The organism is Chitinophaga sp. RCC_12 (genome assembly GCF_041360695.1).
In the GTDB taxonomy this organism is placed as follows: Bacteria; Bacteroidota; Bacteroidia; order Chitinophagales; family Chitinophagaceae; genus Chitinophaga.
This window is the reverse complement of record NZ_JBFUPS010000007.1, coordinates 1-57,671: the sequence shown is the minus strand read 5'-3', so window position 1 is coordinate 57,671 and position 57,671 is coordinate 1. Positions and strand designations below refer to the sequence as shown.

At 48.0% G+C, this 57,671-nt stretch carries 38 protein-coding genes (1 of these 38 running past the window's edge); 17 read left to right on the top strand and 21 right to left on the bottom strand.

Annotated features, from left to right (window positions below; genetic code table 11):
* Positions 1-608, bottom strand: partial view of an HAD family hydrolase gene (locus AB6805_RS20445; RefSeq protein ID WP_370911555.1) — the 5' portion only. The gene continues 46 nt to the left of window position 1, outside the view; the window shows 608 of its 654 coding nt (coding positions 1-608); the start codon lies at positions 606-608; its stop codon lies beyond the left edge, outside the window.
* 343 nt (positions 609-951) lie between these two features.
* Between AB6805_RS20445 and AB6805_RS20440 the strand changes: the two genes are divergently transcribed.
* Together AB6805_RS20440 and AB6805_RS20435 are read left to right on the top strand one after the other, a co-directional pair.
* Positions 952-1,752, top strand: coding sequence for an alpha/beta fold hydrolase (locus AB6805_RS20440; RefSeq protein WP_370911294.1), 801 nt, complete (start codon positions 952-954; stop codon positions 1,750-1,752).
* Between the two features lie 22 nt (positions 1,753-1,774).
* The gene (locus AB6805_RS20435) at positions 1,775-2,620 is read left to right on the top strand and encodes a hypothetical protein (RefSeq protein ID WP_370911293.1); all 846 of its coding nucleotides are present in this window, start codon (positions 1,775-1,777) and stop codon (positions 2,618-2,620) included.
* On the opposite strand, the gene AB6805_RS20430 is transcribed toward AB6805_RS20435, so the two are convergent.
* The 4 genes from AB6805_RS20430 to AB6805_RS20415 are packed head-to-tail and all read right to left on the bottom strand — an operon-like array spanning position 2,614 to position 8,516.
* The gene (locus AB6805_RS20430) at positions 2,614-3,720 is read right to left on the bottom strand and encodes an ATP-binding protein (protein WP_370911292.1); all 1,107 of its coding nucleotides are present in this window, start codon (positions 3,718-3,720) and stop codon (positions 2,614-2,616) included. The two genes, AB6805_RS20435 and AB6805_RS20430, sit on opposite strands and share 7 nt — an antisense overlap.
* A complete protein-coding gene (locus AB6805_RS20425) occupies positions 3,717-4,271 on the bottom strand; it encodes a chemotaxis protein CheB (RefSeq protein ID WP_370911554.1) in 555 nt (184 codons plus the stop codon). The genes AB6805_RS20430 and AB6805_RS20425 overlap by 4 nt, the downstream gene beginning before the upstream one ends.
* A 38-nt stretch (positions 4,272-4,309) precedes the next feature.
* Positions 4,310-5,131: a protein-glutamate O-methyltransferase CheR gene (locus tag AB6805_RS20420; RefSeq protein WP_370911291.1), complete on the bottom strand. Its 822-nt coding sequence runs from the start codon at positions 5,129-5,131 to the stop codon at positions 4,310-4,312.
* A gap of 7 nt (positions 5,132-5,138) precedes the next feature.
* The gene (locus AB6805_RS20415) at positions 5,139-8,516 is read right to left on the bottom strand and encodes a response regulator (protein ID WP_370911290.1); all 3,378 of its coding nucleotides are present in this window, start codon (positions 8,514-8,516) and stop codon (positions 5,139-5,141) included.
* Positions 8,517-8,782: 266 nt separating this feature from the next.
* On the opposite strand from AB6805_RS20415, the gene AB6805_RS20410 reads away from it, so the two are divergent.
* The 6 genes from AB6805_RS20410 to AB6805_RS20385 are packed head-to-tail and all read left to right on the top strand — an operon-like array spanning position 8,783 to position 18,368.
* On the top strand, positions 8,783-9,154 hold the full coding sequence (locus AB6805_RS20410) for a response regulator transcription factor (RefSeq protein ID WP_370911289.1): 372 nt from the start codon (positions 8,783-8,785) through the stop codon (positions 9,152-9,154).
* 4 nt (positions 9,155-9,158) lie between these two features.
* Positions 9,159-10,313 carry a HEAT repeat domain-containing protein gene (locus tag AB6805_RS20405; protein ID WP_370911288.1) on the top strand — a complete coding sequence of 385 codons (1,155 nt, stop codon included), beginning with the start codon at positions 9,159-9,161 and terminating at the stop codon, positions 10,311-10,313.
* Positions 10,313-11,746: a glycosyltransferase gene (locus AB6805_RS20400; RefSeq protein ID WP_370911287.1), complete on the top strand. Its 1,434-nt coding sequence runs from the start codon at positions 10,313-10,315 to the stop codon at positions 11,744-11,746. Before AB6805_RS20405 ends, AB6805_RS20400 begins: the two co-directional genes overlap by 1 nt.
* 14 nt (positions 11,747-11,760) lie before the next feature.
* On the top strand, positions 11,761-13,239 hold the full coding sequence (locus AB6805_RS20395; protein ID WP_370911286.1) for a glycosyltransferase: 1,479 nt from the start codon (positions 11,761-11,763) through the stop codon (positions 13,237-13,239).
* A gap of 19 nt (positions 13,240-13,258) precedes the next feature.
* Positions 13,259-16,120 (top strand): tetratricopeptide repeat protein, encoded by a 2,862-nt coding sequence (locus tag AB6805_RS20390; protein WP_370911285.1) that lies wholly within the window; start codon positions 13,259-13,261, stop codon positions 16,118-16,120.
* A 22-nt stretch (positions 16,121-16,142) separates the two neighbouring features.
* Positions 16,143-18,368 carry a DUF4838 domain-containing protein gene (locus tag AB6805_RS20385; RefSeq protein WP_370911284.1) on the top strand — a complete coding sequence of 742 codons (2,226 nt, stop codon included), beginning with the start codon at positions 16,143-16,145 and terminating at the stop codon, positions 18,366-18,368.
* 41 nt (positions 18,369-18,409) lie between these two features.
* Here the strand turns inward: AB6805_RS20385 and AB6805_RS20380 are convergent, their stop codons facing one another.
* Both AB6805_RS20380 and AB6805_RS20375 read right to left on the bottom strand, forming a co-directional pair.
* Positions 18,410-19,306 (bottom strand): helix-turn-helix domain-containing protein, encoded by an 897-nt coding sequence (locus tag AB6805_RS20380; protein WP_370911283.1) that lies wholly within the window; start codon positions 19,304-19,306, stop codon positions 18,410-18,412.
* 69 nt (positions 19,307-19,375) lie between these two features.
* Positions 19,376-20,380, bottom strand: coding sequence for an aldo/keto reductase (locus AB6805_RS20375; RefSeq protein ID WP_370911282.1), 1,005 nt, complete (start codon positions 20,378-20,380; stop codon positions 19,376-19,378).
* Between the two features lie 190 nt (positions 20,381-20,570).
* Here AB6805_RS20375 and AB6805_RS20370 point away from each other — a divergent pair, with 190 nt between their 5' ends.
* From AB6805_RS20370 to AB6805_RS20350, 5 genes are all read left to right on the top strand, one after another.
* Complete coding sequence (locus AB6805_RS20370) at positions 20,571-21,188, top strand: TetR/AcrR family transcriptional regulator (RefSeq protein ID WP_370911281.1); 618 nt, start codon at positions 20,571-20,573, stop codon at positions 21,186-21,188.
* Between the two features lie 158 nt (positions 21,189-21,346).
* Entirely contained in the window at positions 21,347-22,717 is a 1,371-nt protein-coding gene (locus AB6805_RS20365) for a TolC family protein (RefSeq protein ID WP_370911280.1), read from the top strand.
* Between the two features lie 10 nt (positions 22,718-22,727).
* Entirely contained in the window at positions 22,728-23,771 is a 1,044-nt protein-coding gene (locus AB6805_RS20360; protein ID WP_370911279.1) for an efflux RND transporter periplasmic adaptor subunit, read from the top strand.
* 11 nt (positions 23,772-23,782) lie between these two features.
* Positions 23,783-26,917: an efflux RND transporter permease subunit gene (locus tag AB6805_RS20355; protein WP_370911278.1), complete on the top strand. Its 3,135-nt coding sequence runs from the start codon at positions 23,783-23,785 to the stop codon at positions 26,915-26,917.
* 65 nt (positions 26,918-26,982) lie between these two features.
* Positions 26,983-27,498 (top strand): hypothetical protein, encoded by a 516-nt coding sequence (locus AB6805_RS20350; protein ID WP_370911277.1) that lies wholly within the window; start codon positions 26,983-26,985, stop codon positions 27,496-27,498.
* A 46-nt stretch (positions 27,499-27,544) separates the two neighbouring features.
* Here AB6805_RS20350 and AB6805_RS20345 read toward each other — a convergent pair whose 3' ends face one another.
* The gene (locus tag AB6805_RS20345) at positions 27,545-28,414 is read right to left on the bottom strand and encodes an aldose 1-epimerase family protein (protein WP_370911276.1); all 870 of its coding nucleotides are present in this window, start codon (positions 28,412-28,414) and stop codon (positions 27,545-27,547) included.
* Between the two features lie 103 nt (positions 28,415-28,517).
* On the opposite strand from AB6805_RS20345, the gene AB6805_RS20340 reads away from it, so the two are divergent.
* Positions 28,518-29,234 carry a 3-ketoacyl-ACP reductase gene (locus tag AB6805_RS20340; RefSeq protein ID WP_370911275.1) on the top strand — a complete coding sequence of 239 codons (717 nt, stop codon included), beginning with the start codon at positions 28,518-28,520 and terminating at the stop codon, positions 29,232-29,234.
* A 54-nt stretch (positions 29,235-29,288) separates the two neighbouring features.
* On the opposite strand, the gene AB6805_RS20335 is transcribed toward AB6805_RS20340, so the two are convergent.
* Together AB6805_RS20335 and AB6805_RS20330 are read right to left on the bottom strand one after the other, a co-directional pair.
* Entirely contained in the window at positions 29,289-30,071 is a 783-nt protein-coding gene (locus tag AB6805_RS20335) for a porin family protein (RefSeq protein ID WP_370911274.1), read from the bottom strand.
* A gap of 30 nt (positions 30,072-30,101) precedes the next feature.
* Entirely contained in the window at positions 30,102-30,842 is a 741-nt protein-coding gene (locus AB6805_RS20330; protein ID WP_370911273.1) for a lysophospholipase, read from the bottom strand.
* Between the two features lie 162 nt (positions 30,843-31,004).
* On the opposite strand from AB6805_RS20330, the gene AB6805_RS20325 reads away from it, so the two are divergent.
* Positions 31,005-31,421: a hypothetical protein gene (locus AB6805_RS20325; protein ID WP_370911272.1), complete on the top strand. Its 417-nt coding sequence runs from the start codon at positions 31,005-31,007 to the stop codon at positions 31,419-31,421.
* Here AB6805_RS20325 and xrtN read toward each other — a convergent pair.
* The 11 genes from xrtN to AB6805_RS20270 all read right to left on the bottom strand — a co-directional run bounded on the left by xrtN (position 31,411) and on the right by AB6805_RS20270 (position 54,933).
* Positions 31,411-32,754, bottom strand: coding sequence for an exosortase N (gene xrtN / locus AB6805_RS20320; protein WP_370911271.1), 1,344 nt, complete (start codon positions 32,752-32,754; stop codon positions 31,411-31,413). The two genes, AB6805_RS20325 and xrtN, sit on opposite strands and share 11 nt — an antisense overlap.
* Positions 32,748-35,258 carry an XrtN system VIT domain-containing protein gene (locus AB6805_RS20315; RefSeq protein ID WP_370911270.1) on the bottom strand — a complete coding sequence of 837 codons (2,511 nt, stop codon included), beginning with the start codon at positions 35,256-35,258 and terminating at the stop codon, positions 32,748-32,750. Before AB6805_RS20315 ends, xrtN begins: the two co-directional genes overlap by 7 nt.
* Before the next feature lie 100 nt (positions 35,259-35,358).
* Entirely contained in the window at positions 35,359-39,315 is a 3,957-nt protein-coding gene (locus AB6805_RS20310; RefSeq protein ID WP_370911269.1) for an alpha-L-arabinofuranosidase C-terminal domain-containing protein, read from the bottom strand.
* A 12-nt stretch (positions 39,316-39,327) separates the two neighbouring features.
* Positions 39,328-41,742 carry a glycoside hydrolase family 127 protein gene (locus AB6805_RS20305; protein WP_370911268.1) on the bottom strand — a complete coding sequence of 805 codons (2,415 nt, stop codon included), beginning with the start codon at positions 41,740-41,742 and terminating at the stop codon, positions 39,328-39,330.
* Positions 41,743-42,107: 365 nt separating this feature from the next.
* Positions 42,108-44,294 carry a putative Ig domain-containing protein gene (locus AB6805_RS20300; RefSeq protein WP_370911267.1) on the bottom strand — a complete coding sequence of 729 codons (2,187 nt, stop codon included), beginning with the start codon at positions 44,292-44,294 and terminating at the stop codon, positions 42,108-42,110.
* A gap of 73 nt (positions 44,295-44,367) precedes the next feature.
* Positions 44,368-45,327: a hypothetical protein gene (locus AB6805_RS20295; protein WP_370911266.1), complete on the bottom strand. Its 960-nt coding sequence runs from the start codon at positions 45,325-45,327 to the stop codon at positions 44,368-44,370.
* Positions 45,328-45,339: 12 nt separating this feature from the next.
* A complete protein-coding gene (locus tag AB6805_RS20290; protein WP_370911265.1) occupies positions 45,340-46,011 on the bottom strand; it encodes a fasciclin domain-containing protein in 672 nt (223 codons plus the stop codon).
* Positions 46,012-46,032: 21 nt separating this feature from the next.
* Entirely contained in the window at positions 46,033-47,604 is a 1,572-nt protein-coding gene (locus AB6805_RS20285) for a RagB/SusD family nutrient uptake outer membrane protein (RefSeq protein ID WP_370911264.1), read from the bottom strand.
* 19 nt (positions 47,605-47,623) lie between these two features.
* On the bottom strand, positions 47,624-50,809 hold the full coding sequence (locus tag AB6805_RS20280) for a SusC/RagA family TonB-linked outer membrane protein (RefSeq protein ID WP_370911263.1): 3,186 nt from the start codon (positions 50,807-50,809) through the stop codon (positions 47,624-47,626).
* 251 nt (positions 50,810-51,060) lie between these two features.
* A complete protein-coding gene (locus AB6805_RS20275) occupies positions 51,061-52,791 on the bottom strand; it encodes a DUF885 family protein (RefSeq protein WP_370911262.1) in 1,731 nt (576 codons plus the stop codon).
* A 3-nt stretch (positions 52,792-52,794) separates the two neighbouring features.
* Positions 52,795-54,933, bottom strand: a complete 2,139-nt coding sequence (locus AB6805_RS20270; protein ID WP_370911261.1) for a prolyl oligopeptidase family serine peptidase — start codon at positions 54,931-54,933, stop codon at positions 52,795-52,797.
* Between the two features lie 190 nt (positions 54,934-55,123).
* Here AB6805_RS20270 and AB6805_RS20265 point away from each other — a divergent pair, with 190 nt between their 5' ends.
* A complete protein-coding gene (locus tag AB6805_RS20265; protein ID WP_370911260.1) occupies positions 55,124-56,032 on the top strand; it encodes an AraC family transcriptional regulator in 909 nt (302 codons plus the stop codon).
* Between the two features lie 93 nt (positions 56,033-56,125).
* Complete coding sequence (locus AB6805_RS20260; protein ID WP_370911259.1) at positions 56,126-57,580, top strand: APC family permease; 1,455 nt, start codon at positions 56,126-56,128, stop codon at positions 57,578-57,580.
* Positions 57,581-57,671 lie beyond the last annotated feature (91 nt).

Genomic DNA, 57,671 nt, shown 5'->3' with positions numbered 1-57,671 from the left:
AAAGCCCGGATATTATTGTAAGGGGCAAACTCTTCACGTGTATGCATGGTCGTTAACACAATGGCCTCCATACCGGCATTCAAAGCAGCCTCCACACCTTTGGGCGCATCCTCAAACACAATACAACCGGCCGGTGCCACGTCCAGTAGCTGCGCACATTTCAGGAATACTTCCGGGTTGGGCTTGCTGGTAGCCACATCATCTGCACTGACAATCGCCTTCAGGTAATGCCGGAGATGCAGGTTATCGAGCACATAGTTAATGTTAAAAGTATTGGCAGCAGAACCTATTGCCATCGGGATACCGGCAGCGGCAGCCTTTTCCAGGAAAGCTGGTAGACCAGCAATCAGCTCAAGATGAGGCCTGAAAGCTTCCTGGTACAATACTTCTTTTTCATGGGCAATTTCCTCCATCTGTTGTGCTGTAAAATGATCTTTCCCGAAAACACGCACCAACAGTTCCTCATTCTTCCCGTACATGTGGCTTCTTACAATTTCCCGGGGAAGATTGGCGCCCAGCTTATTCAGCATGTTGTACCAGCCTTCCAGGTGATACTCCATGTCGTTGATCATGGTACCGTTAAGGTCAAACAGAAATGCTTTTTGCAGCTGTGTCATAATGCCTTTTTTTGTAAGGCGCAAAGATACGGGCGAATTTTGTCTTTCTCACTGATTACGCTGATTATACTGATTTTTTGGATTTTTACTTTTTTGATTTTTTTATGATTTAATAATTAAAGAAGATAAAAGCGAATATATCCGCTTATATCCCTTAATCCTTTATAAAATCAAAAAAGTAAAATCCAAAAAATCAGTATAATCAGCGTAATCAGTGAGAAAGACAAAATCCGCGGAATTACCTATATTTGATACACCAACAGACAAATCCGGCATCTCAAAATAACCTGTCTTTTCAGCAGCTATAGTTATCATTTTCAAATATTATTGTAGTATGGACATTATTCTAAGAAACAACATCCATGTTACCGGTAACCTGGAAAGCCCTCAGACGCTGGTTTTCGCTCACGGATTTGGCATTGATCAAACTTCTTTTTCAAAAGTAATTCCCTCATTTGAACATGATTATAAAATTGTGCTGTTTGATAATGTGGGCGGTGGAAAAGCTAATATAAAAGCGTACAGTCCCAAACGTTATGAGGCCATGAATGGCTATGCTACTGATGTTGCCGATATTATCCAGGCACTGGATTTGCGGCAGGTGACTTTTGTGGGACATTCGGTAAGTGGTATGACAGGTATGCTCACCAGCATCCACTATCCCGGCATGATTGATAAGCTGGTGCTGCTGGGTTCCAGTCCCCGCTATCTTAATGATCCGAAAGACGGCTATACCGGCGGGTTTGATCATGCAACGCTGACGAGCTTATTTGAGGCAATGGAAGCAAACTATCACGCCTGGGCTGCCGGCTTTTCAAAAGTAGCTATGCGAAATGAAGACAGACCGGAGTTAGCGGCCGCCTTTGCCAAAACGCTGAATGACATCCGTCCGGATATTGCGATCCAGGTAGCCAAAGCCATTTTTTACCTGGACTACCGCAAGGAGCTGCCCAAAGTAACACTGCCTGTGCTGGTAGTGCAAACCGCCAACGATATTGCCGTGCCGGCCGTAGTAAGTGAGTACCTGGAAGCCAATATTCCCAACAGCCGCCGGACCAAAGTGGAAACAGAAGGGCATTTCCCCCAGATATCGGCGCCAATGGAAGTAGTAGCCGCCATACAATCGTTTCTTTAGTTCATCTTTTCAATTTCATATTGTGAGCACCTGGGAGCACAAAGCTTTAAATTTTATTAATCAAACCGGCAGATGGGATAAGGATAAACATATCTCCTCCTTTCTCGCATTCAGCATCTCCCTGGTAAAAAACCTGACGGAAGCAGACATTGCGCTGCAACTGGAATTTGAAGATGAAGAAACAGCAAAGGTGAAATGTGCCTCTCCCCTTCACCTGAACGATATGGTACTGAACCCTGAACCCATCAAAAAACTACTGTATACACAGGGCTTTAAAACCATTTACTGGCGCGAGATACCGCCTCCAAAAGAAAATGTATTTAAAGAAATACTACTGGCCCTGTCATCTGCCATTATCATCCCGGTAAATACCAGTCCCAATAACAGCCTGCTTATTCTTGGATGGAGTGAGCCACCTTCCTTTGAACCCGGTTTCCTGGAGTGTATAGAAACAATCCGGTTACGGTTGAAAGAAATACTGGTGCAATCCCAGCAACAGATCTATTTCCAGCGTATAGCCGTGCGGTTTGCCGCTATCCTTCATACCATTCCGCATGCGCTGGTGTTCATCAACAACGACGGATTTTCCGGGTGGGTAAACCAGGAAGGCGCTGCCCTGCTGGGCCTGTCGGGCCCGGGAGAACAGCTGCCCGCGGTACTTTCAGATGCCATGATGCAACTGCGGAACAAAACATTGAACCTGGAAGCTATTGACAGGGAAGCGATGCACCTGTTTTCTTCCCCCGAAAATTCCATCAGCAACTGGCGCTGGCAAATGGAAAATAAGGTACTGCTGGTATCCTGTTTACCGGTTACCACGCAACAGATCAGCGGAAGATTGTGGATTTTTGAAAATGGTGATCAATAACGCTGGCGCCAGAGAAAATAAAAAGTGCTGCCTTCACCCGGCTGGGAATCTACCCATACTTTACCACCCTGTTCTTCTACCAGCAATTTAAAGATATTAAGACCGATACCGGTGCCCTCTCCTTTTCCTTCGTTGTCCAGCCGCTCAAATAGTTTGAAGATACGGTCGGTGTCACGTTTAGCCACACCCGGACCATTGTCTTTTACATAAAACTCATAGAACTCTCCTTTGTCGGTTCCTCCAATGGTAATAATGCCGTCCTTCTTGTCGTTATACTTGATAGCGTTGGAAACCAGGTTCTGAAATACCTGCTGCAACTTGAGTTTATTGGTCTCCAGTACCGGCAGGGTGCCCACCGTTTCAATATGGATATTGGCAGGGGGAAATAACAGCTTTGATAATTGTGTTACCAGTTCGTGGACGTTTACCTCTTCAATGGTTTGCTCCATATCGCTTTGCCGGGTATAGTCCAGCATAGATGTAATCATTTCCGTGAGGTGATTGGTGGCGCCGAGTACTATTTTCATATACTCTTTCAGGTCGGGTGCGTTCTGGATGCGTTCATCTTCATTGATCAGCGCCAGCAGGCCAATAGCGCCAGAGAGCGGGGATTTCAGGTCATGCGCCACCACATACATAAACCGCTCCAGCTGTTTATTGATCTTTTCCTTTGCGGCCATGGCTTCTTTCAACTCAAATTGGTAGCGGTATAATTTTTCAAATACACTCACTTTTGCGCGGGTAACATTTACGTCGAGGGGTTTCGACAGGTAATCTACCGCTCCTTCTTCAAAGCCCCGCATTACGTATTGCTCCTCCTTATTGATGGCGGTTACAAAAATGATAGAGATGTCTTTTGTTTTAGGATTTGTTTGTAAGAGACGGGCCACTTCATAACCATCCATATCGGGCATTTGTACGTCCAGCATAATAAGGCCTATATCATCGTGCCGGAGGACAGTTTTCAATGCTTCATTACCCGAATCAGCCTTTAAGATCTCCCTGTTATCGCCTTCCAGCATATGTTCCAGGGATACAAGGTTTTCTGCTTTATCATCTACCAGCAGTATGGTAAATGTTTTTGGTTTACGCTGCTTCATTTCTCGACGTTTGTTTTCGTGCTAATATTTCTTAAGTGACGGATGATATCATTAACAGACATGGTCTGAATACCGGAGCAAAGATCCAGGGCGGCCTGGGGCATCGTGTTAAACTCGGCGGTCAGCGGATCCTGTACAATCGCTGTGCCACCGGACGCGGCGATATGGCAAAGCCCTGCTGCGCCGTCTTTATTGGCGCCACTCAGTAGTATTCCCACGACGGCGTTGCCAAAGGCAAGGGCCGCACTCTCGAAGCTCAGATCTATAGCAGGCCGGCTGAAATTTACCAGTTCCGAATAGTCCAGCGAAATAGTTCCATCGGCTTCTATCAGAAAATGATAATTTTGCGGGGCCAGGTAAATATGCCCTGGCAATAATAGTTCTTTATCATCCGGTTCTGTAATTTTTTGCTTCCCGGATAGTAAGGTACCCAATTCACTTTGTACATTTTTCAAACGGTGGATAACGATCACCACTGGCATAGGAAATGTTGCTGGCAGCTCTTTGATCAATTTGGTGAGCGCTGTCATACTGCCGGCAGAACCGCCAATAACAAGGATCCTGTATGAATGGGGCGTTGTCAGTTTTTTTACATTTTACGCCTGAAAATTTTATTAGCCTGGTTTACTGTTTCAAATTTTGTCCTTTCTTCATTATATAGTAGTGATTCTTTAATCCCTAATGCCAGGTAACCTAACGAAGTTAAGCTTTCATAAAATAATTTTACTACCCGGTTCTGCAGTGTTCTGTTAAAATAAATAAAAACGTTCCGGCAACAGATAAGTTGAAATTCATTGAACACCTGGTCTGTCACGAGGTTGTGCTGAAAAAAAATAATGTTGCGTCGCAGGGCCGGGTGGATGATCGCATTATCATAACGTGCCGTATAGTAGTTGGAAAAATCGTTGATACCGCCGGACCGCATATAATTAGCGGTATACTCTTTCATATCCTTCAGGGCAATGATCCCGCTTTCTGCTTTGTCCAGGTTGGCTTCATTGATATCTGTGGCGTATATCCTGCAGCGGCCGAGCAAACCGGCTTCTTCCAGCAATATCGCCATGGAATACACTTCTTCGCCTGTAGCGCAGCCGGCATGCCATACTTTAATGATCGGATAAGATGCCAGTCGTGGTAGTACCTGCTCCCTCAATACCTTATAAAACGAGGGGTCCCGGAACATTTCGGTTACATTCACCGTGATATACTGCACCATTTCCCTGAAGAAGTTTTCTTCATTCACCAGACGGTGTTTCAGTTCAAAGACGCTGTCGATTCCCGCCATGCCGGTAAAGCGGCTGAAGCGGCGCTTCAATGAAGCGCTGGCATAGTCTGAAAAGTCATACCCGTAGCGCTGTTGAATGATCTTCACCAGTTCTGTAAAATCTCCATGACTGATTTCCTCTACCATATAATTTTTATGACAACCATACCCGTAACAGGGAAAGCAGCTTTATATTATCTACGGGTTTGGCGATATAGTCGGATGCACCTGCCTCCAGGCATTTTTGCCGGTCGCCAGCCATTGCCTTGGCAGTGAGGGCAATTACCGGCAGTTGCTGAAACCGGGCGTCAGCGCGGATATGTCTCATCGCTTCATAACCATCCATTTCCGGCATCATGATATCCATCAGTACCAGGTCGAGTGTTGGATGCTGTTGCAATACTTCCAGTGCTTCCCGGCCATCGGCGGCGGTGAGCACCGAAATACCCTGTTCTTCCATCAGTGCGCTGATGGAAAAAACATTACGCATGTCATCATCTGCCAGCAGCACGGTTTTGCCGGAAAGATTACCTTCCGTCCAGGTGGTGGCCGTATCTTCTATATTTGTTTTCTTCTGCAATTTGTAAAGAAAAAGCTCGAGTTCATCCATCAGCCGGTCGGTGGCATGCGTGGAGTTACGCACAATAGCGGAGGCATACTTTTTCAGCTGTTGTTCTTCGCTGCCGGTAATATCCTGGTCGAGGTACACAAGGAGCGGCGTATCACCTGATTCGGGGATTTGCGTCAGCGTTTCCAGTTGTTGTAAACCGGCCTGGAGGTCTTTGCCTATTTCCACTATTACGGCGTCATACTTTGTTCCGGCGAGCAACGCCTGCGCCTCCGGAATGCCTGCGGCGATATCATACCTGCTGCCAAGATTTCTTTCGGCACTCATGGTTTCCAGCGTGGCGCCTGCGCTCAGCGGTCCTACCGACACCAGCAGTACTTTTTTCAGCCGTGCCTGCAGTTGTGCGCTGATGCTGGTGAATACAGCTTCGAGGTCGCTCAGTTCAAGCGGCTTCCTCGTATAGCCATGTATGTTATCTTCCTTAATAGCCTGTATATCTGCGCCGGTTACAACGTGTACAAGGATTTTGCTCAATTCCTCACTGCTTTTAAGGATTTTGAGAATGCTGCTGCCGTCGATTACCGGCAGGTTCATATCCAGGATAATGGCTACCGGTAAAAATTTGCGGGCATAGGCCAGTCCGTCCTGCCCGTTATGCGCCACGATGGTTTTAAATCCCTTGTTACGGGCAAAGTCGCGCAGGATATCCGCAAAATGAACATCGTCTTCGATAATCAGGATCAGTTTATCCTGTTTGGTGAGGTTATCACGGTCGTCGTTCACAGCAACAGGAGATTGTATCTGCGGGGCAATGTCCTTTACCGGTGTTACCGGCACTGCGCCTGGTATGGTAGCATTTACCGGTAATACAATGGTGAAAGTGCTGCCAGTGGGGCTGCTGTGATCGAGACGGAGCGCGCCATGCAGCAGCTGCGCCAGTTCCCGGCTTATGCTCAGGCCAAGGCCGGTACCACCGTACTTACGACTGGTACTGCCATCTCCCTGGTGAAAGGCGTTGAATATCAGTTCCTGCTTATCTGCCGGTATACCCGGACCGGTATCTGTAACGCTGATACAGAGCGTGCCGGGAGTGCTTAAATACAGGGAAAGACTGACCACGCCCCCTGCCGGTGTAAATTTGAATGCGTTTGACAGCAGGTTGCGGATTACCTGTAACAGCCGGAGTTTATCGGTATGGATAGCTGCAGGAACATCCGGCGCTAAATTTTTGGCGAAGGAAATCTGCTTCTCCTGCGACACCACATCGAACAGGTCGGAAAGGTCGTCCACAATGCTCTGCACCGGCACATTTTCAAATTCCATCTCTACTTTACCGGCTTCTATTTTAGACAGGTCCAGCACATCGTTGATCAGGTGCAGCAGGTCGGAACCGGATTTATAAATGATACCGGCGTACTCCATTTGTTTTTCCGTGAGGTTTTTATCTTTATTTTCCTGCAACATTTTCGCCAGGATGAGTACACTGTTCAGTGGGGTTCTCAGTTCGTGGGACATGTTAGCGAGGAACTCTGATTTATACCGGCTGCTGGCTTCCAGTTCGGTAGCTTTGAGGGAAAGCGCTCCCCTGGCCATTTCCAGGTCTTTATTTCTTTCTGTTATTTCTGCGTTTACCTGCCGTAGTTCTTCTTCCTGCACCTTTAGTTCTTCTTCAGATGCCTGTAATACTTCCGACTGCCTGCTCAGTTCCTCATTCGACTGCCGCAGTTCTTCCTGCTGGCTGATCAGAATTTCTCTTTGTTCCTGTACCTGTTGAAGCAGTTGCAGGATTTTTTCACGGGCATTGGCTGCATTAACGGCAACGGCTATATCTTTTGACAATACTTCCAGCAACCGCAATTGTAAAGGCGTTACTTTCCGGAAAGAGGCGAGTTCAATAACGCCCAGCAATTCATTTTCTATCCACAGCGGCATCATTACCAGGGAGCCGGGTTGAAGGTGTCCGCTGGAAGAGTTTAGTTGCCAGTAGTTAGCCGGCACGTCGCTGATAACGAGGATCTCCTTTCCGGATACGGCTGTTCCCAGGAAACCCTCGTTCAGTGGCACCGCCTGTGGAATAGCAGCCGGCATGCTAACGGCAGCGTACAAACGAAGATCCTGGTATTTATCGTCGTAGCAGTAGAAGGCGCCGGCCGTAAAATCCGCGAATGCAGTAAGGGTATGCAGGCATTTCCGTACCAGCTCATCGCGGTTATTCACGCCCTGGAGGCTGTCGTTCATATTATTGACGCCAGTCAGCATCCAGTTCTTTTCATTGGCAGCGGCGTTGATTTCCACCACTTCATCCAGTTTGCGGTTCAGCGCCTGTTGCACGCGCAAACGGCGTTTAAACTCTGCGTAGGTGACTCTCATGAGAATAGAACCTACCAGCAGGATGAATGCATTGTTGATCAGCAGGGTTCTGACAGCTTTGGTAAAAGAACTGCTTTTTACGTTCTCGCGAAGAGCCAGCAAACGGCGTTCCTCTCCATTTACCTTGCCTACCTGCGTCCGCACCCTGTCCATCAACAGGGTTTCCTTTTCTGTAATGTCCCCATTCTGTTCGAAGCGTTGTTGTACTAAGGTATGATCCAGCACATTCCAGTAGCTGAGCAGGGCATTGATATTATCTTCCAGGGAGTCTATATTTTTTACCTGGTTGGGGTTATCCGCTACCATGGTACGCAGATCGTTTACGGCGGGCGGCACTTTGGGAAGCGCCAGCTCATAGGGTTGCAGGAATTTTCTATTAAAGGTGCCCCGGAAGCCCCTGCGGGAAGCTTCCATATCAAATAATAAACGCTGTACCCTTTCGGAACCATTGAGCACGCGATAAGTGTGCTGTACCCATCCCGCCTCTTCTGTTTGCTCGGTAAACGTTTGCCACGTTAAAAATCCGCCGAGTAAAACAAGCAACACAATAACGGCAAATCCGAGGTACAGTCTGTTAACTAATGAAATCTTCATATAATATTAATTCCTTAATATAGCATAAAAATACCTAAATGCACTCACATTCAATACCTTTGGGGGGAGCAATAAATCTGTTTAAACAGTAATGTAACCATTTGTTTTTATCAATGGAAAACTATTCATTTATTTTTAAAGTATATATCTATATAACATCAGCCATTTCAAATACCACGAAGCGCATCTTTAGAAAACACAATAAAAGTATCACCCTGCCGAACAATTAAATATCAGTTTTGTTTAGCGGATTAAATTCAGCCACGATGAGTAAAATTTTGTTAGTAGAAGATGATGAGATAATGCCCAAAATAGTGGCAAGGATTCTCCCTTCTGCAGAGTATGAGCTGGACCACGTATCTAATGGAAAAGAAGCATTTGAAAAACTGGAAGCCACCAATTACGGTTATGACCTGATCATTACGGATATTATGATGCCGTATGCCAACGGGTTTGAAATTCTGAGCCGGGTAAAGAGCCAGCCCAGGCCGATCCCGGTGATTATTGTTTCCAATGCCGGCAACGAAGACATGATCATGGAAGGCTTTAAACTGGGAGCAGATGATTTCCTGAAGAAGCCGATCATACCTGCAGAATTACTGATCAGGGTCAAAAGATTGTTAATGAAGAATAAATAGCTGCATGTTCGATATACCCATTCCTGCTTTCCTGGATCCCGCGCTCAGCACATTCAGGGAAGCGCCATTGGCCATCAGGCTGGCAATGATATTTATTATAGTGGCTGTTCTGGTTACCCTGCTGGCTTATCTTTCTATATTAAGAAGCCGGTTCCTGGGGCATCAGCGGAGAAAAAGACTGGATTACCTGCTCCCAAAGATCGATAACCTGATCATTGATGAGATCATGGCCAACCCGGAAGTAGCCGCAGGCACACCGGCCAGCCAGATCCAGCTGAACCTGGATGGATTCCAGGAACTGCCTTTACATAAGAAATGGGCCAGGCAGGCTACCACCGACCGTATTATACATTTCCGCCGCAATGTTAGAGGCAACGCCGGCCACCTGCTGCGCAACCTGTACATCCAGCTGGAACTGAGTAAAGATACCATGAGGCAGATGAAGTCGCCCAAATGGGCCCGGAAAGTACGGGCACTGACAGAGTTCATCGACATGGATATCCCCGTGGCAGATGTAACTATTTTACCATTAACGAATAGCCGTAACCGTGAGTTACGTGCCGCCGCGCGGCATGCGTATATCAAGCTCAGTAAAAATGAGCCCTTTAAATTCTTTGATGTGGTAACCGATCCCCTGCTGATGTGGGACCAGGTGGAATTGTTCCGGATCATTACCACTACAGAAGATATCTCCATTCCCAACTTCGCCAGGTGGGTCACCTACTCTTCCAATAAAAGCGTGGTTTCCTTTTGCCTGAAACTGATCGTTCATTATAACCAGCTACCCGCCGTACCTGCAGTAACCCAGCTGCTGGATACCAAAGACCATTACCTGCGCGCAGACGCCATTAATTGTCTTGGTAAACTAAAGGTCCCCGACGTGGAAGACAGGCTGGTATCCATGTACAGCAGTCAGCCGCTGCAATGCCAGATAGAAATACTGAAGGCTATAGGCCGCATCAGCAGCGGACGTCAGATTGATTTCCTGAAACAGGAATTCCTTCATTCTACCAACTTCGATCTGCGCAAAGCTGCCGCCAAATCCCTGGTACGGAACAACCAGCTAGCCGGCAACGTAATACAGGAACTGCTGGAAACCGCTAATCGCGAAAACCTGCTGATACTGAAGCATTGTATGAACCCTTTAATTAAATACTGATGGAGGGCATTTTATCATGGCTGGGCAGGGCCTACGAAAATACCCTTTTCGTATATGGGTTGGTTTTACTACTGGTATATGCCTTACTGGCCCTGCTGTCGATGCTGGCTATCCGCCATTACACCCGGAAAAGCACCCACCATCAGCTGGACATACTCGCCAGCTCGCCGATGGCGCCCGGTCTTACTATCCTTGCACCTGCCTTTAATGAAGGGCTTACCATTATTTCCAATGTGCGGTCGCTGCTTACGCTCAATTACCCGCGCTATGAAATCATTATCATCAACGACGGCAGCACCGACAATACCATGGAACAGCTGATCTCAGAATTCAGGATGGTGGCGGTGGACTTTGCCTATAACCCGAGGATACTGACGCAACCTGTGCGGAAGATCTATAAATCTACTGATCCCGCTTATTCTTCCCTGATGGTGATTGATAAAGTGAATGGTAAAAGTAAAGCTGATGCCGTAAATGCAGGGATCAACATCGCCACGTTTAAGTATTTTGTTTGCACCGATGTTGACTGTATCCTTCATAAAGATACCTTGCTGGAACTGGCACTGCCGGTAATGCAGGAGGAAAAAAGAAAGGTGATTGCCGTTGGCGCCACTTTGCGCATCGCCAACTCATCCGACTTTGACGAAGGAGTGCTGATCCGTATGCGGCCTCCCCGGCAGCTGCTCCCCCGCTTCCAGGAAGTGGAATATATCCGTTCGTTCGTATTGGGGAAAATGGGATGGAGCTATATTAATTGTGTGCCCAACGTTTCCGGCGGATTGGGTTTATTTGATAAAGAAGTAGCCACCCGCTGCGGAGGCTATGACCACAGCTCTTTTGGGGAAGATATGGAATTGCTTACCAGGATGTGCCGCTATGCACACGACAATCAGATTGACTATGCAGTGAAGTATATTCCCAAAACACTCTGCTGGACAGAAGGACCGGCTTCTGTAAAGATATTCAGCCGGCAGCGCACCCGCTGGGCGCGTGGACTGGCCCAGCTGATGTATGCCCATTTCAGTATGTTCCTGAATCCCCGCTATGGAAAAATGGGACTGATCGTATTTCCTTTTAACTTCTTCTTTGAATTACTGGCGCCTTTGGTAGAGTTCAGTGGTGTCATTATTTATATATACCTCGCCGTAACCGGCCAGGTAAACTGGCCTTATGCATCGTTGCTGCTGCTTTTCGTATATACCTATGCCGTTATGATCACCACTATAGCTATCCTATGGGATCAGCTTTCTTTTGGTTATTATAAGAAGTGGTGGGAAGTAGCCTATTTGTGCCTGACACCTTTTATGGAGTTTTTACTATATCATCCGCTCATTGTATTTTTTTCCCTGCGGGGATACTATTATTTCCTGACGGGCAAAAAAAGTACGTGGGGAAATATGCAGCGGCAAGGCTTTGGAAAAAAGAAGAAATAAGAAAACAGTGTGCTATGCTCAGAACAATTTTTGAAGGAGGCGTATTTATATATGGTTGTGTACTGTTGTGCATGTACGCCTTGCTGGCGTTTATGTCTTACCGTGGTATTATCCGTTTCCGTAAAAAAAGCAGTTTCACCGACTATAATCACCTGCTCGATTCCCCGCTTACACCGGGCATATCCGTGATAGCGCCTGCCTACAACGAAAGCGTTACCATTATCATGAATGTACGTTCACTCCTTACGCTGAACTATACACGTTATGAAGTGATCATTGTAAACGATGGCAGTACAGACGATACGCTGGAAAAGCTGATCATGGAATTTGAACTGGTGCCGGTGGATTTCGCCTACAACGAAAGAATAGTAACGCAACCCGTGCGGCAACTGTTTAAATCCACCAACACCGCCTACGATAAATTGCTGGTGGTCGATAAAGTAAATGGTAAAAGTAAAGCCGATGCCGCCAATGCGGGTATCAATGCGGCCGCCTTCGACTATTTCCTGAACACAGATGTGGACTGTATCATTGAAAAAGATACGCTGCTCCGTATGATCAAACCATTCATGGATGAAGAGCATAAGAAAACCAAAGAGATCGGGGAACCTTGTCCGCAGTGCGGATATGTACATGTGATGGAAGACAGCCGGCAGGTGATAGCCACCGGCGCCACGTTACGCATAGCCAACTCCACGGAAATTGATGAAGGCGTGATCATACGGGTACGCCCTCCCGAAAAAGTATTGCCCCGCTTCCAGGAAATGGAATACATACGGGCATACGTGCTGGGGAAAATGGGATGGAGCGTGATGAACAGTGTACCCAATGTTTCCGGCGGGCTGGGCTTATTTGATAAAGAAGTGGCTATCAAAGCCGGTGGCTATGATCACAGCTCTTTTGCGGAGGATATGGATATTGTAACCCGCATGTGCGCATTTATGATCGATAACAAACTGAAATACGCCATACGTTATATTCCCACCACGCAATGCTGGACCGAAGGACCTCCGAACATGAAAGTATTCAGCCGGCAACGGACCCGCTGGGGTCGCGGATTGGCGGAGATCATCACCCTGCACCGGAAACTCATTTTCAATCCGCGTTACAAGAAACTTGGATTGATCGTGTTACCTTATAACCTGTTCTTCGAGTTTCTGGCGCCCATCATAGAGTTTACCGGTATCCTTTATTATATCTACCTGATTATTACGCACCAGGTAAACTGGCCTTATGCACTTATATTATTACTCTTTGTATACCTGTTCTCCGTGATGATCAGTACGCTGGCCATCTGTTGGGACCAGCTTACCTATGGCTATTACAAAACCTGGCGGGAAGTGATTTCACTGTCTTTGATGGCCTTTTTTGAACCGCTGATCTATCATCCGCTGATTGTATTTTTTGCACTGCGGGGATACTGGTTCTTCCTCACGGGGAAAAAATCATCGTGGGGAAATATGCAAAGACAGGGATTTGGAAAGAAAAAATAAACTTATAAATGACAAGCAAATGGCTGTATTAAAACATCTGTTAACCGGAATACTGGTGTGTTGGACGATGCAAACGCAGGCGCAGATTTTAAAACAGAAGGATAATGCAGAAGCACTGTATAACCAGGCCGTCCAGGAAACAAAACTGCAGCACTATGATAAAGCCATCAGCTTATCGCACGAAGCGCTGAAGGCACAACCTGATTTTATTGATCAGCAGCTGTTACTGGCGCGCCTGTATATGCTCACCAAACAATATGACCTGTCCAGGAAATATACCAAAGCAGTACTTGCCAAAAATCCGCGTTACCGCGATGCCTATTATTATGCGATCAATGTGGAACTTACCACCGGTAAATATGCAGAAGCAGAATGTTATGCAGATGAGGCCCTGGCGTATTTTCCCGGCAGCCGGGAATTTATGCTGAAGAAGCTGGGTATACTGGATTTGCAGCACAAAGTATATCGTGGCAATGAACTGGCCGAAACCATCATGAGCAAATATCCTGAAGATACCATCGTGCGCAACGCCTATATAGAACACTACCTGCAAAGCGGTAAGTACTACCAGCAATTAGGTAACAGTGGCATGGCGCGTCAGAGTTACGACCGGGTACTATTGGCTGATCCTCATAACCGCGATGCCCGCGAAGCCAACCTGGGCGTGGCTTTAAAAGGTGGAAATTACCAATCCGCGCTGGAGCAGGTGAATGATGAACTCGCCGCTCATCCCGGCAGTTACGACCTCCTTATGCGGAAGCTCACCATCCTGGAAGATATGCACGCCTATGTAGAAGCGCTGAGTACCTTACAGGAGATACAACGGCGGTACCCGGGAGATGCCAAAGCACGCGCCCTGGAAACTTCCCTGCGCATGGAAGCCGCTACTTACTATGCTAACATGGACCCCTATACGCTGTATGGCAGTGTGCTGGAAAAAAATCCCGGCAACCGCGAAGCACTGGATAAACTCATTGGTTACAGTATGGCCCGTGGCGCCTACCAGGAAGCCCTGGCATGGATCAACAGGGGACTGAAGGCCAATCCCAACGACAGCCACCTGCTGGCGTTAAAGATGGATGTACTGGAAGGCGACCGTAAGTATGGCAGCGCCGCCGCGCTGGCAATGATACTGTATCAGCGCGCACCCAATCCGGTACTCAAAGAAAGACTGGTACAGCTGCAAACCGCCACCGGGCGAGAATACCTCGCGCAGCAGCAGTACGACCTGGCACTTGCCTCCTTTGAGTCGGCCCTGAAGGTAAGTCCTGGCGACTCTACGGTGCTGCACCTGCTCGCCAATACCTACATCTCTCAGAAAAATACTTCCGCTGCATTAAAAGTACTGGACCAGGCACTTACCTACTACCCGGCCAATGAATCTTTTCTCTTGAAAAAATCCAGTGTGCTGGCAGATGCCGGCAGGTATGAAGAAGCTGCTGCCATTGCCGGTGAACTGGCAGCCCGCTATCCTTCCGATGAGCGCTTCAGCAACAACTTTGTCGATATGCGTTTAACAGCAGGCCGTAATTTGATGAAGGCAGAAGAATATGACCTCGCCAAGCAACAGTTTGAACAGGTACTGGCAATAGCTCCTTCCAACCAGGAGGCGCTCGATTATATGATCAACATGCAAAGCGCCACCGGTAAGCCCGACAGCGCCCTCTACTTTGCAGATAAAGCGCTGACCTTGTATCCGGGCAACCGTGATTTCTTGCTGAAAAAAGCATCCGTGCTACAGGACATGCATGCGTATAACGAATCTGCTGCCATTACCGCCGACCTGATGAACCGCTATCCCTACACACTCAAATACAAAAATGCATACCTTACCAGCCTGATGTCGGCCGGTACTGATTACCAGCGTAATCAGCAACCCGACAGCGCGCTGGCCGTGTTTAACCAGGTACTGGCACTGCGCCCGAAAGATTCCATGGCATTGTTGTACAGCATTAATATCCTCAACGGGCAGCAACGCTACGACAGCGCCCTCGCCTACACCGCACAGGGAATAAAATATTACCCGGACAATGAAACCTTTTTAATGAAACGGGCCATCACCCTGGAGAATAAAAAAGATTTCACGGCCGCCGCACTGGTAGCAGATTCGATCGTAAAGCTGCAACCCACTGCCGTGAATACCGACTACCACGATTACCTGGCAAGTAAAACATTGAAGAACCAGTTCGGATTGTATTACCTCAACTCCAGCTATGATTACATGTCCGACAAATATAACATTGCCACTATTGAATACCGGCGCTACATCAAAAGGGGCTCTTATGCGGTGCAACTGAACTATGCCGGCAGAAAAACCGGCAATGGCTTACAGGGACTGGCAGAAATGTATTACACGCACACGCCTAAACTGTATTCTTATGGTATGCTGGCTTACTCCAACAAAACGGTGTTCCCGCAATTACGGGCAGCCTACTCGATATTCAAAACCTTTAAAAAAGATATTGAAGTGGAGCTGGGAGGCCGTTACCTGAACCTGGACAGCACCAATAGCATTTCCGGCGTGGTTTCTGTGGCAAAGCCTTTCGGCGATTTCTGGGTAAACCTGCGGGGATATGCCATCAGCGAATCTTCTGATTTTTATACGTCCTTTAATCTTACCACCCGTTATTTTATGAACCGGCGGCAGGACTATCTGCAGGTAGTAGCAGGATTAGGTACCTCTCCGGACGACAGGAGCCGGCTGATTAACTTTCCTAATCTTACCGGTTTACTGACACACAGCATTGGCGCCGGCTACCAGAAAGTGATCCGGTACCGGACCACACTCGGACTTTTCGGCACCTGGATTAACCAGAAGATCAGTGATACCGGGTACCAGAACCAGTACGATATTTATGTAACGCTTCAGCGTAAATTTTAACGGAATTACAATGTGCAGAATTATGAACAGCTTTTTGTTAATGATCACTACGTTGTTATACAGTGCCTGTCGGCCTCCGGCAGAAGAGATTACACTGGTACGGCAGGGGCACAGCGAATACGTGATTGTGCTGCCGGAACAGGCTACCAAAGCAGAAAGCAAAGCGGCAGGTATTCTCCGGGATTATATCCAACGTATTTCCGGGGCTGCACTACCCGTGATCACAGAACCTCAATACAAGGACCAGCCGGCGGTGTTTATTGGCAATACCACCCATAGTGCAGGCCCGGCTGAAATTCATGGAGAAGGTTTTTTCACCGGCAGCAAAAACGGGCAGCTCTTTATCCGTGGTGGCAGTGGCCAGGGAGTGGTGTATGGGGTATATTATGTGTTACAAACGTATATGGGTTGCCGTAAGGATGCCGCGGGTCCGGCAGTAATACCTACGGTGAAGGACATACGACTAAACGGCGCTATCTCCGATTTGCAGGAGCCTGCATTTATTTACCGGGAAAGCTACTACCCCCCTTCCATGGATGCCGAATACCTTGCCTGGCATGGGTTGCACCGGTTTGAAGACCTGTGGGGCGTATGGGGACATTCCTTTTTCAAGATTCTTCCACCGGATACTTATTTCAGGGATCACCCGGAATACTATTCGATGGTAAATGGTAAAAGGCAGCCGTTGCAACTTTGTTTAAGTAATGAAAACGTGTATACATTAACGGTAGAGTGGTTTAAAAAAGCGATGGCAAACAACCTGGATGCCATGTACTGGTCTGTTGCCCCACAGGATGGCGGCGGCGGCTGTACCTGCGATCTATGCCGCAAGGCAGATACAGAAGAAGGCGGTCCACAGGGTTCATTGATCCATTTTGTAAACCGGGTAGCCAAACAATTCCCGGACCAACGCTTTACCACGCTGGCTTATGGCTACACCGCCAAAGCTCCGTTAAAAACAAAACCGGCCGCCAATGTATATATTATGCTGAGCACTATTGATGTATTCCGGCAGGAACCACTCGCCCAGGCATCTTCCGCAGCCGGGTTCCGCAAAAACCTGGAAGACTGGGAAGCCACTACCAGCAACCTTTTCATCTGGGATTATACCACGCAGTTTACCAATTACCTGAATCCGTTCCCCGATTACAGTAACCTGTCATCCAACCTCCAATATTTTGCGGCCCATCATGTAAAGGGTGTATTTTCCCAGGGCAGCGGTGAAACCTATGGTGACATGGCAGAATACAACAGCTACGTACAGGCGGCCCTGTTATGGCAACCGGATGCTGATATGAAAAAAGTCAACAGTGACTTTTTAAAGGGCTACTACGGTGCTGCCGCGCCTGCGATGGGACAATACCTCGACGCACTCACGAATGCTGTTAAAAGCACCCGTGCGGTGCTGGATATCTACGGTAACCCCATCTACTCATTGCGCGATTATTTATCGCCGGTGCAAACAGACCAGTATTCCGGTTTTCTCGATAAGGCCGAAGCGGCAGTGGGTAACAACCCGCTTTATCTCCAGCGTGTATATAATACCCGGTTATTCCTGGAATATGCGGTGTTGCAGCAATCACGTTTCTATGGCACCGACAAATATGGCTATCTCCAGCCTGATGGCACGGTAAACCCGCGGTGGCCGCAACGTGTACAGAAATTTGTAGCGCAATGTAAAACAGCTGGTGTGCAGGAACTGGCAGAAGGCGGATTATCCCCTGATGCCTATGCGCAGGAGTGGCAGGAATTGTTTTCCCGTAAATGGGTAAAGAGTCTCGCGTTAGGTGCGGCGGTTACCCTTGTAAATCCCTACACGCCGGAGTATACGCCTAAAAAGGAGCGTACGCTTACCGATGGATTAACCGGTGGCAACGACTTCAGTTACAACTGGCTCTTTACTTATGGTAAGGATATGGTAGCTACTATTGACATGGGCAGCAGTAAAAATATCCGCCAGGTCCAAATGAATTTTTTACAGGATGCACGGCATTATATTTTCAATCCAGCACAAGTGTTGGTGGAAACATCTGCAGATGGTACTCGCTTTACATCTGCAGGCGTAAAGGATATTCCTGTTCCGGAGGAAGATTACGCAGTGCGTATTCATCACTATAGTTTCTCTGTCCCGGGCGTTTCGGCCAGGTATATCCGGATCACTGCCAAATGCCCGGCTACACTTCCCGATTGGCGCCTGGTGGAGGGAAAGAAACCCTCGCTTTGCTGCGACGAGATTACGGTGGAGTAACCCATACGTACAGGCGGACTTGATACGGTGTATCTTAATTATCAGTTAAATGCCTGCCGGAATTCAAGAGGTGACAAACTGGTTTTCTTCTTAAACAGCGTACTAAACGATTGTGCGTGTTCAAAGCCTAATGCATAAGCAATTTCGCTTACCGACAAATTTGTAGTCGAGAGTTTTTCCTTCGCCTTTTCAATCAATCGCTGATGTATATGTTGTTGTGTATTTTGGCCTGTATGCATGCGCAGTAGATCGCTCAGGTAGTTTGGTGACAGGTTCATGAATTCGGCCATGCGTTGTACCGTTAATAGTTCCGGTTGCGTTGTCGTACTGCTGTCAAAATACTCATCAACAAGGCGTTCAAATTTGGCAAGCAGTTGATGATGGTGGTTTTTCCGGGTGATAAACTGCCGCTCGTAAAATCGATTGGAATAATTAAGCAACAACTCAATTTGCGATAGGATAATTCCCTGCGTATATTTATCAATATGCAGGCATTCCTTGTCGATCTTGTTCAATATTGTAATAAGATCATCTTCTTCTTCAGCAGAAAGATGCAGCGCCTCATTTACAGCGTAAGAGAAGAAGTTATAACCGTTGATGTTGCTTGCCAGAGGATGGGCCAGCAAAAAGTCAGGATGGAAAACAAGCAGGTAACCGGATCCGCATTCTACGTTTTTCAGATCCAGGTATTGAACCTGATTAGGTGCGGTAAAGCTCAGAACACCCTTATTGTAATCATAATGTTGTTGACCATATCGTATTTTACCCTTGACTTCCCTTTTGAGGGCAACACAATAAAATCTATTCACAAAACCTTTCCATACATCATCTTCCAAGAAAATACTTTCGGCGAGGTTAATCACACTTACCAATGGATGACGTGGCTCGGGCAAAGAGAGCAACCGGTGAAATTCCGAGACTGATCTGATGGCATTCATCCTACTAATTTAAACATTTTAATGTATAGAGTAGCGGTTGCATTCTTAAAATGCAACCGTACAAAAACGCTAGTCAATAAGCCCCATGCTAAACTCATCGTATGGATTACCGGTATCAGTACCCAACGGCACAATGCTTTCGAGCTTCAACAGATCAGCTTCGCTTAATTCAATTCCGGTGGCCGCTATGTTTTGCTCTAAATATTTTCTTCGTTTGGTGCCCGGAATAGGTAAGATGCCCTTATTTATAATCCATGCCAGTGCCAGCTGTGATGTGGTTATTTCTTTCTCTCCGGCCATTGCCTCAATGGCTTTAACCAACTCAATATTCTTGTAAAAATGAGCTTCCTGAAAACGGGGAATTGCCCGGCGAAAATCATTTTCCGGTAAGTCATCTATGGTCCGGATCTGCCCGGATAAAAAACCACGGCCTAATGGGGAATAAGCAATAAAACCTATCCCAAGTTCATTCAAAGTATTCAGTATGCCACGTTCTTCTGTTGTACGCTCAAATAAAGAATATTCACTTTGTACCGCCGTAATCGGGTGAACCGCGTGAGCTCTTCTTATAGTTTCTGAAGATACTTCTGATAGTCCGAGATAACCCACTTTTCCTTCCTTCACCAGCTCACTCATCGCCTCAATGGTTTCTTCGATGGGCGTGTTTTTATCGAGTCGGTGCATATAGTACAAATCAATGTGCTCCGTGTTAAGATTTTTAAGAGAACGTTCCACCGCTTTTTTCACATATTCTTTTTTGCCATTAATAGCCCAGGTCACTTTGTTATTATCATCTATTTCCCAACCGAATTTTGTCGCGATAATATACTTATTCCTATTACCAGCTATTGCTTTAGCAATCAACAGCTCATTTTTGAAAGGACCGTACAAATCGGCAGTATCTAAAAAGTTGCCACCTAATTCGAGCGATCGGTGAATGGTGGCAATAGCTTCCTGCTCATCTGCCTCTCCATATATATTTCCTTCTTCAAAACCCGTCATACCCATACAGCCCAAACCTATAATTGGTACAGCCAAACCTTCGCTTCCCAAATTTATTTTCTTCATTACCATACTATTAATTTTAATAGGTCAAAGTTCGCTAAGAACACTTTAATAGCTGTATGCAAAGCCCTGAAAGTTGTATGCAAATCAAGGACCTGACACCTGGTCTCCCCCTTTCCGGGGCCCAGAAATCTCTTCCCCAAAAATAAATTTGGAAAATAAACACTGTTCAGTATATTTGCACTGTAAACAATTCAACGTGGGCATAATAGAAAGAAAAGAACGTGAAAAGGCGGAAATGCGCAGGCGTATTGTAGACGTAGCTATTCAAATGTTTGTGGAAGACGGATATGAAAAAGTATCGATCCGCAATATTGCTGATAAAATAGAATACAGTCCTGCAACGATTTATCTTTATTACAAGGATAAAGATCAGCTGTTATATGATGTGCAAACAGAAGCATTTGCAACCCTGGCAACAGAGTTCCTGCAAAAAGTAAATAGTAACGAACCATTCAAAAGGCTGGAGCAACTGGCACGTGCATATGTGGAGTTTTCGAGAAATCATCCGGAGTTATATGACCTGATGTTTATCATAAAAGCGCCGATGAATGCCGTGATGAAAGAAGAAAAGTGGATGAACGGAGATCCTGCCTATGATGCTTTATATAACCTCATGCAGGAATGTATCGACAAAAAATTGGTAAAGTTTAAAGATGCTACAATAGGCACCCTTTCTGTATGGGGCTTTGCGCATGGCCTTGTGAGCCTGCACCTGCGGGGAAGATGTTCCAAAGTGTCCAGGGTTTCAGATGAAGATATGCCGGGAGTGGTGGACGAAGCGATTAAAGAATACCTGCGAATGATTAAAGCATAAGCACTGCTTTGTGAAGGATGAAATAGAACCAAAATTTACTTAAAAAGCCTTGACGGCTTTTTTTTAAGAACATTATTAAACACTGTTCATTATATCAACAACGATTAACAGAAGCCAGCCGGCTTTATTTTTTTCGGCATCAATAAACACCGTTCATTATGTACACATCAATCACAAAAGGAGCATTGTTAATAGGCCTGATCACAGCAGGCTTCAGCTCCTTTGCACAAACTTCTGTGCTGGATCAATACATACAATCCGCTTTCAGCAACAATAAAGGATTAAAAGATCAAAACTTCCAGCTAACCAAATCAATGCTCGCCCTACAGGAAGCAAAAAGCCTTTTTGGACCGAATGTATCGGTACTGGGCAGCTACACCAAATCAGCAGGCGGCCGTACCATCGACTTTCCCATCGGGGATATTATGAACCCGGTGTACAATAGCCTGAACCAGCTGACCAACAGCCACGATTTCAAAAACATCGACAACGTATCCGTGCAGCTGAACCCCGATAATTTTTATGATGCCAAAGTAAGGGCGAGTTTGCCGCTGATCAATGCAGAGATTTATTACAACCAGAAAATCCGGAGAGAACAGATTACACAACAACAGGCGGCCCTGAACGTATACAAACGGGAACTGGTACGCGATATTAAAACGGCCTACTACCAATACTACCAGGCCGCACAGGCGGTAGCTATTTACAACAACGCCTTGTCGCTTATCAATGAGAACATCCGGATCAACGAAAGCATGGTGCGTAACGGCATACGTAACAACACCGCCCTGTACCGCGCACAAACGGAAAAACAAAAAACAGATGCCGATATCAACAAAGCCATTAACGCCCGGCAGAATTCCAAAGCTTATTTTAATTTCCTGCTGAACCGTGAACTGGATGAAAATATTACGCTCGACAGCACCCTTCTTCAGATGCCGGCACAGCTGCCTGGCAAAGATATCAACGGCCGTGAAGAACTGGCCCAATATAAAAGCGCTACTAACGTATACCGCTTAAACGAACAACTTCAACGCTCCTACCTGGTACCCAAGCTCAGCACCTTCATCGATCTCGGCTCGCAAGGCACCGGCGCGCGTTTCGATAAAGATACCCGCTACTATATGTTTGGCGTAAACCTGGAATGGAACCTGTTTGCCTCTCACAAATACAAATACAAAATCAAACAGGCCGCCAACGAAGTTGCCACCATCACCAATGCCGCCGATCAAACAAGTGACCAGTTACGGTTACAACTATACGAAGCAGTAAACAATTACCAGACAGCCATTCTAAATTTTAAAACAGCGCAAAGCCAGCTGTCCTTTGCCGAAAGGTACTACCGCGACCAGATGAAAGTGTATAAAGAAGGACAACTGCTGTATATAGAATTGCTCGACGCACAAAATCAGCTTACCCAGGCGCAGCTGCAAACGGCCGTAGCACAGGCTTCCGTGCAAACGGCCTACGCGTCGGTAGAACGCGCACAGGCATCTTACGATATTAACAACAATCACAACAACCAATAAACTCACACTCATGAAAAATACATTGCTCCTGCTGCCCTTTTCCCTGTTGCTGTTTTCCTGCGGCAGCAAACCGGCAGCAACCACCACTGTTTCCGATACCATCCCGGTAAAAATCATGCCGCTGGAAAAACAGGGAACCGCCGTTACGATCAATGCTTCCGGTCAATTTACCACCGACGATGAAGTATATCTTTCTTTCAAAACCAACGGTATCATCAGCAGCATCCTGGTAAAGGAAGGTGATAAAGTACATAAGGGACAACTACTGGCGACGCTCAATCTCACGGAAATAAATGCACAGGTGCAAAAAGACCAGCTGGCATTTGAGAAAGCCCAGCGCGATTATCAGCGCTTTGTGCGGTTGCATAACGACAGCGTGGCTACACAGGAACAGCTGGAAAACAGCAAAACCACGATGGACCAGGCACGGCAGCAACTGAGCACCACCCAGTTTAACCGCAGCTTCTCCGCTATCCACGCCACCCAGGATGGTTATGTACTGCATAAACTGGTGAGCAGCGGCCAAATGGTAAATGCAGGTACGCCGGTATTAGAAACCAACGGCGCCAGCAGCTCCCACTGGTTACTTCGTGTAGGCGTGAGCGACAGGGAATGGGCGCAGGTGAAAAACGGTGACAAAGCCAGTATCGAAATATCCGGTATCCCCGGCGACAGTCTCACTGGCATGGTTACACGTAAATCGGAAGGCATTGATGCACAAAGCGGCACCTTCCTCATTGATGTACAACTCACCGGCAGCAAGCCCGCCGCTATCGCGGCCGGCATGTTTGGCCGCTGTCATATTCAGGCCGGCGCAGCTTCCGGCAGCACTGCATGGAGCATCCCATACGCCTCCCTCCTGGATGGTAACGGCAGCAGCGGTTTTGTATTTGTAACCAACGACAATAAAACCGCACAGAAAATACCCGTTACCATTGCAGGCATGGAAAAAGAAAATGTACTCATCAGCACCGGCATGGAACAGGCAAAGGCACTCATCATTTCCGGCAGTGCCTACCTGAAGGATCAATCACCTATCCGTATCATCCAATAACTATTACGATCATGAAAATAGCCAGATATGCCGTCAAAAATTACCAGTTCACGCTGGTAATATTCATAATGATCATCGTGCTGGGCATCACCACCATCCTCAATATGCCCCGCTCGGAAGATCCGGAACTGAGATCCCCGCAGTTTAATATCGTTGTAGTGTATCCGGGTACAAGTCCTAAAGACATGGAAGACCTGGTGGTAGATCCAATGGAAAAAGAAATCTACGGACTGGACGACATGAAACGTGTTCGTACGTCCATCAGCGATGGTGTGGCCGTTATGCACGTGGAATATAAATACAGCTCCAACGTAGACCAGAAATACCAGGAGCTGGTGAGAGAGGTAAACAACAAACGGCAGGAACTGCCGGCAGATATTTACAGCATTGAAGTGCAGAAACAGGAACCCTCTGATGTAAATATCCTGCAAATAGCGTTAATCTCTGAAAACACCTCCCGCGACAAACTCCGCTACTACGCCGATAAGCTGCAGGATGAACTGGAAAAAGTGCCTTCCCTGAAAAACGTAAAGCTGCATGGCTTGCCGGAACAACAGGTAAGGGTAGAACTGCAATTAGATAAAATGGCGCAGCTCCACCTGCCGGTGAATACCGTGATAGCAGCTATGCAAAGTGAAATGGCCAATATACCCGGCGGCAGTATCGATGCAGGTGATAAAAGCTTTAATATCAAAACCAGCGGTAATTATCAGCACCTCGATGAAATCAGCAACACCATTGTATCTGCCGGTAATGGGAAAAATGTTTTCCTGAAAGATATCGCACGTGTATATTATGGTTTTGAAGATGAGAAATACTTTGTACGGCTGAACGGGCACCGGTGCGTGGTAGTATCCGCTGCTCAGAAATCCGGTGAAAATATTACCAAAACACAGATCGCCTACAAACCGGTGATCGAAAAGTTCAAGAAAACACTGCCTGCCAATATCGATATGGTGCAGTACTTCGATCAGGCCGACGCCGTAAACAGCCGTTTAAGCGGCCTGGGAAAAGACTTTATCATTGCTATCCTCCTGGTAGCCTTTACCCTGCTCCCATTGGGTCAGCGGCCGGCGCTCATTGTGATGATCTCTATTCCACTGTCACTGTCGATCGGTATTGTATTGCTGCAGCTGTTTGGCTATAGCCTGAACCAGCTAAGTATCGTAGGACTGGTAGTAGCATTGGGACTGCTGGTAGATGATAGTATTGTGGTAGTAGAGAATATAGAAAGATGGATGCTGGAAGGGCATAGCCGTATGGACGCCACATTGAAAGCCACTTCACAGATAGGGCTGGCGGTAATAGGTTGTACGGCGGCATTGGTCATTTCGTTTATGCCGCTGGTATTTATGCCGGAAGGCAGCGGTGACTTTATCCGCAGCCTGCCGCTGGCGGTGATCTTCAGTGTACTGGCATCTATGGCCGTGTCACTGACTATTATCCCATTCCTTTCCAGCCGTTTGCTGAAGGAGCATACCGGTAATCCTGAAGGCAACCTGTTTATGCGTTTGCTCAAAAAGCTGATCCATGGCAGTTATGCAAAGCTGCTCGACAAAGCACTGCATCGCCCGGTGATCACAATTGTAGTATCACTGGTAATCTTTGGCGCCTCTATCGGGTTGTTTAAGGTGATTGGTTTCAGCCTGTTCCCGGCCTCAGAAAAGCCACAGTTTCTGATCAATATTTTTGCACCGCCACAGTCGAACCTGCACTATACCAACAGTATTGTACAGCAGATAGAAAAAGAGCTGAAGCAGGAAAAGATGGTAAGCTCTTACGCCAGTAATATCGGCAAGGGCAATCCCCGCATCTATTACAACGAATTACAGGAAAATGAAAAAAGTGACTATGCACAGCTCTTTGTACAACTGGACCCTCATACCAGTCCGGCTGACAAAAACAAGCTGATTGAATCGCTCCGTAAAAAGTGGACACCCTATCCCGGCGCCAAAGTAGAAGTAAAAAACTTTGAACAGGGTCCGCCGATAGTGGCGCCGGTAGAGGTGCGGTTATTCGGAGATAATCTGGACACCTTACGATCTTTAGCCGGCAATGTGGAAAAGATGTTGGAGAAAACCCAGGGCACCATCTATATCAACAACCCGGTAAGTAACCTGAAATCGGATATCCGGGTGCGGATAGACCGTGAAAAGGCGCAGCAGTTGGGTATTCCCACCGCCAATATTGACAGGGTGGTACGTTTAGCCGTGGCCGGTATTAACCTGGGCCAGTACAATGACCAGAATGATAATGACTACGATATCCTGCTGACCAAACAGAAAATGGCCCAGCCCACACTGGACGTATTCAGGGATCTGTACGTGAACAACAGCCAGGGAACCGCGATTCCGCTTTCACAGGTGGCACAGCTGCAGCTGGAAACATCTCCCTTAACTATTAAACACCAGGAGAAGAACCGGGTAGTGGCAGTAGGCGCTTTTATAAAGAAGGGCTTCCTGACCGACCGGGTGATAGAAGATGTGGTAAAACAGATGGATGCGCTGAAACTGCCTGCGGGATATACTTACGAGATGGGTGGAGAAGTAGAAAGCCGGAAAAATTCCTTTGGCGGATTTATGAGTGTGATCATTGTGACGATCTTCCTTTTTGTGGCGGTACTGATCCTGCAGTTCAAAACGTTTAAGAGTATGCTCATTGTTTTATCAGTGATTCCTTTGGGAATTGTAGGCGCTGCCATGGGGTTATGGCTCACTGGCAACTCACTGTCGTTTGTAGCGATCATCGGGCTGATAGCACTGGCGGGTATTGAAGTGAAGAACACCATTTTGCTGGTAGACTTCACCAACCAGTTGCGGATGCAGGGCAAGCCCCTGGAAGCCGCAATCAGGGAAGCCGGCGAGGTACGGTTCCTTCCTATTGTGCTCACTTCCCTCACGGCTATTGGCGGGTTAATTCCCGTGGCGATATCCACCAATCCACTGATTGCGCCGCTGGCCATTGTATTGATCGGTGGTTTGATCAGCTCTACTTTGTTGTCGCGTATCGTTACACCGGTGGTGTATAAACTGATTCCGCCGAGGATTGAAGCTATCAACAACAACGGACATAGTTTGCAAAAACGGCAGGACCTGGAAGAGGAGGAAGTGATATTAACGCCGCATGCTATAATTCACAATTCGTAATTAGCAATTAGTTCCTTACTTTTATGGCTAATTTGCAGTCACCAATCCTCTGAAAATTAGTTCTTATGAAAAAAATCTTCCTGGCATTTGCAACCATGCTCCTGATGATCTGTATCAGTTCACAGTCGTCACAGGCACAATTGAAACGATTCAGTATCGGTCCTTTTGTTGAAGCAGGCTTCCCGGTAGGCGACTTCGGTGATACCCACAATACCGGTTATGGTGTTGGTTTGGGCGCTGATGTAAAGCTGATAGCAGGTTTAACTGCTGTGGGTTCCGTAAGCTACTTTCATTTTGGCGGTAAGAGCTTTAACACAGGCACTGTAACCGGCGACTATCCGGACTACAACGTAGTACCTATCCGTTTGGGATTGCGGTACAACCTGATCTCTATTCTTTACGTGAAGTTGGAAGGCGGTACGGTTCAGTATACCGGTAAAAACTACAGCGGCGTAGGCGGACTGGTAGCTCCCGGTGTTGGTATCCGCGTACTGGGTTTGGATGTGGAAGCTAAGTATGAAGCGTGGTTTAAAGATGGCACGAGAAGTTTCTTTGGCCTGAAAGCCGGATATAATTTTTAAAGATAAAAAAGCTGGTAGTTACCACCGCCAGCTTTTTTTTATCTCTTTAGAATATCGTTGCCGTCCATGTTCTTTCAAACAATCCATCCGGCGCCAGCCGGTTGATCCCCTCTTTCTCTTCCAGTTCCCCGGTCGCATTTACGCTGTCGGCAATGCCGCACCAGGGTTCAATACAAACAAAGTCCGCATCTTTAGCTGCCCATATGCCCATATACGGAAACCCTTCAAAGGCCAGTGTTAAGCCGTGCGGTGTACGGTTGCTTTTAATGCTGATAGCTGTGGAGGCCAGGTTTTTAAATACCAGGGCATCATTATAAAACAGGGATTTCTTTAGTGGCAATTCGTGCGTTTGCTGAAGATATGGAACAGGTGCGGTTTCTACCTGTCCGCCGGCCGACAATGGCCAGATCCCCGCTTCTTCTTCTTTATTAAAATACAGGTAATAATCTTCATACGTTGTATCCGGCACCAGGGGCAATTTAAAGGCCGGGTGGGCGCCTACCGAGAAAAACAGGGTTTTATCATCGCGGTTGAGCACCTGGTAGGTTACCTGTAACTGGTCGTCCTGCAGGAGGTACTGGATGGTAAAATCGAAACGGAAGGGATATACTTTACGGGTAGTTTCATTATCCGAAAGACGGAGAGTGACGTATTCCGCTCCCTGTTCCGATACCGTAAACAGTTGTTCCCTGGCGAAACCATGGCGGCCGAGCGTGTAGAGCTCTCCGCGGTATTGATAGGTATTCTCTTTCAGGCCGCCGACGATGGGGAATAATACGGGGCTTTTTTTACCCCAGAAGGCGGGGTCGCCACTCCATAAATATTCGAGGCCGGTATCTTTCCTCACAATGCTCTGCAGTTCTGCTCCCTGGGGGTTCACCAGTACGGTGAGTTTTTCGTTGGAAATCTGTATCATAATCTGAAGCTGTTATAATGGATCCATGCGAAGATAGGCTGTAAATGGAACAAAGCTTTGTACCTTTGCCAGGTATTTTTTAACCTTACAAAGCGAAGGCATTATGGAATCATTAAAAGGAAAAAAAGCCCTGATCACCGGTGGGGGCAAAGGTATAGGCCGGGCGCTGGCAGTGGCGCTGGCACAGGAAGGCGTGGATATAGCCCTGTTGGGACGTAGTGCCGGTTCACTGGAGGCAGTGGCAAAAGAAATCAGTAGCATAGGCGTAAAAGCAGCTTATGCAACTGCAGATGTAAGCGATCTGCTGGCGGTAAATGAGGCAGTGGCCCAGCTGACAAAAGAACTGGGGGAACCTGATATCCTGATCAACAATGCCGGCATTGCTGCTTTTGGCAATTTCATGGAACTGGAACCTGCTCAATGGGAGCAGATCATCCGGGTAAACCTGCTGGGCGTGTATTATGTAACCCGGGCGGTATTACCGGGTATGATAGAAAGAAAAACCGGCGACATTATCAATATATCTTCCACCGCAGGACAACGGGGTGCACCACTTACCAGCGCTTACAGCGCCTCCAAGTTCGGCCTGCTGGGCTTAACAGAATCGCTGATGCTGGAAGTAAGGAAACATAATATCCGGGTAAGCGCCTTAACGCCGAGCACTATTGCGACGGATATGGCAAAAGATCTGAACTTAACGGATGGTAACCCGGACAAAGTATTGCAGCCGGAAGACCTGGCGGAGTTTGTAGTGGCGCAGCTGAAGCTGAACAGAAGAGTGCTGGTGAAATCAGCGGGGTTATGGTCTACCAATCCATAAACGCGGGAATCCTTGTTTCAGCAGGCGCTGTCCTGCTGAAACAAGATCATCCACTTATTTATTACAAATACGATAGGCGTATCCGATAGAGGCAGTAGCGGCGCCGGTATTATTTTTACCATTGGCACTGCCTTCCTGAATATTGAGGAATCCATAGTTTCCGCCCCCTTCCACAAATACCTGGTGACGGCCAAAGATATAGGCCAGTCCTACGTTTCCACTTACTCCTAGATTGAAAGTATGTAACTGGTCTTTGATGTCTGTTGTTCTGTCGAAAGACTGAGGCTGCTGCGTAATCGGCTGTTTTCCTTCTTCATCAAGGTAAAGGATGCTGCTGCCGCTGGTAACCTGTTTAGCGCTCAGGAGGAAGCCGAAAAACGGGCCGGCATCCACGTAGAGGCGTAACGGTGAGGTAGGTCCCAGGTTCCAGCCAAATTTGGCCAGGATGGGGACCATCAGGTAGTTCAGTTTTGCCTGGCTTTCGAAATTGGCATACAGGTAGGTTGGCGCAGGCATACCGGGAGGCAATGCCGCTGCCATTTCAGGCGGAAACGGAAATGCCTGTATCCCTTCTTTTTTACCACCTTGCGAAGAGTAGCTGATCATGGCTTCAATAGAAAACAGTTTGCTGACGTGGTATTCGCCGAGGATACCGAAATCTGGTCCCTGGCGGGAGCTGTAACCGGTGTTGAGCGGGTTGCTCTCACTACCGCCAGCAGTAAGATTCGGAATACTGATGCCTCCGCGGACACCGAGATCGACCTGCGCATTTGCCTGTATACCGGAAAATAACAAGAGGGCAGGCAGGAGCCATTTGTAAGAGCGATAGCGTTTCATAGTAAATAGATTATATACCGAATTTAGTACTTATCTCACATTACTCAGCCAACCTGCTACAAACAATAATACCTCCCGGCTGGTAGGTTCGTTATGCATTTCATGGTACATGCCCTCCCACTCGCGGTAGGTAAGCAAGGCCGATGGCGCCCTTTCAGCAAATAAGCGGGAGCCTTCCACGGCAGTAAATTCATCGGCATTACCGTGGATAAGCAGGGAAGGCACGCATAGTTCAGCCGCGTGCAGCAGGCACCAGGCGCCGTTTTGGATCATATCATTGGCCAGTCGCAGGCTCAGTTTATCATGCCGCAGGGGATCTGCCCTGAATTTTTCTACTTCCTCCTTATCATGTGAAATTTTGCTGATGTCCAGCCCCTGTTTGATCCGGATATTGGGAGCGATGGCACTGGCCACTTTCAGTACTCCTTTCAGGAAACCGCCGGGGCGCATGCCAATGATCAAAGCCGGCGCGGAGATCACCGCCGCCAGGATATCGGGCTGCCGCCGGAGTAAAAAGCCGGTGAGCACGCCGCCGCCCATACTATGGCCGTACATCACCACCGGTTTGTGATAGGTATCCGCCACATAACGCACGAAGCTCTGCAAATAATCGAACATAAAATCAAAGCCTTTGGAAGCGCCTTTGGCGCCATCACTTTTACCGTGGCCATAATGGTCGATGCCGATCACTGTATAGCCTTCCTTCATGAAAAAAGAGGCTACCTGGTCGTAGCGGCCAATATGCTCTCCGATGCCATGTACAATGATCATAACCCGCCCGGAGTTTTCGGGGACCCAGATGATACCGTGAAACCTGGTACGCTGGTAAAACCAGTGAAATTCATTCATAGCCGGAGATGCTGGTGCAGAAACGAAGATAAAGAATATCTTTACGCCCTATTTCAACCAGATAAAATTAACTGAATAACACACATGAGCAAACAAGCCACCACTTCGCCGGTATACAGCATTCCTTTAAGTTACCGTAAGATGGAAAACCTGCATATTGTTTTCTGGCTGTTGAAAGATATCAGCTGGTGCATGATATGGAAGCCCCTGGGCGTAGCGATGATCTTTCCCACCCTGATCATTTCTATCGTGATCGCCTGGCGTACCCGCCAGTTCATGTCGGAGCTGTGTCATAATGTGGCGATCTCTGTGTGGATTGCGGCCAACTCCTACTGGATGATCAGCGAATTTTTTCATTTCGACACACAGGTAATTACAGGCGATATTACCTTTAAACACCTGGCGCTGATTCCTTTTGTAACCGGAATTCTTATACTGGCCTATTTCTACCTGTATTATCAACCCAGGCATAAAGAAGAAGCAGAAGTGATCACTGAATAAGACGTGTATGCAACAAGGTTTGTATTTCCGGTTCCAATAGTGATTTCTTTTCCACCGTAATATTTACCAGGTAATAATTATTCCCGCTGCAGAGTGCATCCCATCTCCATTCGAGCTGGCTGTTGCTGTGGCGGGTACGGCTTTCGTACCACCAGGCAGTGTATAACGTAGTGTTCTCTTTTTGTAATTCAGCAGTATATACTTTCGTGTCCGCTATCGTTACTTCCGCTATTTTATAAAACCCAAAGCCACTTCCTTTCCAGCAAATCATCGGTTGGTGATCTGTAAAATAAAAGCCCGGAATTCCTTTTACATACAATAATGCGTTGGCCCTGGTTTGTTTGATAACATGATCGTCCAATACAGCGTAGCTGTAGCCGGGCAAATGTTTTACCTGCTGGTCCATTTCACCGGAAGCGGCCTGTTTTTCCGGCATAAAAAAGTGCCCACCGATAATGCCTATAGCCAGCACGCCGTGTAACAACCAGCCATATAACGGTGGCGGTTGCACGCCGGTATGCACGGGCTTTGCCTTTCCATAGCGTTGCAGCATCCATTTAACACCCGGTAGTAAGGGAAGGATTACATAGATCAGCAGTGTGGCAATCCCCATAGCATCATGCGCCATTGCTTCCGGCGGTAAGGCAAACTGTACCAGCAGTATAATGCGGAACAGGTTAGCAGTTATATTTAGCCCGGCAATAGCCAGTAACACCACCAGGATTCCGGTAAACGGCAATACTTTCTGATAACGGCGTTGATAAAGGGCTATCAGCATCACGCCGCAGAGCAGCGAGGTGAGCATCATCTGTAAACCCATACAGGCGGGGTCTACACTGAACTCATTACTTCCCAGCAGGATCATATTACCTGCGGTGGTAACAGCCGGGTTTATGCCCGCCAGTATATTACCAGCCACACCCGTGAGCCATAGCCTGATCGGGAAGGTGAATACATTGACCATAAAATCAATTGCCGGCGCAATGAGCGCAGCCGTGATGAAAGTGAGCGTTTGTAATCTCCCGAAGAAATATTCTGTTACAAAAAATAAGGCGGTGATAAGCGTGGCATACCGGATAGTTAATACAGGGATCTGCCACGACAGTAACAAAAAGAATAATGCTATCCAACCGCAACGGGTACTTCCGGGGCGTGACCGGTCGGGCTGAAACACCACTCCCATCGCTATTACACACAACATAAAGAAAGTACTCTTCCAGGAGAAATAATGTTGCAACTGCAATACACCGGTTATCGCATAAACCACCGGCAGTATCAATGCCGGCAGTTTTGTTCTTCCCGTTAATAACCGTATATGCGGTAACGTTAGCATACGCTTCTTTTTCGATTAAATAATTTTTCGAACCGCACATAGGCGAGTATACCTATCGCTATTAGGAAGAGTGCCCATTCATGCGGTTCGGGTACGGCCCCATGCCCTTTAAGAGAGGCGTTCTTCAGGCTGTTTATATCATCGCTGATCTCAAATTTATCATAGTCGGCCTGCGTTTCGAGTACAATCAAACTCGACAATGGTGTTACCACGTAAGCAGCTTTGGCAGTATTGATCAGCGCTGTTTCTGAAGACAGATCCTCTCCCGTAACTTTTGGCCCCAGATCCTTTAGAATGGAATTGTAGGCAAAGAGGCGCGCCAGGTGGTCGGGGCCCTGTGTTTGCATACTGTCCGTGCTGCGGGCAATGCGGATACGCGCATCTTCCATGATCAGCTGGTTGCTATCTTCCTCTTGCCGCAGGAAGCTGTTGTTGCGTAACTGTGACAGCAACTGATTCGCGGATCCATTTTCGTATAACAGTGACCGTGATTCTTTCAACGTAGCCAGGTAAGGGCTCAGGATATTACCTATATGATATAATCTTATTTTCCCGTGAGATAGAAAACTGCGCAGGTTACTCCTGAAAACGGAACTATCCAGGTCGCTGAGCTGGGGCGAAATATTGTCTGAACTGCTGATCACCAGTGCTGTTGAGGGATTCGTTATTTTATAAAACGGGAAGAGGGAAAAACGCTGGCCGTGCAATTCGTTAAAAAGATCCTTCCTGTTTTCTTCGTTTACTGCTATCATTCCATTCCGGGGATGGAACATCCATACTTTTTTACCTTTCAGTTGGGTAAGGATCTCCCGGTAATTATCGTAATCCCAGCTATGATTTACATCCAGGTAATAGTTCTCCGGTGCAAAAAATTCATAAGATGGCTTGTAAGGTAACAACGTATATCGCTCACCGTTAAAGCTGAAGGCAGCATTGTCTATTGCCTCATCCGGCATTGTTAACTCCCAGTCCGCATTATACTTTCCGATTTTGCCAACCGTCTTCCCTTTATCCGTATAAAACCCGGCCGGATACTTCAGTCCTCCGGGCCATTTATCCATATTCAGCTTTACTTCGTAACTAGCCTCCTCATATGCCGGCCCTTCAAACCATACCGGTTGATACACCAGTTTATCCTGTTGTACTTTCAGGGGAGAGGTGATCCCGATCTTAAATTTCCGTTCTTCATTTTGCGGCACCGGAAATACACGCACTACTACGCGGTTGCCTTCCTGCCAGTGTACCACCGACGGGTCACGGCGTTGCCTGCCAACGATTTCCGAATAGGCTTCTGCAGCTTTTGCCTGGGTAGTGAGGATGGCTTTTTCTTCATGGTTATTGATCCACAACGAGAGGGAAGTAACCACTGCGCCTTCCGGCAAATGCAAGGTATAGATCGCCTCCTGGCTGTTACTCCATCGCTGTTTCGGAATATTTTTAACCGTGTAGATATTTTCCGTATATGCCAGGTGATACTGTGGCCAGATGTCGGCCGTTGTTGTCACACTGGTAGTTACCAGGTCTTTCCCGCTCCAGTAGCGGTCTACCGCATAATGTCTTTTATCAAACATTACATTCAGCATCTTCAGCCGGTCTTCTTCAGGGATAGCAATAGTGCCAAACAGGGCGCCGGCGGTCATAAACAGGGGATCATGCGTCAGCTTTTCACCGAACTCCCTGGTTGGTGTACTCCAAAGATTGAAACCCGACCGGATACCCGGACTGGTATAAACAATACCTGTTTTCAGCAGCTGTGCTGTTACAAAATCAATCCGTGCTTCCTGCGCGGCCCTGATCCAGGGCGGCAACTCTTCCCTTATTGCAACATGGCTGTTGTTGTAGGCCTGCTCCATTCTACTTTTGTCTGCTATATATATTACGGAATACAGCACCAGCATCATGAATGCCAGTGCGCCTGACCATAAATAAATGAGCCGGTAACGGTACACCGGCCATATGAGCTTTCTCACCATCCGGAAGTTAAACCATAGTACGAAAACCGGAGAAAATGTAACGATGGAAAGCCCGATGGCAAGCAGGGCGATCATGCTGACAAGATACACCGGTACCAGGTAAACGGCGAGGTAGAAAGGCAACAGCATTGTAAATCCAAGCACCGCGCATTGCAAGTATTTCATCCATTCCGGCCATCTTTCAAAAAATGCAAATGCCAGTATATTGGCACAAATAAAGATCAGCATGACCACTAGCCAGGTGGCTGAAGACTCAAACAGACGGATACTGTCATTTACTGTATAGGCATCAGTGAGCAACAGCACCACGAATACAGACATCACTTTCCTTCTCCCCTCCCAGGGTTTAAGAAAGCCGCCGATCCAGCAGCTGAAGAAATAAAGTAACGTTAACAGGTGCGTAATGATGAATGAAGCTTCTGTGCCTTCCGGTAAAAAGCAGGAATAGCACTTCGCGATAAGGGCAAAACATAACAGTGTCAGGCCGAACACATAAGGCGCCGGCAAGGTTCTGGAGGTAGTGACTTCCATTATAGATGATTTGAATACACCTCAAATGTATGAAACAAAAAGCACTTTGTACTACAAAGTATAAATAAAAGATTCACTAGATCAGAAGACGCAGGGAGAATTAATCCGTTATACCGTATGCTTTACGGATATCCAGTTGCAGGGCATTGGCAGCAGGAAGTGCATGTATGCCTGTGTTATTCATCGTTAAACCAGCGTAAGACAGGTATTGCTGATAGTTAACAGGGGCAGGCGTTTCCACGTATACGAAGAAGTCGGCCAGGGATTGGCCGGCAATGGTTTCACATGTTTTCCGGAACTCTTCCGGTGTAAATCCACGTTGCAGTTGCAAATAATATTGACGGTATAAAGTCCGCATCACATCATCCAGCGATTGCTGATTGTGGGTAGCATGGCGGATCCGCAGATCCAGCAGGAAGGCAAGCACCGGTCCTTTTTCATAGCAGGAAATAGTTTTGGCCGGATCACCGCCAAAAGGGCCGTCGTCCCAGGTTTCATAGCTGGCAGCGGTAACAGATTGTACCCTGTTGCCCGGACGTTGCTCACACGACTGTATATGCCCGTGCAACGCCTGCAGCAGGTTGGCGCCTGACATTAATCCAGCCCTTTGCAGCACCAGGTACTCATAGTAGACAGTGAACCCTTCCGACACCCACAACAGTTTTGTACGATTAGCAGCATCATAATTAAAAGGTCCCAGTTCCACCGGGCGGATCCGCTTCACATTATAATGATGAAAATATTCATGTGCCAGGAAACTATAGGTCCGCTGACGCGCTGCTTTATCATTTAATTCGTCGCCGGTAAAAGATACGGCTGTTGAATTCAAATGCTCTATCCCACCCTGGCCTGGTCCGATTCCCAGAAACGTGTATTGGTTGTAGGGAATATCCCCGATGATTCCGGCTGCTGTGCTGACTATCTTTTCCAGGTCGTCCATGAACTGGGCGCGGTTGAAGTTACCTGGCTGAAAGGCCGTAAAATAATGAGGAATCCCTTTTACTTTAAAGGCGGGAAAAGATTTCAGCTCCCCCATCAGCAAGGGACTGTCGTACAGTACATCAAAGCTGGCGGCTGTATAAGTATGCTTACTAAGTGTATCCATTCCCGTTGCCACCTGCCAGTTGCCATATGGCTGCACGGTGAGCACAATGGGGCTCTCTGTTTTCCCTTCCGGGTGCATAAAAACGCCTGCTGGTGTAATATAGCCGTGATCCTTATCCAGGTAGCTGGTCGCTACAAAATTGCGGTGGGCGCTTATCTTATAAGTGATCTTTATTACAGCGCCGGGTGTATGAACGATCTCCCAGCTGTTGGCGCTTGTTTTGTGCCACCGCAATGTATCATTAGCGGTGTTATATACATGAAAATCTTTTACCTGTCCGGCATAGTCCATCAGTTGATAGTAACCGGGTGTCCACACCGGGAGCTTCACCGTGGTGTGGGTGGTGCTGTCTGTTTTATAGTTCATTTCCACTTCGTATACGCCGGCAGCCGGATCAGGCATGCGCACATTGAACGCTATGCGCGGTGATTTCAGGCGGATAATATTCACCGACAATGCGGGTACGCTCCAGTTGAACTGTGCCGCTGCATTTTGAATAGTAGAAGTATGCGGTGTATAGGCTTCCGGCGATGCAAATGAATTCTCTGCATCCGGTTTATCTGCCGTCAATGTAATCACTTGCGCAACAGAACTCACGGAAGCACCCTCCAGCCGGATATCCGCATCTACAGCACTTTCACCGGCATTCACGATCTTGAGGATAATATCCCCGTTCTTTTCATCCCGGCCTGCAATGAAAAATAATTTTTGCGGCTCGCGGTAGGTCATGAGCAGTGCATCATCTACAAAACATTTCACTTCATCATTATTTACCTCGAGACGGATATCATACCAGCGGCCTGATTCCAATGGGGCTTTCAGTCGCACCGGATTACTGATACCGGCCACGTCGTATCCGTTGGTAAGGCTTTCGAACATGGCATTGGAATTCAGCCAGGAGCCTATATGTGCACGTAAGCAGGTATTGGTATCCTTTACTGCAAAAGGAATAATAAAGGCATTGACCCCGCCGGTTTTACGGGCTTTAAGCGACAACGTATAGGCGTTAAAGTGATGCCCCTTCAGGACAGCCAGTTGTTGCGCACCAGCGGCTGTTTGCGCCAGCAGGCCGGATTGTTTTTCCCAGCTGCCCCTTACCGGGAGCCAGCCGGTTAGCTGCGGATCAAGGCGACTGTTATAAACCGTATCTCCCTGTTGTACGACGGTGATATCTTTATATTCTGCTTCTGTATCCCAGGTAGCGAGACCAATACTTCCTGAAAATTTCGGTGTTACATTCTTTTCCGGCAGCAGGGTGGTTGTTACCGGGTAGTTGAAAGTGGCTTTATGATCATTGAGCATGTTGAGCGCGTAATAGGAGATCCTTGCGAAGCTGGCGCCTGCGTTGAAGTGAATAAGATTCACGGGCCAGTCCACATCATGTTCATTTACCAATAAAGGTGCATAGCTGCTCATTTTTACCAGGTCGGCATTTTTCTCCATGCTCATTACATACACGGCATCGCTGAGGGCCGCCTGCATGTTACCATTGCCCACACCGGCGTTGGTGGCATACTCTCCTACATACATCTGCCAATTGCCACGTTTGTATTTATCGAAGTGATCAAAGTTGCGCAGGCTCCAGCCGGCATCTTTATAGGCATGTTCATCCACGATATCTGTATGCTGCATACTATCGAGGGTATGGCGGTTTACATCACCGATGCCCATGCTGGCAATAATTTCTATTTGCGGATATTTCTTGTGAATGGCGTCATAAAAAAGGTTGTACCGCTTTGCATAATCCGGGCCGTGCTGCTCATTTCCCACCTCTACGTACCTGAGCGGAAACGGTGCTGGGTGGCCATTGGCCGCACGTTGTTTTCCCCAGCGGGAAGTAACCGGACCAACCGCATATTCAATGGCATCCAATGCACTTTGGATATAGGGCGCTACACTATCATCTGGCACAAAGGTGCCGCTGCGGTATTCACAGGAAATGCCCACATTAAAAACATACAATGCGGCGGCGTTGATATCTTCACAGAATTGCAGGTATTCATGATATCCGAAACCGTTGCTGCTCCAATAACCCCATGGACTATACGAAGCCGGGCGCTGTTCCACCGGGCCAATCGTGGTTTTCCAATTGGGTGCGCTTTCCACAGTGATCCCTTCCACATAACAACCGCCAGGCCAGCGTACAAAGGCAGGCTTCATTTTTTGGATAAGCGCGGCAATATCTGCCCGCATGCCATTGGGGCGGTCGCGGAAGGTATGCACCGGGAACAGGGATACCATATCCAGCAGCAGGGTGCCGTTTTGATGAAAGGTGAGTACCAGCCGCCCGGCAGGATCGCTTCCCTTCGCCGTAAGGGTGGCGTTATATTTTTTCCAGGAAGTGGAACTGCTGATCTGCAACACCGTATCTGCCAGGATTTGTCCTGATGCGGTTTGCAGCGAAGCGGTTACTTTTCCCGTATAGCCGTTAACGGTATTTGCAAAGAAGGACAACCGGTAGGCGGCTCCCTTTTCCACGTTCATACCCCAGAAGCCTTCATTCACCAGGGCTGCATCTTTCCCGGTTATTTTCACCTGCATCGCATGCGGCGTTGCGGCATTCAGCGGATGATCCGTTACCAGCGACAGCTGCGTATTTTTTTCCGCATGCCAGGCCGGCCACCGGCTTTGCAACGGCCATTCCATTTTCCAGTCCGATACCTGGCCATGCAGCATAAAATGCGGCTTTTGCGGGAAAGGTACCAGCCAGCCATTTTCCAGCTTTGTGCCGGCAGGAATGCGGTGATCTTCAAAGCCACGGTTTTGCACCATTTCAGCGTATAGTCCTCCTTCCCCGGCATGACTGATCTCTTCAAAGAAAACGCCGTGCAAGGTAGCCGGGATAGCAGCACCCTTTTCCGTGGTATTGATGGTGATTACAGCCCTGTTCTGGGCAATGGCGGGGCTACTTCCTGCAAGCAGGCAGATAACGGCCAGAAAGCCTTGTTTCATGCGATTCATATATTACTCAACGATCCATTCGTGTATTCCGGTGGCATTGTCTGCCGGTAATTGTATTTCCAGTTTTAAGGCAGTGGTGGCCACCGGCTCAAAAGTGATCACGTTATACTTATCCTTTTCCACCGTGTAGGGCGTTTTGGCATTTACCGGTTTCCATTCGGCTCCCTGCTTGTAATACAGCTTCCAGGCAGCAGGCACCCTGCATCCACCAAAAGGACCGTCGTCGTACCAATACACTTTGGAACTGCTTACGGTGTGAGTACTGTCGAATGTATACTGCACCCACTCCGTGGTGCCTTTGGCGGGCCACCAATGCAGGTAAAGGGCGCTGTTATCTTTGGAATCCTTTGGCTCGTACTGATCATTCAGGGCCATATACATGCGCTGATTTTTTACAGACGCTGTTACCTTACTTTTGGAAGCAATGGTGGGTGCAGGTTTTGGACGGGCAGCTGAAGCTTCAAACGGAATCCATACGGTCATTTCAGCAGGACCGCGGTTAGCCCAGGAAAAATAGGGTATAGCCGTTACCGTTTGATTGCTTTTAATCAGTAAATCGGAATGCAGTTGCCGGCTGGCGGAATTGCCAGGCATTTGCAGGGTCATTACCCCACTGAGCAGATCCGGGCGATACACGGGAGAAACCAATGCCTGTTTATCCACTACGATATTCTGTACAGTAGCGTCTTTATTATCCGGTCCTTCCAGGCAATACATAATAGGGCCGCGTTCCAGTGCAAAGCGGGAGTGGTCGTCCTTTACTGCATCGGCAGCCAGGATCTTTCTTACTTCCATCGGGAACTCCAGTGTCACCTTATCTCCTTTTTTCCAGGAGCGGCTGATCACCGCATAACCTTTTTCTGTCTTATAGTCGATAGGGCTACCATTGAGCAGGATGGGGATTTTTACGGCTGAACTGTCGTCTTCAAAATACAGGTTGCCTGGTACCGGCCTGTTTTCTGCCCAGCCCGGAATACGCACCCGGAGCGAGAATGTGGTAGGTTTGGCGGTATTGATAGTGATGTCATCTTTTCCATTCCAGGGATAGTCCGTTTGCTGCACGATATTTACTTTACCGGCTTTCAACTGAATAGTAGCGGAGTCGCCCACAAAAAGATTTACGTACAGGTCATTGTCTTTCTGCGCATACACATACCCCGGCATAGAAGGCAGGAAGCGGGTCATATTGGAAATGCAGCAGGCGCATCCAAACCAGGCGCTTCGCTGATGCTGTCCCATGGAGGCCAGCGGGTTGGGATAAAAGAAACGGTCGCCGCTGATGGATACCCCGGAGAGCAAACCGTTGTACAGTGTACGTTCCAGCACATCAATATATTTCGCATCGCCGTGCAGGAGGAACATGCGGCTGTTCCAGTATACGTTGGCAATGGCGGCGCAGGTTTCCGCGTAAGCCGACATGTTCGGCAATTCATATGCGGCGCCAAAGGCCTCTCCTGCGCCGGTGGCGCCAATACCGCCGGTGATATACAGTTTCCGGTCCACCACATCATCCCAGATATCATCAATGGCTTCCAGGTATTTGCGATCACCTGTTAAGGCGGCTACATCGGCCATACCGGTGTACATATAGGTAGCACGTACGGCATGTCCTACGGCTTCGTGCTGATCTGTTACTTTTTTGTTCGACTGACTGTATTCCTGGCTGTATTTGCTACCTGGTCCGCGAACGTCCAGGAAAAATTTTGCCAGGTCGAGATACGACTTATTGCCGGTTACACGGTATAGCCGGGTGAGCCCTGTTTCCACGATCTGGTGGCCTGGGAATTTTTCCTCCTTCCCCCAGCCGAAGTCACGTACCAGCAGGTCGGCATTGCGGATAGCAATATTAAGCAGCGTTTTTTTACCGGTAGCCTGGTAATGTGCTACCGCCGCCTCAAACAGATGACCCGAATTATATAATTCATGGCTCAGATCCTCTTCCTTCTCCCATCTCTTACTGCCAATCCATTCATGTGGTTTCGCCGCTTTCACGGTGCGGAAGGTATAGAGATATCCATCTTTCTCCTGGGCGGCGCCGATAATACTGATCAGTGTATCCAGGTACTTTTCCAAACCGGGATTAGGCTGCATCTGCAACCCGTAAGAAGCGCCTTCTATTACTTTATACAGATCGGTATCATCAAAGGTGTATTCGGTGAGCTTATCTCCCGGGATTTTACCTGCCGCGCGTAAAAAATTATCGATGCGACCTGTTTTTTTACATTGCTCCAGCGTATACGGAATCGTTACACTGGCGTTTGTTCTTATTTTCGGCGCCCAGAAATTGTCATTCACCCGTACCTGCGTAAAGGCCACCGGTTTAATCGGATAATCTTTCTGCAACTGCGCCTGCACGATAGTGTTGGCCATCAGCATACCGGCGCCGGCCAGCGCCGCCTTTCCCCAAAATGATCTCATACCTTTTGTCTTTATAGTCTTCGAATATAATGTTTTATAACTGTCTAAATAACAATTATTTGTCATACCGCAGATGCTGATCCAGCACGGGATTTTACTGATTTTGCCCCTGGTAAGAGGGAAATATTCATAACATGAATGGATCACGGCCGGCAAAGTATGCGCACCGGATATAATTGTCATAATGACATTTAAAAGTATCGATAAAAAAAGAGGAATACTGCGTAGATATTAACGAGTATTCCCAACATTTTGTCAATCCCTGAAACCCTGTCTGTCGCAAAGTTTCCTGCAATCGATTACTACCTCCGCCAGGATAACTATGCTATCAATTTACTGATATAATGAGAACCGCTACAGGATTATTAGTCGCTGCAGCGAAGCAGCACTACCCCATGCGGGGGTATATCTGCGGTGTAGGCAACGGGAATGACCCCCAGGTTCCGCTGGGTCCATACATTCCTTACCTGTGGCCTTGCAGGCATACCGATATCTTTCCACGGCACGGTGACGCGGCGGTATTGCAGGTCTTTATTAAAAATACCTATCGCCTTACTCCCATCGGCCAGCGGTTTCACCCATACTTCATAGTGCGCAGTGGCTATACGTCGCCCCGCAGCCATACCCAGCGTGTCCTGGTCAATAGCCAGCACTTCATCATTAGTAAGCAGGTTAAGCGTAAAAGTATCTATCCTGCTGATATCGCACCCGATAAGTAACGGGGCGGCCAGCAAGCTCCATAAACTAACATGCGTATATTGCTCGTCCGGTGTAAGCCGCGTAGGATGCAGATTTTCGCCCCAACCTACCTGCCCTACGATCATCATGTCCGGATCGTTCCAGTTGCCGGGGCGGGCATACTTTTCAAGTGGATATTGTCCGAAGCCGATGCCAGCCATGCTTTCCCAGGTATCATCAATGTCTTCTGTAGTGCGCCAGGTTTGCGCATCCACCCGGGAACCCCATTTCCACACTTCCCTCAGTCCATACTGGCATAGATTATACACAATATCACGCGGATACTTCCGGATGGCCTGCTGCATCACACGGAACGGGTGAATGAACGTTTCCAGGCTGGTATCGGCGGGCATCACCTGGTCGTAGCTGCACCAGTCGTATTTAAGGTAGTCAATTCCCCAGCCGGCATAGGTGGCGGCATCCTTCTCCTCATTCCGGTAAGAGCCCAGGAATCCGCCACAGGTAAGTGGGCCAGGAGAAGAATACAGTCCAAATTTCAATCCCCTCTTATGCAACCAATCGCCCAGTCCTTTCATATCAGGGAACTTTCCGTTAGGAAGGATACTGCTGTCGGCAGCACGCCGGGGTTGCTGCCAGCCGTCATCAACATTGATATAATTCCAGCCGTGATCGGCCAGGCCTTTGTCGAGCATCGCCTGGGCAGAGCTTTTTACTTTTTCCTCACTCACGCTGAGTCCCCAGCAATTCCAACTGTTCCATCCCATTGGCGGCGTTAATGCAATAACACCGCCTGCCTTGAGCAGCAGCGATTGTGTAGCGACTCCCAATGCATTCCTCACAGTAACACCTATACGATAATTGCCGGCCTGTTTTACCACGCCGGTAATCACGCCATTAGCGCTGTCGATTGTTAACCCTTCCGGCAGCCCCGATGCGTTGTAATGAAGCGGTGCTGTTCCGGTGGCCGCCACTTTGAAAATGACGGTTGCACCCGGACTAACACCATACACCGGGGCACTGTTAATCCGCGGTACTGGCGCCGGCGCCGGTGTCTGGAGGTAAGGCACGTCCAGTTCTCCCTTTAGCTGATGCCCGGTAGCCGTTTCTGTGAAGCAATAACGTAAACGGATACCCGCTCTGTGAGGCGCCTCCATGATAAACGCGCCTTTTGAGCCGGGTGTAAGTGTCATGGCTTGCGTATGGCTGGCAATCTTCTTTCCGGCCGCTATATCAAATATATCGCTGCGGAGTGTGCCCTTTACCGTAGTATTGAACACATTCGTCAATTTCACTGGCAGCGATGTTTTCTTATCACGGAAAATAATCTGGTCTTCCGGAAGGGTTAGCCGGATACCATCCATTTTCCGGAGCAGATCTACGTAAGGTATGCCCATAAAAATCCCTCCCGTACCACCGCCATCAAACACTCTTACAGCTATCACGTTTTCCGCGTCCCAGCGGATAGCGCTGTCTGAAGCCGGAATATGATACTCCCGGATGTATGGCCACTTGCTAGCATAACCACCCGCATCGTGCGGGAAGCTACCGGTTTGCCCTATCCGCACACCATTCAGCCAGGTTTCATCCACATCATTTACATGCGCGAGATAAATTCGCAATGAATCTTTCCAGGCAGCCTGCTGCTTCAGGCTGCGGGGAATCACCACCTTCATACGGTACCAGCCATATCCATGATAGTCCGGGAATCCCTGCGACTGCCACACTTCACCAACCTTTATCCGCTTCCAGTGGCGGTCGTTATAGCCGGGTGCAGCCCACTGCAGCGAGTCGCCTGTTGCAAACGCCGCTTCCTTCAACATCAGGGCATCAGGATGCTGAGCTATGGCAGGCAAAGCAAAACAGATCATTAATACTATAAACCATCCATGTTTCTTACACCCAGTCATTGTGTCTTTCTTTAGTTACTTATAACTTCGTCACGTTAGGCATTCTTATCGTCACTTCATAGCTGCCTTCAAATAGTATCTGGAAACCAAACCGTGGATTGGCCGCCCAGGCTTTGGCAGCGGCGCCATCCATCTTAATAAACCACGCCGGGATACGGTAATAGATCAGGTAATTTACATAACCCGGGATCAGCTTGGACGGATAAGGAGCGATGGCATAGTCCGTGATAAGTGCTGTATCTGTTACAATCACCGGGTTAAACCTCGCATAGGAAGCAAAAGAGGGGCGATCACCACGGGTGATCACTTCTCCGTTCTTCGGATTAAACAGTTTACCGTTCTTATCCATGATTTTCAACATTACTTTGGTACCGGTAGCGGATATACGTTTTAACTCCATCGTTCCTTTCATTTCACCCGGGAAAGTATTGGTAACAGAGTCGAAACCGGGGATCACCGGTACTTCCGTCATGCGGATATACTCCGGATCTTCAATATGCAGCCGGGCCAGATTCTGATATACCCTGCTCCCGTTTACATTCGTTGCCTTCACGTCAAACTCATACACACCATTGGGAATAAAGGCGGAAGGCGATTTAAACAGGAATCCGCCGTTTACCGGGTTAAACTCAAAAGGCAACTCCTGCAAACTGTCCTGTTTTGCGCGTAAAAGGGCGATGGTGGTATCGGTATCCGGGTCAAAAGACATTTTATCTTTAAATACCCATACCGGGTACCTCGTTGTAAATGCCCCTGGCAATTTGCCGCCGCCCACCGGCCGTATATCCAGCATTTCAAATTTTACCGGTGGTGTAGATCCATCAAATAAAATACCGGGATAGCGGGCGGTAATCCCCTTTGGAATAAATATCTCCGGGCTTTTGTAACGGATACCATCGCTCAGAAAACCTTCTTCCACTTTGCTACATGCCGTATTCATCAATACAAATGCGATGATGGCGAATAAGATATATTTCATAGTCATCTTATTTTAGTTTTCCCTGTAAATGTAAAATCCCATGTTGGCGTTGGCCTCTAATACATGCACCATACCCGTAGCAGTACGCACTTCAGAAGTTTGCACATACGCGTAAAAATCAGGTTCCGTGTTCTCCGTACCATCCGGCACGTCTTCATCTGCCAGTCCGAATACCCGCCGTATCTGTATCCTGTTGGTAGTTGACCGGATACCGCTTACATCGATATAATACTTCTCCAGCAGCAGGAAATAATTACCCTCACTGTTGATGTTGGTGAAGCTCTTCTTTGTATAGCTCATGGCTTTTTTATCAAGTACGCCTTTGAATATATGCCGCCGCAGGAAGAACTTAATACTGTCTGTCGTCAAACTATCCAATGTGAATTTGATGTTCTCATTATTATACTTCCTTTGTATGGCGCGTGTTTGCTGCGCCAGGAAACTGGTCACACCCAAATTAGTGGGCGAAAAGAACGTGATGTCGCCGTTGATCTCGTCTTTCATACCGGCGCGGTCAATCAGCATCACCACGGTATCCAGCACTTTACTTTCCTTCAGGAAATCGTAGGTCGACATCTTCCTGATCCTCTCCACGTCAGTATTACCTTCATTAACCAGGTAGTTATCTTTTTTACATGCTGCCAGGATCAGCAGTGATCCGAGTAACAGATGAATGATCTTCATGATGAATAATTTGGATAAAAATTAAATTTTACCTGCCCAGTATTTATTCTGCACCAGCAGCCTGTTGTTATTGAACAACGCGGGATCCAGCGGCAGCAGGAAGCCTTCCTGGTTGTACCTGGAGGGCGTAAGCCAGGGAACCACGGACCGCTTCATTCTCACATCATCAAAATACAGCTGGCCTTCCATAAACAGCTCGCGTGAGCGCTCCGTCATGATTTCATCCAGCAGGCTGTTATAACTCAGCGGCGACTCACTCACATACATCGCAGAGTCCATCTGCGGCAGGTTGCGCGAGCGGCGGAAACTCCGCAGCTGTGAATAGGCTTCTCCCAGTTGTCCTTTATACACGGCAATTTCCATGCGGTTCAGCAATACATCTGCATAACGGATCAGGGAAACATTGTTATCCAGGTAAGGTTCCGCCTGTTGATTAGGATTGTTATAGATAATGTTACTGTATTTTGTAAAGATGGGTTGGGCGCCGTCTGCATCATAGAGAAACAAACTTCTCCGTATATCCGTATTAGGTAGTGTATCCTCCGGATTAGGTCCCGTTTGAATAATACGGGGATACAGGTTACCAACAAAGCTGTTGCCCAGCAGCAGGTCGCTCCAATCTGCTTTTGCCAGTACGGGAATCCTTAAAAACTTCATAGGCATCAGGTTGTTGGAACCTTCGTTATAAGCATACCGTGTATACAATTCAAAGATACTTTCGCGGGTGTTACCGGTAAATGCCTTCGCATACTGGATGCTGTCTATCCTCCCGGTGGGAGCCGGCAAGCCATATAACCCGCTGCCAATAATAGTTTCCACCAGTGCCGAAGCTTTTGCTACATCGGCCATATCGGGAGTAGCCTCAAACACCGGCTTTTTGATCACGCAGGCGCGCCACAGGTATACCTGGGATTGCAGCGCCATTACCGCAGCTTTATTAGGCACTGTGCCCCTGTTGGACTCCACTTCATATGCCATATCCAGGCAGTTGGCGGCCGAATCCAGGTCATTCAGAATCTGTTGCACCACCAGGTTCTTATCGGTGCGTGCCAGCGGTTTGTTGGCAATGGGATCAGGATCCGGTGTTAACACCAGCGGCACATCGCCAAAGGTGCGGAGCAGCTGGAAGTAAACATAGGAGCGGATAAAAAGAGTTTGCCCGGCAATGTTTTTCCGGCCTTTTTCCGGGTCATCCAGGAAAGTATCGTCTGGTACCAGTGGCAGTTTTTCCAGTATCAGGTTTGTTTGAAGAATAGTGCTGTAAAACCTCGACCAGTTCCGGAAAACATCGAGGTAGTTCATTTCAAACTTACCCACCTGTATGTTCCAGTCGGAGTTGGAAAAATAGGGTCCGCTCCTGATGACGATAAACTGATCACCCAGCGTCATGTCGCCCAGGTTATGAAGGTAATCCTGTTCAAGCATATTGGCGCGCAGCGAAGCGTACGCGCCTGCCAATGCCTTCTTCATATCATTTTCCGACTTCCAGAATTTCTCCTCGTAAGTAGTATCCTTGGGCTCCTGGTTCAGCATTTTCTTACACCCCGATAAAAATGCTGCCACTATAATGATGATAATTAAAGTCCGTTTCATAAAAAGTGTTTAGCTGTTTTTAAAATCCTACATCGATGCCCAGTGTATATTTATGCGGGCTCGGATAGCCGACACCGTTATACTCGCCGTAAGGGTTCACATTCTCCGCATCCGGTAATCTTTTGGAAGCCTGGAACATATACACATTGTCCATCAGCCCGTAAAACCGCAGGCGGTTCAGGTGCAGCGGCTTCAGCGCTTTTTCTTTGAGGGTATAGCCAAATGATACATTTTTGATCCTGAAATAATCACCTTTCTCCAGGAAGAAAGTTTGATCGGCACGATAGTAATAGCGGTAAGTACCGATATCCATTCTTGCATACTGGGCCTTATCGCCGGGCTTGCGCCAGATATTCATGGAAGAAAGATCTGACACTGCATACTTGGAGAACTCGTTACCGGAACCATCCCAGCCGTAGCGGCCATAGGTATCCGACTCATACAGGTTCAGCACATCTCTCTTAAACGTGAAAGTGCAAAGGAACCCGAAGGTGAAATTCTTCCAGTAAAAATTTTGCGTAATACCACCAGTGAGAAAAGGATTGGGATTGCCATACGGAATTTTATCTCCTGTGATACCTCCGTTAAAGGCATCGATAATACCATCGCCATCCAGGTCCGCAAAAATAAACTCTCCGGCCCGGAATGGATTATTGGAAGCAGGATCGTTCACTGCTCCCACCTGGAATTTCTTACCGGTGTATTTGTCTGTGGGCACATCATCATCGGTAGCGTATACGCCCAGTGTTTTCAGCAGGTAGAAAGTATTCACTGCTTTTCCGCGGGTGAGGATATGCGTGGTGTTAAACAAATTACCAAAGGTAAGATCACGGTTATTGTTAGGCATGCTTACCACTAGGTTCTGGTTCATACTTACATTCCACATTATTTCCCAACGCAACGCGCTCTTCTCCGGCATTACATTCCTGAACTGGAAATTGATATCAATACCGGAATTGCGTAATTGTGCACCGTTTGTTTTGGCGGTGGCAATACCGGTAGTACTCTGCAGGTTCATGTCAATGAGTCCTGCTTTGCTGTTCTTCACATATACGTCGGCACTGAAATAATATTTACCATTCATCAGTTCTGCCTCTATCCCGCCGTTCCAGCTGGCGGTTTTCTCCCAGCTGATATCTTTCTGCGCTACACCACCAGAGCCGAATTGCGGGGTAATGGTTACGGCGCCGTTGTAAGTATTGGGGCTCAATCCGCTGCCGTTATACCCGGCGCCGCCTACGTTATAAAGACTATACTGCAAATAATAATCGCCTGGCAGGTTACCCAGCACACCATAACTGCCGCGCAGTTTCAGCATGGATAACCAGCTGGAATAACGCCGCATAAAAGGCTCATTACTGATCATCCAGCCTGCGGAGATAGCGGGGAAATATCCCCATTTATTATCCGGACCGAAGCTGGAAGCGGCATCCCCACGCAGGGATGCGGAAAAGAGATAGGTACTTTTGTAATCATAGTTCACCCTTGAAAACAGGGAGAGAATACCAAAGGCTGCGTAGGACGAACTGCCGTACAGGTAAGGCCCCTGCGGGAAACCATTCACTACCTGGATCTGATCACTGGCGCCGCGGTCGCCGCGCGCATAGGTGTTCTGGTAAGTGCTGTACTGTACTTCCTGCCCTACAATGGCATTAATGGTGTGTTCTTTTCCTTTTCCAAATACCGCGTTCCAGTTCAGGTCATTAGAGGTAGTATAACTTTGCTGCAACCCGCTGGTAGATGAAGCCGAGTTGCCAAGGTCTGAATTCAGTTCTCCCGGCACCGACACATCGCGGCGGCTCATCACCATCGACACCGAGTTACGCGAGCGGAACGACAACTGGCTGGATAACCGTAACTGTATAGAGATATCGCCATTTACCTGGTTATCCGTGTTGATATCCATATTACTGGAATAGCGTCCTAATACGCGCTGCAAGCTGTTCTCATCCGGTGCGAACAGGGAGGAAGGCATGCTTTGTCCTACTGCTCCAAAAAGATCTGCACTACCGGAACCGCGCCCTCTTTCCATGCGGGCCAGCCGGATATTGGGTACTACTTCCAGCGCACCGTTTTTGGTACGTATAGAAGAGGAGTAGTTAAGCGTATAGCGTTTAAATCCCGAGGCTTTCACAATGCCATCTTCCATGTACATACCGGCCGACAGGCGATAGGTATTGTACTCCGTTCCCCCGTATACGTTAAAGTCCACGTTCCGCACAAATCCGTTGCGGTAAAACAGGCGTTGCCAGTCGGTAGACTTATTCAGATCGGGGTTCAGGCTATCCGTCATGATGAGATTTTTATGCGTCAGCCTGTCGTAGTTATTTTCAAACGCATCATCATACAGGCGGATCTTTTCGCGGCGCTCCGCCGCGCCTACCAATACCTGGCGGAGTTTAGGGATTTGCGTTAAACCGCCGTAGGCCGACACGCTGAAGCGCGGTGCTCCGGTACGGGCACGTTTTGTTTTGATGATGATTACGCCGTTGGCGCCACGTGAGCCATACACAGCAGCGGCAGCGGCATCTTTCAGCACATCAACCGATTCTATTTCGTTGGGGTTCAAACCGGCGATATTGTTGGTACCGGTACCAATGTCCGGTCCCACCATATCATCGTTGAACTGCGGTACGTCATCAATTACGTACAACGGCTTGTTTAATATTTTATACTGATTGCTTTGGTAAGACGTACCGATAGCGGTGTTACCCCTCACAGAGATGGTGGGTGCCGCGCCGGGTTCCCCGGTGAAGTTCTGCACATTTACGCCGGCCATGCGTCCCTGCAGGAGCTGTTCAAAACTACCGGCCGGAATGTTTTCAATGTCTTTTCCTTTGATGCTGGAAACGGCGGCAGTGGCTTTACGCCGGTTCACCGTCTGGTAGCCGATCACCACTACATCTCCCAGTGCGCCGCTCTGGGCGGTAAGTACTACGCTGAGATGTGTGCGGCCTTTTAATTTCTGTTCCTGTTTAAGATAGCCGATAAAACTGAACTCTAAAGTAGCGTCAGGTGGCGCTGCCAGGGAAAATTCCCCCTTGTCGTCCGTAACTACCCCCTGGGAGTTCCCCTTAATTTTGACCGAGGCGCCGGGCAGTGGCCCACTTCTTTCATCTGTAATTTTGCCGCTGACTTTTACGTTCTGGGCAACAGATGGTAAGACCGCCAATAAGGCGATAAAGGCCATGACAATTTTTTGCATGGGATTAGGTTTAAGCAGTGTTGAAAAATTCTGGTTGATATACGATGTTACAGGTCCGCACACAGTGCGTAGACTAGATATAAGATTTTATTCCGGTTGATTTATTTTAATTGTATTGTTGACAATTGTTATTACAAATCTATCTAAAAGGACCGGATATTACTTCCCGGAAATTAACTGATAGGTTGCTGATTTTAACTGGTAAGGCGGGAAAAGGGGAACATCTCCCAACGGAGACGTTCCCGGCAGGATTATAATTTGTAAAAACGCCAGCTGGAGGTAAAATCCTTTGGCACAGGCTTATTCAACAGGATGGCCCGGAGCATTTCAACAGGCATCATATTCTCCCGGAGCACCGCGTCATGATATTGTTTGAACGACATCTTACCACTGTCTACCAGCTCTTTCTTCAGCGCTTCAAACTGCAATCCGCCAATCATATAAGCGATCTGGTACAACGGGCTGTAACCGCCTACAAAAGAACGGCGTACTTCTCCTTCTGCATTTGCCCGCTCATGACCCACACGGTCTACCAGGAAATCAATACATTGCTGCGGCGTCCATTTACCGGTATGGTAGTTAATAGAGAAGATAATGCGCGCGCAACGGTGCTTACGCCAGAACAACATACCAACGCGGTCTTCCGGCGACTTTGCAAATCCCTGGTCCCATAACAACCGTTCCCAGTACAGGGCCCATCCTTCAATCCAGAAAGGCGTTTCAAAATGACGGTAGGTTTTGTAACGGTTCTGCATAAACTCCTGGAGGGCATGTCCTGCCAACAGTTCATGGTGAACAGTGGCGCGGGAAAAGTGCGGGTTGTTACCACGCATACTCATCATTTTGTCTTCCTGGCTCATGCTGCTAACGGGATAGGATACACTAAATTCCTCTCCACCGGTGAAGAACGGGTTCACCAGCTGCCGCTCGGGCGTCATCATGATCATGCGCCAGGTTTCTTCCGCGAGGGGTGGCAGGGTGATCAGGTCGTGTTGTTTTATAAAATCCACGGATTCGTTGTATAGCTTCACCATCTCAGCAGGTTGATCTGCCGGGGGCACGTAACTGTTCTTTACTTTCTCCATGGCCGCTTTCCAGTCTGTTCCCAATCCCATTTCGCGGGTGGCTTTTTCCATTTCTGCATCGCACCAGGCAAACTCTTTATTGGCAATGGCCAGCAGTTCTTCCGGGGTGTAGGGAATCATTTCTTCCTGTAATCCCTTGATCAACGCGGCTCTTCCGATAGGGTGACCGGCAATACCACTGCCATCATCAGGCATACGGGCGGTACTTTTTTCTTTATTGGAGAAAGTAGTGCTATATGTTTTCAGGAGGCTGTCTACCTGTTTATAGGGAGCGGGTACCCACCAGGAAAACAGCGGATCATAGCCGTTATAAAAATTAAAAGCATTTCCCAGTGCTTCCCGCAAGCCTCTCAGGGTAGAGATACCGCGACGGATCTGCGGCAGCGTGAGCGAGCTGTCGCCTTCCAGCTGCTGCCTTTTTTTGATGATCTCCCTGGCTGTTTCACTGAGCTGGGCGGCCAGCGCCGCTGCATCGGGTTTCTCTCCCCGGCGGCGATGCTGCTCTACCTGGTAAATTTTATCGGCAAAGGGAAACCATTTTTTCACCTGTGCGCTTTCCTGTTGCGCAAGTAACAGTTCCTCCATTGTTTGTGAAAGCCGGCGTTTAAACAGGGTGTAATCTACCTGGGCGCCTACATTAAGCCCCGCATAGTTCAGTTGCTCCAGCCGTTGCTGGTAGCTTTTTACCAGGGTGGTCATGCGGGTGAACCCTTCCGGTGAGCTGTCTACAAAGTAAAACCGGCGCAGGTTACCGGCATCCGCATCATATTGCACCATGATGTTATTCACTTCGCTGGTCTGGAGGTACAGGTCATTATCCGCAGATTGAGCGGAAGCTGTTGCCTGCTGCAGCAGCACGCAGGCGAGGAGCATGTATAATTTCTTCAAAAGAGGCATATTTTACTCGTTTATGTTTCTGTCAGGCGGATTGATATTCAACAGGCTTTTTACAAAGAAATCGCGGCGTTTAATTCGTCCGTAGGGTCCTCCGTCGCTATGCCCCATACCGGGTACCGGCAGGAATTCGAAGGTCTTTCCCTTTTTGATCAATGCGTTGATCACGCGGTAAGTAGATTCCGGCGGCACGTTTGTGTCGGCCTCTCCCACTATCAACAGCAGGCGGCCCTGCAATTTCCCGGCATTGGTTACATTGGATTGTTCCTCATATTCTTTGCCTACAGGGTATCCCATCCATTGTTCATTCCACCATTGCTTATCCACCCGGTTATCATGACAGCCACAGGAAGCCACTGCTGCCTTATAAAATTCGGGATGGAAGAGCAGCCCGCCCAGTGCGTTTTGTCCGCCTGCGGAAGTTCCGTATAGCCCTACCCGTGAGGTATCTACAAAAGGATACTTTTGGGCCAGTGCTTTGATCCAGAGAATGCGGTCCGGGAAGCCTGCGTCTACCAGGTTCTTCCAGCATACATCGTGGAATGCTTTTGATCGGTTGGCGGTGCCCATGCCATCGATCTGCACTACAATAAATCCAAGATCAGCCAGGCTTTGCATATCGATATAATAACTCATAAAACTCTTGGGTACAAACGCATCCTGCGGACCTGCATAGATATTTTCCACTACCGGGTACATTTTCGTGGAGTCGTAATCCGTGGGCCGGCACATTACCCCCCAGATATCTGTTTTGCCATCACGGCCCTTCGCCGTAAAAGGTACGGGGAAAGGCACGCCGGTAGCTTCCCAGCCGCTCACGTCTGTGTTTTCCAACACGGTGATCAGTTTCCCGTCGGACGTGCGGCGCAGTTCATTTACCGGTGGCACGTTTACCTGTGAGTATTTATCTATAAAATATTTTTTATCGGGAGAAAAGATTGCCTGGTGGTTACCCGTGGCCGGAGTGAGGTCCAGCAGGTGCTGACCGGCGAAGTCTGTTCGGTAGTAATGGAGGAAGTAAGGATCTTCCCCGGCATTCCTGCCCCCTGCCCTGAACCAGATCTCTCTTTTCTTTGCATCTACGCTGTCTATGTCCCTGACTACCCAATCGCCTTTTGTTACCTGGTTTTTAATTTCGCCGGTGAGGGTATTCACCAGGTAAATATGCCGCCAGCCGTCTTTTTCGGATGTCCAGAGGAGTTCATTGGTTTCCGGCAGGTAATGGGTATAAAGGCGTGATTCGTAGATAAAGGAAGGTGTTTTTTCATCCAGTATGGTGCGGGTATTGCCGTTGGTGGCGTCTACTTCTATCACGCGGAAGCGCTGATGGCCGCGGTCTACTTTTTCATAAAGGAAGTAGCGCGGGTCTTTATGCCGCCAGTGCAGCTCCGGTGCTTCAAAGAAATCGATCTGTTCTGTTTTTACTTTAGCGGTGGTTTTTCCGGCCAGGGTAAACAGGTACATATCGAAGGTGGTAAAAGGATCGCCCGGCTGCTTATAGGGCTGGGAGCGGAGTTGTCCGCGGGTGGTGCCGGGTACGTCGGTGAGTATGTAGTACACGGAGGAGTCTTCCACGGGGTGAATGCGGTAACCGACCAGGTATTTGCTGTCGGGCGACCAGGCAAGGGCGCCGTAGTAGTCGCCGGAGGCTTTCCCGTCTGTTGTAAATGGGGTGAGAGCGCCGGTGGCTACCGAGCGTACATACACATTACCATCTATCGTGGTGGCGACCCATTGTTTATCCGGGGATACGCTGTCTGTTGCAAAACTCTCCCAGCGGCTGGGTTCATGTCGCCTCACCGGACGGGTAGCGGGGTAGTCTTTAGCCAGTTGCGCAATTTTTGCGGTGTCGGTGATCACCTCTTTTTTACCGGTGGCAGCCGTCACAAGATAACCTGTTTTACTACTGTCTTTTCCTGTAACAACATACCAGAACGACTTCCCGTCGGGCAGCCAGTTGGCCTCCACGTTGTACCGGAAGATGGTTTTCCGGGTAATACTGTCCAGCAGCTGTACTTTTTTATATCGCTGCAATATCTCTGCATGTGAAGGCAGGTAAGGTGTTGGCTTATTTTGCTGTGCGAGCAACAGCCCGGTTGGCAGGCTCCATAAAATCACCAGGTAAAGAAATCGTTGGTATTTCATAAGTTGTGTTGATCCGCTATAATTAAATGTATACTGGACAGTTAATATTTACTGCCTGTCCGATTATTTTTTAAAAGTACATCAGGCATTGATTAGATTTTAAACGTTTTTTAATAACTTGTTCTCATATCTTCACCTAAATTTGGTTGCAATCTCTTCAAAGGTGTTAAAAAAAGAATAATGTAAGTGCATGAAAGTATTACAGTTTACGATACCTGTGGCGCATGATAAAACCATTATCACACAAAAGGACTGGCTGCCGGCTTTTTATCCGCATCTCCATCGTCATGAGGAAATCCAGCTTACGTGGATCCAGCATGGGCATGGTACTTTGATAGTGGAAAATAATATGCATGCCTTCTGGTCGAATGAAATATACTGGATAGGCAGTAACCAACCGCACGTATTAAAGAGCGAGGAATTACCTTTTGGCAGCAAGAATAAAAAGAATGTGCAGGCCCTTACCCTTTTCTTCAACCCGGAAGGCAAGCTGGGACCCTTATTTGGCTTGCCGGAGTTTAAAAAGATAAAGTCTTTTATAGACCAGTCGCAAAACGGGTTTAAGGTACCGGAGGCCCATGTGGTGGAAATATCCAGCCGGTTGCTGAAAATCCACCAGTCGCAGGGCATTACGCAGTTCCTTGCCTTCGTGGAGCTGATCAATTTCTTCCTTACTATTAAGGACCTGGAGCCGCTGATCACCGGATCAAGGTTATCGGCTGTAAACGAACAGGAAGGAATCCGGATCGGGTATATCTATAATTATATCATGCAGCATTATGATGCGGAAATAAAGCTGGAAGATATTGCCCGGGAGGCGCATATGACGCCACAGGCTTTTTGCCGGTATTTCAAAAAGCATACGCGGTTAACGTTTGTATCGTTCCTGAATGAAGTACGCATCAATGAAGCCTGCAAAAAGCTGGCTGGCGGCTCGTACGACAGTATTGCCACCGTTGCCTACAACTGTGGTTTCAACAGCATAGCGAATTTTAACCGGGTATTTAAGAGTATTACCCGCAAATCGCCCCGCAGTTACCTGCGGGAATATGAGCAGCTGGAAAACCCGCCACCGGGCACTGCAACAAAATCTGCATAGTATTGATCAAAAAGCGAATAGAATTGCCAGCAAAGTAACTGTAGTTTTAGGGGAGATAAACCTGTAATATCAACCAAACTACGATTCGCTACTATGTCAGACGCTCCTACCTTTAAGCCGTCCATTAAGTTGCTGGATGCTACTATGATTGTAGCCGGCAGCATGATCGGCTCCGGAATTTTTATTGTCAGTGCAGATATTACCCGTCATACCGGGAGCGCCGGATGGCTGCTGCTGGTATGGCTGATCACCGGTTTTATGACCCTTACGGCTGCATTGAGCTACGGAGAACTGAGTGGTATGTTTCCACGGGCAGGCGGCCAGTACATCTACCTGAAAGAAGCCTATAATCCTATGACAGCCTTCCTGTATGGCTGGAGTTTTTTTACCGTGATACAAACAGCTACCATTGCCGCGGTGGGCGTAGCCTTCGCCAAATTCACCGCCTATCTCCTGCCGGCTTTCAGTGAAGAAAACGTGTTATTGTCGGTAGGAACGCTGCATATCACTGCTGCGCAGCTGCTTTCCATCGGGGTAATTGTATTGCTGACCTATATGAATACACGGGGCATTGAAGGAGGTAAAATTATTCAGACAACTTTTACACTCACCAAACTGGTAAGCCTCGCCGCGCTGATCATATTCGGACTGCTGGCGATTAAACCCGAAATATGGCAGGCCAACTGGCAGCATGCGTGGAACCTGCATCCCCTGACAACAGATGGCAGTATATCATCATACAGTACCATTGCCGCTTTTGGCGCTATTGCTTCCGCCATGGTAGGATCGGTGTTCAGCAGTGACTCCTGGCATAATGTAGCTTTTGTTGGCGGGGAAATAAAAAATCCCCGGAGGAATATCGGGTTAAGTCTTTTTTTAGGAACCGCGATCGTCACCATCATTTATGTGCTCACCAATATTACCTATCTCGCCGTATTGCCTTTGTCAGAAATTGCAAATGCACCAAAAGATCGTGTAGCCGTTTCCGTATCACAGGCAGTGCTGGGAAATACAGGCACGGTACTTATTGCAGTAATGATCATGATATCCACTTTTGGTTGTAACAACGGGCTTATACTAGCGGGTGCGCGGGTGTACCATACCATGGCGAAAGATGGCTTGTTTTTCAAAAAGGCGGGCGATTTAAACCGTTCTGCGGTGCCTTCCTTCGCACTGTGGATACAATGCCTCGTGGCATGCTTATGGTGTCTCAGCGGCCGTTATGGCGATTTACTGGATATGATCTCTTTTGTGGTGGTGGCCTTTTATATGCTTACCATAGCAGGCATTTTTATACTGCGGAAGAAGCGCCCGGATGCCGACCGGCCTTACAAAGCGTTTGGATACCCGGTGTTGCCGGTGCTGTATATTTTAATGGGTATTGCTTTCTGCGGACTGCTGTTTGTTTATAAACCACGATTTACCTGGCCGGGACTATTTATAACTTTGTCCGGTATACCCGTGTATTATTTTGCAAACAGGAACAACACCCGCGATAACGCATCTATCAAAAAAGAAAATATAACCACCGCTGATTCTTCTTACTAAATTATCTGTCAACCAGAGGCTGTATCATAAATAAATGATGCAGCCTCTTCTATTTTGCTGATATATTTATCAATTTGAGATAAAATCTTAA

Excerpts from the sequence above, each read along its gene's own strand:
- AB6805_RS20440 (WP_370911294.1), top strand. The coding sequence starts at position 952 with ATGGACATTATTCTAAGAAACAACATCCATGTTACCGGTAACCTGGAA.
- AB6805_RS20430 (WP_370911292.1), bottom strand. The coding sequence starts at position 3,720 with ATGAAGCAGCGTAAACCAAAAACATTTACCATACTGCTGGTAGATGAT.
- AB6805_RS20420 (WP_370911291.1), bottom strand. The coding sequence starts at position 5,131 with ATGGTAGAGGAAATCAGTCATGGAGATTTTACAGAACTGGTGAAGATC.
- AB6805_RS20415 (WP_370911290.1), bottom strand. The coding sequence starts at position 8,516 with ATGAAGATTTCATTAGTTAACAGACTGTACCTCGGATTTGCCGTTATT.
- AB6805_RS20410 (WP_370911289.1), top strand. The coding sequence starts at position 8,783 with ATGAGTAAAATTTTGTTAGTAGAAGATGATGAGATAATGCCCAAAATA.
- AB6805_RS20405 (WP_370911288.1), top strand. The coding sequence starts at position 9,159 with ATGTTCGATATACCCATTCCTGCTTTCCTGGATCCCGCGCTCAGCACA.
- AB6805_RS20400 (WP_370911287.1), top strand. The coding sequence starts at position 10,313 with ATGGAGGGCATTTTATCATGGCTGGGCAGGGCCTACGAAAATACCCTT.
- AB6805_RS20395 (WP_370911286.1), top strand. The coding sequence starts at position 11,761 with ATGCTCAGAACAATTTTTGAAGGAGGCGTATTTATATATGGTTGTGTA.
- AB6805_RS20390 (WP_370911285.1), top strand. The coding sequence starts at position 13,259 with ATGGCTGTATTAAAACATCTGTTAACCGGAATACTGGTGTGTTGGACG.
- AB6805_RS20385 (WP_370911284.1), top strand. The coding sequence starts at position 16,143 with ATGAACAGCTTTTTGTTAATGATCACTACGTTGTTATACAGTGCCTGT.
- AB6805_RS20380 (WP_370911283.1), bottom strand. The coding sequence starts at position 19,306 with ATGAATGCCATCAGATCAGTCTCGGAATTTCACCGGTTGCTCTCTTTG.
- AB6805_RS20375 (WP_370911282.1), bottom strand. The coding sequence starts at position 20,380 with ATGGTAATGAAGAAAATAAATTTGGGAAGCGAAGGTTTGGCTGTACCA.
- AB6805_RS20365 (WP_370911280.1), top strand. The coding sequence starts at position 21,347 with ATGTACACATCAATCACAAAAGGAGCATTGTTAATAGGCCTGATCACA.
- AB6805_RS20360 (WP_370911279.1), top strand. The coding sequence starts at position 22,728 with ATGAAAAATACATTGCTCCTGCTGCCCTTTTCCCTGTTGCTGTTTTCC.
- AB6805_RS20355 (WP_370911278.1), top strand. The coding sequence starts at position 23,783 with ATGAAAATAGCCAGATATGCCGTCAAAAATTACCAGTTCACGCTGGTA.
- AB6805_RS20350 (WP_370911277.1), top strand. The coding sequence starts at position 26,983 with ATGAAAAAAATCTTCCTGGCATTTGCAACCATGCTCCTGATGATCTGT.
- AB6805_RS20345 (WP_370911276.1), bottom strand. The coding sequence starts at position 28,414 with ATGATACAGATTTCCAACGAAAAACTCACCGTACTGGTGAACCCCCAG.
- AB6805_RS20340 (WP_370911275.1), top strand. The coding sequence starts at position 28,518 with ATGGAATCATTAAAAGGAAAAAAAGCCCTGATCACCGGTGGGGGCAAA.
- AB6805_RS20335 (WP_370911274.1), bottom strand. The coding sequence starts at position 30,071 with ATGAAACGCTATCGCTCTTACAAATGGCTCCTGCCTGCCCTCTTGTTA.
- AB6805_RS20330 (WP_370911273.1), bottom strand. The coding sequence starts at position 30,842 with ATGATCATTGTACATGGCATCGGAGAGCATATTGGCCGCTACGACCAG.
- AB6805_RS20325 (WP_370911272.1), top strand. The coding sequence starts at position 31,005 with ATGAGCAAACAAGCCACCACTTCGCCGGTATACAGCATTCCTTTAAGT.
- xrtN (WP_370911271.1), bottom strand. The coding sequence starts at position 32,754 with ATGCTAACGTTACCGCATATACGGTTATTAACGGGAAGAACAAAACTG.
- AB6805_RS20315 (WP_370911270.1), bottom strand. The coding sequence starts at position 35,258 with ATGGAAGTCACTACCTCCAGAACCTTGCCGGCGCCTTATGTGTTCGGC.
- AB6805_RS20310 (WP_370911269.1), bottom strand. The coding sequence starts at position 39,315 with ATGAAACAAGGCTTTCTGGCCGTTATCTGCCTGCTTGCAGGAAGTAGC.
- AB6805_RS20305 (WP_370911268.1), bottom strand. The coding sequence starts at position 41,742 with ATGAGATCATTTTGGGGAAAGGCGGCGCTGGCCGGCGCCGGTATGCTG.
- AB6805_RS20295 (WP_370911266.1), bottom strand. The coding sequence starts at position 45,327 with ATGAAATATATCTTATTCGCCATCATCGCATTTGTATTGATGAATACG.
- AB6805_RS20290 (WP_370911265.1), bottom strand. The coding sequence starts at position 46,011 with ATGAAGATCATTCATCTGTTACTCGGATCACTGCTGATCCTGGCAGCA.
- AB6805_RS20285 (WP_370911264.1), bottom strand. The coding sequence starts at position 47,604 with ATGAAACGGACTTTAATTATCATCATTATAGTGGCAGCATTTTTATCG.
- AB6805_RS20280 (WP_370911263.1), bottom strand. The coding sequence starts at position 50,809 with ATGCAAAAAATTGTCATGGCCTTTATCGCCTTATTGGCGGTCTTACCA.
- AB6805_RS20275 (WP_370911262.1), bottom strand. The coding sequence starts at position 52,791 with ATGCCTCTTTTGAAGAAATTATACATGCTCCTCGCCTGCGTGCTGCTG.
- AB6805_RS20270 (WP_370911261.1), bottom strand. The coding sequence starts at position 54,933 with ATGAAATACCAACGATTTCTTTACCTGGTGATTTTATGGAGCCTGCCA.
- AB6805_RS20265 (WP_370911260.1), top strand. The coding sequence starts at position 55,124 with ATGAAAGTATTACAGTTTACGATACCTGTGGCGCATGATAAAACCATT.
- AB6805_RS20260 (WP_370911259.1), top strand. The coding sequence starts at position 56,126 with ATGTCAGACGCTCCTACCTTTAAGCCGTCCATTAAGTTGCTGGATGCT.